Raw genomic sequence first — 56722 nt, 5'->3', positions numbered from 1 at the left:
ATTGCGCATGATGGGCCTGCCCGAACTGCAGATCAGCACCGCCGTGCGCACCGGCGATACACCGCAAAAAGACCGATCAGCAATGCGCAAAACGGCGCCGCACATTCTGGTGACCACGCCGGAATCCCTGTATGTGCTGCTCGGCTCCGATTCCGGCAGGCAGATGCTCGGCACCGTACAAACGGTGATCGTCGACGAGATCCACGCCATGGCCGCCAGCAAACGCGGCAGCCACCTGGCACTGAGCCTTGAACGCCTGCAAGCCCTCTGCCCGGAGCCGCTGCTGCGCATCGGTCTGTCGGCCACGCAAAAGCCCATCGAAGCCGTCTCGCGCTTCCTGGTCGGTCGCGACCGTCCGTGCGAGATCGTCGACATCGGCCACGCCCGCCCCCGCGACCTGGACATCGAAGTGCCGCCCGTGCCGCTATCGGCCGTGATGGCCAACGATGTCTGGGAACGGGTGTACGACCGCCTCGCTGCCTTGGCCCGGGAACACCGGACCACACTGATTTTCGTCAACACCCGGCGCCTGGCCGAACGCCTGAGCCGGCACCTGAGCGAGCGTCTGGGCAAGGATGCCGTGGCGGCCCACCATGGCAGCCTGGCCAAGGAATTTCGCCTGGATGCCGAGCAGCGACTCAAGCGCGGCGACCTGCAAGTGCTGATCGCCACGGCGTCGCTGGAGCTGGGGATCGACATCGGCGACGTCGACCTGGTGTGCCAGATCGCCTCGCCTCGCTCGATTGCCGGGTTTCTGCAACGGGTCGGCCGTTCCGGGCACCAGGTCGGCGGCACGCCCAAGGGGCGTTTGTTCGCCACCACCCGCGACGACCTGATTGAATGCGCCGCGCTGCTCGACTGCGTGCGCCGGGGCGAACTCGATACCTTGCTGATCCCGCAAGCGCCGCTGGACGTGCTGGCGCAGCAGATCATCGCCGAGGTCAGTTGTCAGGAATGGCCGGAGCAAGCGCTGCTGGAGATGCTGCGCCGCGCCTCGCCCTACGCCGCACTCGACGACAAACACTACCTGGCGCTGCTGCACATGCTCGCCGAGGGTTACAACGGCCGTCAGGGCATCCGCAGCGCCTACCTGCACCGCGACGCCGTGAGCCGCACCCTGCGCGGTCGCCGGGGCGCGAAACTGACGGCGGTGACCAGTGGCGGGACCATTCCGGACAACGCCGACTACAGCGTGCTGCTGGAGCCTCAAGGACTGAACATCGGCACCATCAACGAAGACTTCGCGGTGGAAAGCATTGCCGGGGATATCTTCCAGCTGGGCAACACGTCCTATCGGATCCTGAGGGTGGAAACCGGCAAGGTCCGGGTCGAGGACGCCCAGGGCCAGCCGCCGACCATTCCGTTCTGGCTCGGTGAAGCACCGGGGCGCAGCGCCGAGTTGTCCGCGGCAGTGGCGCGCTTGCAGGCACAACTCGACGACCTGCTGGGTGCCGCACCGGGCAACTTGCAGCCAGCGCTCGACTGGCTGACCGAAACCCTGGGCCTGAACCTCGCCAGCGCCGAACAACTGGTGGATTACCTGGCCCGCGCGCGGCAAACGCTGGGCGCCCTGCCATCGCAAGACACGCTGCTGATGGAGCGTTTTTTTGACGAGTCCGGCGGCACCCAACTGGTCATTCACACGCCGTTCGGCAGCCGCATCAACCGCGCCTGGGGCCTGGCCCTGCGCAAGCGTTTCTGCCGCACCTTCAACTTCGAATTGCAGGCTGCCGCCAGCGAAGACGCCATCGTGCTGTCGCTGTCCACCAGCCACAGTTTTGAACTGGACGACGTCTGGCGTTACCTGCACAGCAACAGTGCCGAACACATACTGATCCAGGCCGTGCTCGACGCGCCGCTGTTCGGTGTACGCTGGCGCTGGAATGCCGGTGTGGCCCTGGCCCTGCCGCGCTACAGCGGCGGGCGCAAAGTCCCGCCGCAGATCCAGCGGATGAAAAGCGAAGACCTGATCGCCAGCGTGTTTCCCGATCAGATCGCCTGCGTGGAAAACCTCGCCGGCGAACGGGAGATTCCCGACCATCCACTGGTAGAGCAAACCCTCGACGATTGCCTGCACGACGCCATGGACACTGAAGGCTGGCTGGCCTTGTTGCGGCGCATGGAACACGGTGACATTCGCCTGATCAGCCGCGACTTGCCGGCGCCTTCGCCGCTGGCGGCGGAGATTCTCAGCGCCCGCCCCTACACCTTTCTCGACGATGCGCCACTGGAGGAACGCCGCACTCAAGCCGTACTCAACCGCCGCTGGAGCGACCCGCAATCCACCGACGATCTCGGTGCCCTGGATACCGAGGCGATTGCCGCCGTGCGCGACGAAGCCTGGCCAGCGCCCTCCGGTGGCGATGAAATGCACGAGGCCTTGATGAGCCTGGCGTGCATCTCCGATGCCGAAGCCGGCGCCAATCCGCAGTGGCTCGACTGGCTCACGACCCTGGCCGACAGCGGACGCGCGGGCCGTTTGCAGATCAACGCCGGGCAATCGTTGTGGCTGGCACTGGAGCGCTTGACCTGCCTGCGGGCGATTTATCCACAGGCCGAATTGATACCATCGCTGCAAGCGCTGCCGGACTTCGACGAGGTCTGGGATCCCGAAGAGGCCATCCTCGAACTGATCCGCGCGCGGCTCAGCGCCTTCGGGCCGCTGGCGCTCGATCGTATTGCCGAACCGCTCGGCTTGCCCGCTGCACAGATCAACCAGGCCCTGGCGCAACTGGAACGCGAAGGCTACGTGCTACGCGGCCGCTTCACCCCGGGCACCAGCCGGGAAGAATGGTGCGAGCGGCATTTGCTGGCGCGGATTCACCGCTATACGGTCAAGCGCCTGCGCCGGGAAATCGAACCGGTGGCGTTGCAGGATTTCATGCGATTCCTGTTCGACTGGCAGCATGTCTCGAGCGCAAGCCAGGGTCAGGGCGCGGCGGTTTTGCCGGCCGTCATTGCGCAATTCGAAGGCTACCCCGCTGCCGCTTCAGCCTGGGACAGCAACATCCTGCCGGCGCGGATAAAGGACTACTCGGCGACCTGGCTGGATGAGTTGTGCCGCAGCGGCAGACTGGTGTGGACGCGCCTGACTGCGCACAGCAAAAGCGCCAGCACCGCCCTGCGCAGCACGCCGATCGTTTTGCTGCCGCGCAACCGGGTCGGCCTCTGGAGCGGCTTGACCGAACAGACGCCAGTCAGCGAACTCTCGCCGAAAACACAAAAGGTCCACGCGGCCCTCGTCCAGCATGGCGCGCTGTTTTTCGATGAGCTGATCCATGAGGCCCATTTGCTGCGTTCGGAGCTGGAAATCGCCCTGCAGGAACTGGTGGGCGCGGGGTTGGTGAACGCCGACAGCTTCGCCGGGTTGCGCGCACTGATCACCCCGGCCAGCAAGCGCCAGCCGCGCAACAGCCGGCGTGGGCGCGGGGCATTCATCGGTGGCATGGACGACGCCGGGCGCTGGGCTTTGTTGCGACGCGTGCCTGCCGAGCCGGTGGTGCAAAACCAACGGACGCCTGCCGAAACCCTTGAACACATCGCCATGACCTTGCTGCGCCGCTACGGCGTGGTGTTCTGGCGCTTGCTGGAACGTGAAGCGGACTGGCTGCCGAGCTGGCGTGAACTGCTGCGTACGTTCCATCGCCTGGAGGCACGCGGCGAGATACGCGGTGGGCGCTTTGTCAGCGGCCTGGCGGGCGAGCAATTCGCCCTGCCCGAGGCGATTCCATTACTGCGCGAGGTGCGGCGTCGGCCCCATGACGGCAGCCTGGTCGCGGTGTGCGGGGTCGATCCGCTGAACCTCGCCGGCACGCTGTTGCCCGGAGCGAAAGTCCCGGCACTGGCGAGCAATCGGCTGGTGTATCGCGATGGATTGCCGGTGGCTGCCGAGATTGCTGGCAAGCAGCAGTTCTGGGGGGAGCTGGATCAGCAGATGAGTGCTGAAGTGCGCAGCAAACTGATCCGGTATTGAGGGTGTTTTATCGGGCTTCATCGCGAGCAGGGCTCACTCCTACAATTGATCTGTGTCGTTCACAAATCCCCCTGTAGGAGCGAGCCTGCTCGCGATGAGGCCAGAGCAGCCAAAAAAACTATTGAGACCGTGGCCGATCCGGCATCAGCACCGCCGAGTGATCCGGCTCATGCCCCGCCTCGGGTAGCGGCTCGACCGGATGCCTCGGAACCAGCGCCTGCTGTGGATAAGTCTGCGCGAAGTTCACCCACGGGCAGTTATCCACAAGCTTTTTCAAACGCTGGTTGAAGGCCCGGCTCACCGCGTATTGACCACCGGACACCGTGCGAAATTGCGCGGTCAGCACCACACCGTTGAGGTCCATCCTGTCGACGCCAAACACATCCAGCGGCCCTTGCAGGTTGTAGCGCAGGAAGGGATCGTTGCTGATGGAATGCCCGGCCTCGCGGATCAGTTCGATGGCCTTGTCGACATCGGTATCGTAGGTAAATTGCACCGAGAAAAACGCATAGGCGAATTGCCGCGATTGGTTGGTCACGGCCTTGATCTGCCCGAACGGCACCGAGTGCACGAATCCCTTGCCGTCGCGCAGGCGCAAGGTGCGGATGGTCAGGCCTTCGACGGTGCCTGCGTGACCGGAATCGAGCACCACCCAGTCACCGATGGACAGGGTGTCTTCGATGATGATGAACAGCCCGGTAATCACGTCCTGCACCAGTTGCTGGGAACCGAAACCGATCGCCAGGCCGATGACCCCGGCACCGGCCAGGAACGGCGCGACGTTGATCCCCAGGTTGGCCATGGTGGTGATCGCGCAAATCACCACCAGGATGATTTTGATCGCGTTGCGCAACAGCGGCAGGATGGTTTTCACCCGCGTACTCGGCTGGCGCGCCGAGCGCTTGTTGGTCGGTGGCTTCAGTGCTTCCTGAATCGCCGTGTCGAGCACCACCCAGACCATCCAGGTCACCAGCAGGATCAGACCGATATGGCTCAGAGAATCACTGATCGCCCGGCCCACGGCATTGCTCACCGCGAATTCGAACAGCGACACGCCCCAGATCCGCCCGAGGATATCGATGAACACGATGGCCATGCCGATGCGCAACAAAGCATGGGACAGGTTGAGAAAACGCTCTTTGTAAGCGCCGCTGCGGCGCAGGTCCGCTTCGCTGCGGGCCTTGAACAAATGATGCAGCGTGGTGCTGAGAAACACCGTGGCAATCAGCAACACCGTGGTGAACAAGGCGCTGCGCAGCACTCTCTGATTGTCCACCCCTGCGCCGATCAGGTTGATGATCGAAACCAGTACCATCAACAGAATCGGCCAATACCAGAGCCCGGAAAATATCCGCAGGGTTTCACGCAACGCCGGCTGCCTGAGGCGCTGGGCCAGCGGCAAAATACGGATCACATGGGCGACCGGGCGGCGCATGCGGATCACCAGCAAACCGAAGGACATCGACGCTGCCAACCCGGTGAACACAGCGATGCTGCCGGTGAGATTGTTGCCCAGTTGATGGGCGATCTGCGGACTGGTCAGGGCATCGCTCAATGCCACCAGAAAGCCGATAGCGAACAAGGGGCGGGGACTCTTGTCGCGAATGATCTGCACCGCCCGCCGCTTGTGCCCGGCATTGAACACCACTACCAGCGACAGCACCAATGACCCGGCAAATATCCCCGCGCTGGCGGCATAAGCCAGACACAGCGCCAGCGCCCGTCCCGCCGATATCGGCAAAAACTGGCTGGCATAAATCGTCAACGGCAGACTGATCACCGCCGCAAGGGTGTAGGGCAGCACATAACCGAGCAACGCCTGGCCCCGTTCACGACTGAGCAGCAGACGATGCTCGCACAGGCGCCTGGCGGCCATCCGCCCGAGCAGCCAAAGACAGGCAAACACCACCGTCCACACGCAGGTCAGCAACAGGAAATCGCCGGCGACGCTCCAGGGCGAACGGGCCGAAGGCTGATTGACCAACTGATCCACTTCATCGACCGCGAGGCCGGCACGCAGACGCCAGACGTCGACGAGGTTTTCGTTGAGATCGAGTTTGGTCTGGACCTCGTCAATGCTTGTACTGATGGCCCCCAGTAACCCGCCTTGCACCAGCGGTTCGGGGTGTGCCGGAGGCGTCGCGGCGGTCGCGGTGGCGGGCAGCCCCGGTATCGCGGCGGCTTCCAGTTGCTCGCTGCCCACAAACAGCAACGCTCCCAGCAGTATCGCGGTCTTGAGCCTGATCAAAGCACCCGCTCCTTTGGCTGTGTCTGTATGGAACTGATCGAGAAATGCCGGGCAAGTTCGGATATGGCCCCCTCGGCACAGACTAGCACTCGTACTCGTGATATTTGCCTTGGGCGCAAATATCAAATGCCCCATCCAGTATTTTTCTGAATGACCGAGGGTCGGGGGACCGTCCGTAGCGCCATCGAAACTTTCGCCGCAGCCTCGTAGTCATCTCAAGACAGGGGCTGTAAGACCGGAGGCGACATGGCGGCGATTCATATCGGTATTTCAGGCTGGCGCTATACGCCCTGGCGGGGAGACTTCTACCCCAGGGGCCTGACCCAAAGGCGCGAATTGCAGTTCGCCTCGCGGGCGGTCAACAGCATCGAAATCAATGGATCGTTCTACGCGCTGCAACGGCCCGAACGTTATGCCCAGTGGTATGGCGAAACCCCGCTCGACTTCGTCTTCAGCGTCAAGGCCCCGCGCTTCATTACCCATATCAAGCGGCTGCGGGACATCCACAAGCCGCTGGCGAATTTTTTTGCGTCCGGAGTGTTGGAGTTGAAAGAAAAACTCGGGCCGATCCTCTGGCAGTTTCCGCCCAGCTTCAAATTCGACGTCGAGTTGTTCGAAAACTTCCTCGACCAACTGCCCCGCAATACCGAACAGGCCGCCGCCCTCGCCCGCCAGCACGACTCCCACGTCACCGGCCATGCGAGTCTGAAGGCTTACAAAAAGAAGCCCTTGCGCCATGCCGTGGAAATCCGTCATGACAGTTTTGTCGATCCGCTGTTTGTCCGCATGCTCAAGCGCTACAACACGGCCCTGGTCATCGCCGACACGGCAGGTAAATGGCCGTACCGCGAAGACATCACCAGCGATTTCGTCTACCTGCGCCTGCATGGTGCCGAAGCGCTTTATGCCAGCGGTTACACCCCACAGGCACTAAAACACTGGGGCGAACGAATCGAGGCCTGGCATCACGGCCAACAACCGGATGATCCACAATTGATTGCGCCCCGGCAGAGGCCAAAGGCGTGCAAATCCCGGGAGGTGTTCTGCTATTTCGATAACGACATCAAAGTCCGTGCCCCCTTTGATGCACGCCATTTGTTGCAACGCCTGCACCTCGACAAAAACCTCGCCACCATCCCCGGTGAGCCTGCCGCCGAGGGCGTGTTGCCATGAGTATTCCCGAGCCGGTCGGCGTCACGGACGAGCAGACACCCATCAGCACGACAGTACGCAGCTTCACCGTGCTGACGGTCAACACCCATAAAGGTTTCACCGCGCTCAACCGCCGTTTCATCCTGCCGGAACTGCGTGAAGCGGTGCGCAGCGTATCTGCCGATGTGGTGTTTTTGCAGGAAGTCCACGGCACCCACGAGCAGCATCCCAGGCGCTACACCAACTGGCCGGCGATGCCGCAATACGAGTTCCTCGCCGACAGCCTGTGGCCGCAGTTCGCCTATGGCCGCAATGCGGTGTATCCGGCGGGCGATCACGGTAATGCGCTGTTGTCGAAGTTCCAGATCATCCGCCACGACAACCTCGACGTGTCCTTCAGCGGCCACGAGAATCGCGGTCTCTTGCATTGCGTGCTGCGCTTGCCCGGCGACGGCCAGGAAGTGCATGCCATTTGCGTACACCTGGGGTTGCTCGAAACCCATCGCACCGTGCAACTGAAGCTGCTCGCCCAGCGCCTGGACGCCCTGCCCGGCGATGCCCCGGTGATTGTCGCCGGGGACTTCAACGATTGGCGCCTGCGCGCCGATGCAATGCTCACGCCCAGCGGTTTGCGCGAAGTCTTCGCCGCGCACCATGGCAAACCGGCGCGCAGTTTCCCCGCGCGCTGGCCGGCATTGCGCCTGGACCGCATCTATGTACGCAACCTCAAGGCCAGCCATCCGCAAGTGCTGACCTCCCGGCCCTGGTCGCACCTTTCCGACCACGTCCCGCTGTCGGTGGAGATCGAGCTATGAGCAGCCACTCGATGGAAAAAAACACGCTGGAGCACATCCCCGCCCCGTCTTCCCTCGAGCCGACTGCGGTCGATGTCGAATACGGCTGGCAAGGCAGCAATCGGGTCGAGTTGCTGGAAAACGGTGAGGCGTATTTTCCCCGGGTGTTTGAAGCCCTGCGTCGGGCGCAAAGTGAAATCCTGCTGGAAACCTTCATTCTGTTCGAGGACAAGGTCGGCAATGAGCTGCAACAGATCCTGATCGAAGCCGCTCAACGCGGCGTGCGCACCACCGTCAGCCTCGACGGCTTTGGCTGCGGTGAACTGAGTACCGGGTTCCTCACCGCCCTGACCGTCGCCGGCGTGCACCTGCAAATGTTCGACCCGGCACCGAAACGCCTGGGCATCCGCACCAACTGGTTTCGGCGCCTGCATCGCAAGATTGTGGTGGTCGATGGCACCGTCGCGTTCGTCGGCGGGATCAACTTTTCCGCCGATCATCTGGCCGACTTCGGCCCCGAGGCCAAACAGGATTATTCCGTGGAAGTACAAGGTCCGGCCGTTGCCGATATCCATCACTTTGCCCTGCTGCAATGCGGGCGCCCGGCGCACGCCAGATACTGGTGGCACCGCCGTCGGCAGCGGCGTTCGGAACTGGCCTTCAGCGACCACGATGGCCAGGTGCGGCTGGTGTACCGCGACAACGGGGAACACCAGACCGACATCGAGGAAGTTTACCGCCAGGTATTGCGCCAGGCGCAGCGTCGGGTGGTAATCGCCAACGCCTACTTCTTTCCCGGCTTCCGCTTGCTGCGCGAGATCCGCAACGCGGCCCGCCGAGGCGTGGATGTGCGGCTGATCCTGCAGGGCCAGCCAGACATGCGGGTGGCCAGGCTTGCGGCGCGCATGACCTACGATTACTTGCTCAAGTCCGGTGTGAAGATCTACGAATATTGCGACCGCCCGCTGCACGGCAAGGTCGCATTGGTGGATGAGGACTGGAGCACCGTAGGCTCGAGCAACCTCGACCCGTTGAGCCTGTCGCTGAATCTGGAAGCCAACGTGCTGATCCGCGACCGTGGCTTCAATCGAGTTCTGTTCGATCGCCTGGAAGACCTCAGCGACAACCATTGCAAGGCCATGTCTCACGACATCGCGCCACGCGGGCGGGTCTGGCACATGACCATCGGTTTTCTGGTATTTCACTTCCTGCGGCATTTCCCGGCATGGGCCGGTTGGTTGCCGGCGCATAAACCACGCCTGAAACCCTTCCCCCCTCCGACCGGGAGCGCTGACCATGAACCGCGCTGAACCCAACACGACAACTCACGCCAAAAGCCCTGGCAAGTCGCATTGGAGCCGCTGGAAACGACCGCTGACGATGCTGTTTTTCCTGATGCTGATCGTGCTGTTCACAATGCTCGCCCAGCGCCTCGAATGGAGCGAAGTGTTCGAAAACCTGGCCGATTTCAAGGTGCGCACACTGATCATTGCGTCGGGGCTGACACTGGTGAGTTTTCTGGTGTACGCCTGCTTCGACCTGATCGGCCGCACCTACATCCGCCAGAACCTGACCTGGAAGCAGATCCTGCCGGTGGGGATCATCAGCTACGCCTTCAACCTGAACCTCAGCGCATGGGTCGGCGGCATCGCCATGCGTTACCGGTTGTATTCGCGGCTCGGGGTCAGCAAGAGCAACATCGCGAAAATCCTCGGCCTGAGCCTGGCGACCAATTGGTTCGGCTACATGGTGATTGCCGGTGCCGTGTTCAGCAGCGGGCTGGTGCGCATGCCGCCGGGCTGGAAGCTCAGCAGTAGTACGCTGCAAGGCGTGGGGGTTTTGTTATTGCTGCTGAGCGCCGGGTACCTGGCGGCGTGTCGGTTTGCCAAGCGTCGGGAGTGGGCAATTCGCGGAATGGAAATTGACTTGCCGTCGCTGCGCATGGCGGTGCTGCAACTGGCCCTCGGGGCTCTGAACTGGTCGCTGATGGCGGCGGTGATTTTCACCTTGCTGCCGAGCAAACTGGACTATCCGCTGGTATTGGGCGTGCTGTTGATCAGTGCCATCGCCGGGGTCATCACTCACATACCGGCCGGGCTCGGCGTGCTGGAAGCAGTGTTTGTGGCGCTGCTGCAACACGAGACTTCGCGGGGCAGCCTGGTGGCGGGACTGCTGGCCTATCGAGCGATTTATTTCATCCTGCCGCTGTTGATTACCGTGGTGATGTACCTGCTGGTGGAAGCCAAGGCCAAGGCGTTGCGGATAGAGAAAAAACCCAAGTGATTTTGTGCCGGTTGTGAAGACGCCTTCGCGAGCAAGCCCGCTCCCACAAGGTCTGTTGGTGGATGCAGATTCTATGTACACCCTCGATCCATGTGGGCTTGCCCGCGAAGGCGTCCACAAGCACACCGCAAATCACTCGGATTGAATAATGCTCAACCGCTCCCCCACCACCATCTCGGTAATCCAGCCAACGAGGATCGAGGTGTAGGCCTGCTGCGAAACCGGGTCGCTCAGCGCATGGTCGGCACCGTCGATAATGCGGTGAGTCAGCGAGTGCGTCTGCTGGCAGGCCGCGCGGTAACTCATGATCGTCGCGTGGGGCACGTATTCGTCGGTCTCGGACTGCACCAGAAGCACGTCCCCGGTGAATTGCGAGCAAGCATGCAGGGCACGATTGCTGTCGGCACGCACCAGGGTGCCTCGGTAATCACGCAGATCCAGTTTGTCCAGATCGCGTTTCGGCGTGTGCCATTGCTCGTCGCGATACAGCGCCGGTACCCGCAGCGCCAGCCAGCGAACGGGCCTGAGCGAGGTCAGAATCGAGGCCAGATACCCCCCGTAGCTGGTGCCGACCACGGCAATGGCCGAGGTATCGAGGGCCGGGTGTGCGAGCAAGCGGTCATAGGCTGCCAGCAAGTCGCGCAAATTGTCTTCCCGGGTCACCCGGGACAATGGTATGCCGGTGCCACCGGTATGCCCGCGCAGGTCGAAGGTCAGGCACACGCACCCCAACCCGGCGATACCTTTGGCGCGCTCCAGATCCCGCTCCTGGCTGCCGCCCCAACCGTGCACAAAGAGCACGCCGGGAACTTTCGATTTGGGACTCAGGAAGGTCCCGCTCATCTGTTCGTCGTCGATGTCGATCTGAATGGATTCGCTTCTAGCCGTCATAGGGTTTAACCGTCACGTACTTGAGGAGAAAGTCACCGGACTGCGCCGGCCCGCGGTACACCTCGATGGCGTCCGCCGGCAGCGGCTGATTGGTATAGGTTTCCACCGAAGACACACGAATAGCGCACACCCCCGGATCGTCGGTGAAACGCTGCAATGCCGCCACTTCGGCGCTGCTGGCACCGCCTATGCGCCAGGATTGTTCGAGCACGCCACTACGCGGCCGGCCGTCGCTGGCGATGCCTTGGGCGATATCGTAGTTGCGCCGCGAGGCATAAAAACCGGGGTAGGCTTCATCCGCCGCCCTGTCGAACACCTGTGCCTGATGGATCGCCAGGCGCACGTCTTCCGGCAGATCCAGTTTCAACAATTCGTCATAGCCGCCCGGCACCACCAGCAAGTTGGATCCGCCATACACCTGTTCACCCTGAGCGTCCTCGGTCAAGTATTGATCACCGCAGTAACTGAGTACCTTGTCGCCGATAAAACTCTGGCCGACGCTGTGGGTGACCACTTGGTCCAGGTCCTGTTCGAGTACCACGCCTTCGCCGAACGTAGCCTCAGCCTCTGACCTGGCAAGCAATTCATCGAACTCGTCGAGGCTTTTGATCACTTCCTGACCACGTCCGGCACAGGCATGAATCGGCTTCAGGCGGATCGGCCCGGTGTACAACAGATGCTCCGCCGCCGGGCGCGCATCCTTCAGGGAGAACACGCTGAGACCGTCGAGCACCACACTGCGCACCCGCTCGGAAAACAACGGCGCCCAGCCTGGCGGCGCATGGGCGTGGCGGTTGAGCAATCCGTGACTGATGGCTTTGGTGCAGATGAAGTCGTGGTCGACATAACCGCCCCACAAATCCTCCGGCCCCTTGACCCCCAGTTGCCGGGCTGCCGCAGTGCCCACCAGGGTCTGGGTCGGCAACAGGTAGAGGTCCTGCCCGTCATGCAACTGCGGGTCGTAGCTGCCGCCGTATTTAAGCCCCAGTATCTGCGCCAGCCAGCGGGCCAGTGCACGATTGGTTTCAACTTCGTGTACTGGCGCGTCGGCGAGCACCGAATGGGCGACCACCAGCTTCCTGCGGTTTGTTGGGGTCATGCATCCCCCTTCAATCGACGCTTGATGAATGTAGCTCAGAGGTGCAGAGATCAGGCCAAGCTAACCTGAGGGGAAAGGGTTTTCAAATCAGCCTGTTGCGCAGTAAGTGATGGCATGATGCCTGTTTTATTCTGCACGACGCCCTTTGATTTTCCGGCATTTTGCACGATTCCAGCCCACACAACCGACCCTGTGGGAATCGAGGTGATGCGACTAGCGTGCAACCGATCCAGGGCTCACCCCAAACCGCGTCCGATAATCACTCGGCGCCAACCCGGTGATTTTCTTGAACGTCGCACGAAACGCCCCAGGGTCCTGATAACCCACGGTCCAGGCGATGTGGTCGATGGTGCCGTTGGTGAATTCAAGCATTTCCCGGGCCTTGCCGACTCGCAGATGCTGGCAGTATTCCGTGGGTTTGAGCCCGCTGGCCGCGCGGAAGCGGCGCAGGAAGGTGCGTTCTTCCAGGCCTGCCTTTTCGGCCATCGCCGCTAGCGACACATCGGTCGCCCCGGTGCTTTGCAGCCAGTGTTGCACCTTGAGGATCGCCGCATCGCCGTGGCTGAGGATCGGCGCAAAATTGCTGCCGCACTCACTGGCGCTGTCGCTGTGTTCCACCACCAGAAAACGTGCGGTGTTGGTGGCGATGCTCGGCCCCAGCAGCCGGTTGACCAGGCGCAGACCCAGTTCTGACCAGGCCATCAGCCCGGCGGTGGTAATCAGGTCGCCGTCATCGACAATCGGCGTATCGGCCTTGAGCCTGATCGCCGGGTAACGTTCAGCGAAGGCTTTGGCCGAGGTCCAGTGGGTGGTGGCGCTGCGACCGTCGAGCAGACCGCTTTCGGCCAGCAGGATAGACCCCACGCAAACCCCGCCCAGCGTCGCGCCACTGGCATGTTGTTCGCGCAACCAACGGATCAATCCCTGTGGTGCCTGGCCTTCGGAAAAACCGGCAATCGACGGCGGAATCAACACGGCCACCAAGGCGCGCACCGGACCGGAATGACTATCGAAGATCCGAACCGGCGCCTGATCGCCTTCAACCTGCCAATGGCTGACCCGCAACAGCGGCAACTGTGCAGACTGATGTTCGGCGGCGATCCGATTGGCCACCCCGAACAAATCCGTCAAGCCATGCACCGCCGCCATCTGCGCGCCGGGATAGATCAGCACGCCGATTTCGGCGATTGCCCTTTCTGCGTCCATTGTCAGTTTTCCCCCTTCTATTGTCGGTGCGGCCAATCCCCGGATCGCCTGCCACAGCCAATACTTCATTCCACGCCAACACACACTTCGAGGAAACAGTCATGGCCAAGCAAGCGCTCATCGTAGTCGATATCCAGAACGACTACTTCCCCCAAGGCAAGTGGCCGCTGGTCGGTGCCGACGCCGCCGCAGACAACGCCGTCCGCCTGATCAAGGCCTTTCGCGATGCCGGTGATTCAGTGGTGCATATCCGCCACGAATTCACCTCCGAAGAGGCGCCGTTTTTCACCCCGAACTCTGAAGGCGCCAAGCTGCACCCGAAAGTGCTCAACCGTGCCGACGAACCGGTGGTACTCAAACACTTCGTCAACTCGTTCCGTGAAACCGAATTGAAATCGATCCTCGACGAACAAGGCATCAAGGAGCTGGTGGTCGTGGGCAGCATGAGCCACATGTGCGTCGACGGTATCACCCGGGCGGCGGCGGATTTTGGTTATACGGTCACCGTGATCCATGACGCCTGCGCCACCCGAGACCTGGAGTTCAATGGCGTGACGGTTCCGGCGGCGCAGGTTCATGCGGCGTTCATGGCGGCCCTGGCGTTTGCGTACGCCAGCGTGGTGTCGACCGACGAGTTCCTGACAGGCAGCCAGAAGGTGTAAACCCTATTCAGGACGAGACAGCAAATATGAAAAAGCCCATGGCCTCACACGTCATGGGCTTTTTATTGCCAGTGAGTCTGGACGATCTGCATCGAACGCAATACCGACAGAACCCTGGAAAGGCATGCCAAAGCCAACAATGTCTCTACTCCCAACGCATACGCGGGGGATGTTGCCTTCACCCATGCCACTTTCTGGATAACTCACTGGAAGCCTGAACAATGAACAGCATGAATATCAGCACTGACCGCCTGTCGAAAAAAACATCCCTCGGATTCACCACCATGGCGATCGGGACCTACGGCATTTACTTCGCCCTCGCCGTTATCTACTTCTGGTTCGGCGGAATGAAATTTACCCACTATGAAGCGGAGGGGCTAGTGCCACTGGTGAGCAACAGCCCCTTCCTGGGATGGGTCTATGACCTTTTCAGCGTCGATCTGTTTTCCAGTTTGCTCGGTGTCCTGGAGATTTCCATTGGTGTCCTGATTGCGGGCCGCCTGCTGTCGCCAAAGCTTTCATTGATCGGAGGCGCCTTGTCTGCCGGGCTGTTTTTCACCACCTTGAGCTTTATGTTCTCGACACCCGGCGTGATTGAGCCCGGCCTTGGTTTCCCGGCCATTACGGTCGCGCCTGGCCAGTTCCTGCTCAAGGACATCGGCTTGCTTGCCGCCTCCCTGTTCGTGGCCGGCCATTCGCTGACCAGACTGGAAACCCCTTGAGCTGCCAGCTTCATCCGCCGATGGCCTGAATCAGCTCGATGCATTCAGGTCATCGTCAGCAAGTACGCGGCCCTCAACGGCCAGGGATTTCATCCAGCCCCGTGGACTGCAGCCGGTCTTGCGGCGAAACGCACGGGCAAGCGCCGACGGACTTTCATAACCCACCTCATCGGCGATCAGCGTAATCGGCCGCCCTTCCCGCAGGCGCTTCTGCGCCAGACTGATGCGCCAGCTCAGAAGATAATCCAACGGTGTTTGCCCCAGGACCGCGCGAAAATGCACCGCATAAGCGGCGCGGGACATGTTCGACTCATTCGCCAGCTCGGCCACGGACCAGGCCCGTTGAGGCTGGTTGTGCATCTGCATCAGCGAGCGCGACAGCCGCACATCGGCCAACCCGGCCATCATGCCGGTGCTCAACTGCTGGTGGTCGAGCAAATGCCGGAACAGCAGAATGATCAACAGCTCGAACAAACGATCAAGCACCGCCTCCCTGCCACAATGCCCGGAGCCAGCTTCATCGAACATCCATCTCAGGGTGTCGGCCAGCAACGGCAACTCATCCAGAGGCAATACCAGAAGATCGGGGAGCGAAGCAGATATCGGATTATTCGCGCCACCGTCGAACAGCATCGACGCACATAACAGCCGGGCACCTTCAGTGTCACTGGCGATGAGCTGATGTCGGCTGGGGCGCGGCAGAAAAATCAGGCTGGGGCGAGTGAGCAACAACTCACTCCTCCCTGGGCCTTTCAACGTGACAGAGCCGGCCTGCAACAGGTGAATATGACCGCGCTGGTCGGCGCCATCGTAGGACGCCACGCCGCAAAGCATGCCGCTGTAAAACAGGTTTGCTCGCACGCCGAACTGTGACAACAACGTAGACAGGCGATCCATAGGGCAACTCTGCTCAAGGTCTGGACCTGTAGCAGAGTATCACTGCGCACTGGCGGCTGGACGGTCCTCGATCCCGGCGAGGAATGCCCTGGTAAAAATGCAAAAAGCCCGGCATCCATAGGGAGGCCGGGCTTTTTCAGGTTCTATTCTTTGGTGAAAGAATCAGAACGGGATATCGTCATCAAAGCTGTCGAAATCCGGAGCCGGCTGAGGAGCTGCCTGCTGTGGAGCCGGGCGCGACTGCTGCGGTGCCGACGGCTGTGGACGCGGAGCCTGCTGGCGTGGCGCGGACTGCTGGTAGTTGTTACCGCCGCCCTGGCCCTGCTGTTCGCCCTGTGGACGGCCGCCCAGCAGTTGCATGGTGCCTTGCATGTCGACCACGATTTCGGTGGTGTAACGCTTGATACCGTCTTTTTCCCACTCGCGGGTCTGCAGCTTGCCTTCGATATAGACCTGCGAACCTTTACGCAGGTATTCACCGGCGATTTCCGCAACCTTGCCGAACATCGACACACGGTGCCATTCGGTCTTTTCGACTTTCTGACCGGTTTGCTTGTCGGTCCACTGTTCGCTGGTCGCCAGACTCAGGTTGGTCACGGCGTTACCGTTAGGCAAGTAGCGAACTTCGGGATCCTGGCCGCAAGTGCCGACCAATATGACTTTGTTAACCCCACGGGCCATAACGTTCTCCTAGGCTACGCACGCTGCCCCGGCCGGGTTGTTCACCAGGCACTCAAGGGTGGTGCGATCCAATAGTTCGGTGTCCAGTTTGATGTAAATCGCCGCCTCTTCCGCGACGATGACTGCATCTGTTACCCCTACGACCGCCATCAGGCGCTCGACCAGACCCGCTTCGCGGATCGCCTCTGGCGACAACGGCAAGCGCAGGCTCGTGACGTAGGGAGGTTCGCGCATGGTAACAGCAAAGGCCAGCCAGAGGGCAGCCAGACCGGCGCATCCGAGGAACACAACCGACAGACCGCCATGCTGGAACAGCCAGCCGCCAAGAATGCCGCCCAATGCCGACCCGAGGAACTGGCTGGTGGAATAAACCCCCATCGCCGTGCCCTTGCCGCCGGCCGGTGAAACCTTGCTGATCAGCGATGGCAACGAAGCTTCCAGCAGATTGAATGCGGTGAAGAACACCACCGTACCGATCACCAGAGCCCGCAAGCTGTCGCCGAACTGCCAGAAGAATAGCTCAGTGAGCATCAGCGTCACGACGGCGCCGAGTAAAACTCGTTTCATTTTGCGTTTCTTCTCGCCGTAGATAATGAACGGGATCATGGCGAAGAAAGAAATCAGCAGCGCGGTCAGATACACCCACCAGTGCTGCTCTTTGGGCAGCCCGGCTTTCTCGACCAGCGCCAGTGGCAAGGCGACGAAGCTGGACATCAACATCGCGTGCAACACAAAAATGCCCAGGTCCAGGCGCAGCAGATCCGGATGTTTGAGGGTCGGGATCAACGCCTGGCGCGCGACCCTGGACTCACGGTGCTGCAACGGGCCGGTGGAGCGCGGCACCATGAACATCACGATCACGATGCCGAACAGCGCCATGCCGCCGGTGGCAAGGAACAGCCCGGACAACCCGAATGCACGGGTCAGCAGCGGGCCGACCACCATGGCCACCGCAAACGACAGGCCGATGGTCATGCCGATCATGGCCATGGCCTTGGTCCGGTGCTGCTCACGGGTCAGGTCGGACAGCAAGGCCATGACGGCCGCGGAAATCGCCCCGGCGCCCTGCAGGATCCGCCCGGCGATCACGCCCCAGATCGAGTCGGCATTGGCTGCCAGCAGACTACCGAGGGCAAAGACGATCAGGCCCAGGTAAATCACCGGGCGGCGACCGATGCGGTCGGAAATGAAACCGAAAGGAATCTGGAACACTGCCTGGGTCAGGCCATAGGCGCCAATCGCCAGACCGATCAGGGCCGGCGTGGCTCCGGCCAGATCCATCCCATAGGTCGCCAGTACCGGCAACACCATGAACATGCCAAGCATACGGAAGGCGAACACCAGGGCCAGCCCGCTTGCCGCGCGGGTCTCGCTGCCACTCATGCGCTCGCTGTGGGGATCGTGCATGGAAAAACCTCATGTGAACCGGCGGCGATTCTACCAGTCCCATCGATTGGCAGGGTATATCGCGACGCTTTGACGCGCATTGCTGACACACTCTTCATGTAAGACAGTAGCCCACTCGCTTGATAGTGTGCATCCATCCAGTATTTGGCCGTATACTCCTACGTTTTCGACGCCCGCCGAGCGAGGCCACCTTGGACAAGATCCTGATTCGTGGGGCTCGAACCCACAACCTGAAGAACATCGACCTGACCCTGCCACGGGACAAGCTGATCGTCATCACCGGCCTGTCCGGCTCCGGCAAGTCGTCCCTGGCGTTCGACACCCTGTACGCCGAAGGTCAGCGCCGCTACGTCGAATCGCTGTCGGCCTACGCCCGACAGTTCCTGTCGATGATGGAAAAGCCTGACGTCGACACCATCGAAGGCTTGTCGCCGGCAATCTCCATCGAACAGAAGTCGACCTCGCACAACCCGCGCTCGACGGTGGGCACCATCACCGAAATCTACGACTACCTGCGTCTGCTTTATGCTCGCGTGGGTATTCCCCGCTGCCCGGATCACGACATCCCGCTGGAAGCGCAGACCGTCAGCCAGATGGTCGACCTGGTCCTCGCCGAGCCGGAAGGCAGCAAGCTGATGCTGCTGGCGCCGGTCATTCGCGAGCGCAAAGGCGAGCACCTGTCGGTTTTCGAAGAGCTGCGCGCACAGGGCTTCGTCCGCGCCCGAATCAACGGCAAGCTTTACGAGCTGGACGAAGCGCCCAAGCTCGACAAGCAGAAAAAACATACCATCGATGTCGTGGTCGACCGCTTCAAGGTTCGCGCCGACCTGCAACAACGCCTGGCCGAATCCTTCGAGACCGCGCTGAAACTGGCGGACGGCATCGCCCTGGTGGCACCGATGGACGACGAGCCGGGTGAAGAGATGATCTTCTCCGCACGCTTCGCCTGCCCGATCTGTGGTCACGCCATCAGCGAGCTTGAGCCAAAACTGTTCTCCTTCAACAACCCGGCCGGCGCTTGCCCGTCCTGCGATGGTTTGGGGGTGAAGCAGTTCTTCGATATCAAGCGTCTGGTCAATGGCGAACTGACCCTGGCCGAAGGGGCTATTCGTGGCTGGGACCGGCGCAATGTCTATTACTTCCAGATGCTCGGTTCGCTGGCCTCGCACTACAAGTTCAGCCTGGAAGTTCCGTTCAACGAACTGCCGGCCGATCAGCAGAAATTCATCCTGCACGGCAGCGGTTCGCAAAACGTCGACTTCAAATACCTGAACGACCGTGGCGATATCGTCAAACGCTCGCACCCGTTCGAAGGCATCGTGCCGAACCTGGAACGCCGATACCGCGAAACCGAATCGGCATCGGTGCGTGAAGAGCTGGCCAAGTTCCTCAGCACCCAGTCGTGCCCGGACTGCCGTGGCACCCGTCTGCGGCGTGAGGCGCGGCACGTGTGGGTCGGCGAGAAAACCCTGCCGGCGGTGACCAACCTGCCGATCGGCGATGCGTCCGAATATTTTGGCGGGCTCAAGCTCACCGGCCGGCGTGGCGAAATTGCCGACAAGATCCTCAAGGAAATCCGCGAGCGCCTGCAGTTCCTGGTCAACGTCGGCCTCGACTATCTGTCGCTGGATCGCAGCGCGGACACCCTGTCCGGTGGCGAGGCCCAGCGTATTCGTCTGGCCAGCCAGATTGGCGCCGGGCTGGTGGGCGTTCTGTACATCCTCGACGAACCGTCCATCGGCCTGCACCAGCGCGATAACGACCGGTTGCTGGGCACCCTCAAACACCTGCGCGACATCGGTAACACGGTGATCGTGGTCGAGCACGACGAAGACGCGATCCGTCTTGCCGACTACGTGGTGGACATCGGCCCGGGCGCTGGCGTGCACGGCGGGCATATCGTCGCCGAAGGCACACCGGCCGAGGTCATGGCGCACCCGGACTCGCTGACGGGCAAATACCTGTCGGGCCGGGTAAAGATCGAAGTCCCGGCCAAGCGCACACCACGCAACAAGAAGCTGACGCTGTCGCTCAAGGGCGCACGTGGCAACAACCTGCGCAATGTCGACCTGGAAATTCCAATCGGCCTGCTGACCTGTGTGACCGGCGTGTCCGGCTCTGGCAAATCGACGCTGATCAACAACACCCTGTTCCCGCTGAGCGCCACGGCGCTGAACGGCGCGACCACGCTCGAAGCTGCCGCCCACGACAGCATCAAGGGCCTGGAGCACCTGGACAAGGTCGTCGACATCGACCAGAGCCCGATTGGCCGTACACCGCGTTCCAACCCGGCGACCTACACCGGATTGTTCACACCGATCCGCGAGTTGTTCGCCGGCGTACCGGAGTCCCGCTCCCGGGGCTACGGGCCGGGGCGCTTCTCCTTCAACGTCAAGGGCGGCCGCTGCGAGGCTTGTCAGGGCGACGGCCTGATCAAGGTCGAGATGCACTTCCTGCCGGACATCTACGTGCCGTGCGACGTGTGCAAGAGCAAGCGCTACAACCGCGAGACCCTGGAGATCAAGTACAAGGGCAAGAGCATCCACGAAACCCTCGAGATGACCATCGAGGAAGCGCGGGTGTTCTTCGATGCCGTACCGGCCCTGGCGCGCAAGCTGCAAACGTTGATGGACGTCGGCCTGTCGTACATCAAGCTGGGGCAATCGGCGACCACGCTGTCCGGTGGTGAAGCCCAGCGGGTGAAACTGTCCCGCGAACTGTCCAAGCGTGATACCGGCAAGACCCTGTACATCCTCGACGAACCCACCACAGGGCTGCACTTCGCGGATATCCAGCAACTGCTGGACGTGCTGCATCGCCTACGCGACCACGGCAACACAGTGGTAGTGATCGAACACAACCTGGACGTGATCAAGACCGCTGACTGGCTGGTGGACCTGGGTCCGGAGGGTGGTTCCAAGGGCGGGCAGATCATTGCCGTCGGCACGCCGGAGGAAGTGTCAGAGATGAAGCAATCTCATACCGGTTACTACCTCAAGCCGCTGCTGGAACGTGATAGGGCTTAACCGGGCCCCATGAAAAAGCCCCTGTCACTTCATCAGTGACAGGGGCTTTTTTGTATCTGTAGGAGCGAGCTTGCTCCGGGCTGCGTTCCGACGAAGGCCGTAAACGATAACGCAGCGCCTTCAGATTTTTCGCGAGCAAGCTCGCTCCTACAAAAGACGTTGGGGCTTCCCCCCTATGCAATCAGGTATGGGATTGCAGGTAGTTTTCAAGCCCGATCAACTTGATCAGCCCCAACTGCTTCTCAAGCCAGTAGGTGTGATCTTCTTCGGTGTCATGCAATTGAACCCGCAGCATCTCGCGGCTGACATAGTCCTTGTGCTGCTCGCAGAGCTTGATGCCCTTGCACAGCGCAGCCCGCACCTTGTATTCCAGGCGCAAATCCGCTTCGAGCATCTCGGTGACTGTGGTGCCGACATCGAGATCGTCCGGACGCATCCGCGGCGTGCCCTCGAGCATCAGAATCCGGCGCATCAGGGCATCAGCGTGCCCTGCTTCCTCTTCCATCTCGTGGTTGATTCGTTCGTAGAGCTTGGTGAAACCCCAGTCCTCATACATCCGCGAGTGGACGAAATATTGATCACGCGCGGCCAGTTCGCCGGTCAGCAACGTGTTGAGGTAATCGATCACATCTGGGTGGCCTTGCATCGCCCTACATCTCCCTGCTTGAAAGTTGTAGTTTGAACCAACATGCCCTTATCGTCACTCGCAAGACGCAATAAAAGCGAAGATATTCTGAGAAAACCGGCTGAAATAACGCAAAAAACCGCCCAAACAAGGGCGGTTCTGCTTCTCATTTAGACTTCGTTAAGCTGTACGTTGAGCAGCTTTGCGATTGCTTCTCCATACGCCGGGTCAGCCCTGTAGAAATGTTGCAGCTGGCGATCAACCACATCACTCGACACACCGGCCATCGCACCGGCGATGTTGCTGACCAGCAGTGATTTCTGCTCTTCAGTCATCAAGCGGAACAACGCGCCGGCGTGACTGTAGTAATCAGTGTCCTCACGGTGGTCGTAACGATCGGCGGCACCATTGAGGGCCAACGCCGGCTCTGCGTAACGAGGCGCCTGCTTCGGCGACTCGACATAGCTGTTCGGCTCGTAGTTCGGTGTCGCACCGCCATTGCTGCCAAAAGCCATCGAACCATCACGCTGGTAACTGTTGACCGGACTGCGCGCAGCATTGACTGGCAACTGCTGGTGATTGGTGCCGACACGGTAGCGATGAGCGTCCGCGTAGGCGAAGACCCGACCTTGCAGCATACGATCCGGTGACAGACCAACGCCCGGGACCATATTGCTGGGACCGAACGCCGCTTGCTCGACTTCCGCGAAGTAGTTCTGCGGATTGCGATTGAGTTCCAACTCTCCGACTTCAATCAGTGGAAACTCTTTCTGCGACCAGGTTTTGGTGACATCAAACGGGTTCTCGTAGTGCTCCGCCGCCTGGGCCTCGCTCATGATCTGAATGCACACGCGCCATTTCGGGAAATCACCCTGCTCAATGGCATTGAACAGGTCGCGCTGGGCGTAATCCGGATCAGTACCTGCCAGGCGCGCTGCCTCGGCAGGAGCAAGGTTCTTGATCCCCTGTTTGGTCTTGTAGTGCCACTTCACCCAGTGACGCTCACCTTGAGCGTTGATGAGGCTGTAAGTGTGGCTGCCGAAGCCATGCATGTGGCGGTATCCATCAGGAATACCCCGGTCTGAGAACAGGATGGTGACCTGGTGCAGCGCCTCGGGCGAATGCGACCAGAAGTCCCACATCGCCTGGGCACTCTTCAGGTTGCTTTGCGGCAAACGCTTCTGGGTGTGGATAAAGTCCGGAAACTTCAGCGGATCACGAATGAAGAACACGGGTGTGTTGTTGCCGACGATGTCCCAGTTGCCTTCCTCGGTGTAGAACTTCAAAGCGAACCCGCGCGGATCACGCTCGGTATCGGCCGAACCACGCTCGCCACCCACGGTGGAAAACCGCAGGAAAGTCGGGGTTTGCTTGCCAACTGCCTCAAACAGCTTCGCGCTGGTGTATTGAGTGATATCGCGTGTCACGGTGAACGTACCGTAGGCACCCGAGCCTTTGGCGTGTACACGACGCTCAGGGATGTTTTCACGGTTGAAGTGGGCAAGCTTCTCGATCAGGTGAAAGTCGTCGAGCAGCAGCGGGCCACGAGGGCCGGCGGAACGGGAATTCTGGTTATCGGCAACAGGAGCGCCACTGGCGGTGGTAAGCGTTTTGTTTTGACTCATGCGATCTTCCTTCCTCTGTCGGTCTTGAACTGCCGGCTATCGGCTGAGAGGGAGTATTGACCATCAATATGACATCTACAAATTCATTAACTTGCAGACATCGATAGAGAAAAACTAACAATCATCCCCATCACATAATGCCGATGTGGACGAAGGAGACGCTTGTACAAACGGTGCGTTTCTTACAGGCACAAAAAACCGGGCACTAGGCCCGGTTCTTTGTTTCAGACTGACGTCTTACTCGGCAGATACAGCTTCGCCGGCAGTAGCACGATCAACCAACTCGACGTACGCCATAGGCGCGTTGTCGCCAGCGCGGAAACCGCACTTGAGGATGCGCAGGTAGCCACCCTCACGGGTAGCGTAACGCTTGCCCAGATCGTTGAAGAGCTTACCAACGATAGCTTTCGAACGAGTACGGTCGAAAGCCAGACGGCGGTTAGCAACGCTATCTATCTTGGCCAAAGTGATCAGCGGCTCGGCAACGCGGCGCAGTTCTTTAGCTTTTGGCAGAGTAGTTTTGATCAGCTCGTGCTCGAACAGCGACACCGCCATGTTTTGGAACATGGCCTTGCGGTGCGAGCTGGTGCGGCTCAGGTGACGACCACTTTTACGATGACGCATGGTTCATTCCTTACCAAACACTACGTTCGGTGATTACGACGATCAGGCAGTCGCCTTGTCGTCCTTCTTAAGACTTGCAGGCGGCCAGTTGTCGAGGCGCATGCCGAGGGACAGACCGCGGGAGGCCAGAACGTCCTTGATTTCAGTCAAGGATTTCTTGCCCAGGTTCGGAGTCTTCAACAGCTCTACTTCGGTACGCTGAATCAGGTCACCGATGTAGTAGATGTTTTCCGCCTTAAGGCAGTTAGCCGAACGTACAGTCAGTTCCAGATCGTCAACCGGGCGAAGCAGGATCGGATCGATCTCGTCTTCCTGCTCGACAACCACTGGCTCACTGTCACCCTTGAGGTCGACGAACGCAGCCAACTGCTGTTGCAGGATGGTTGCAGCGCGGCGAATTGCCTCTTCAGGATCCAGAGTACCGTTGGTTTCCAGATCAATAACCAGCTTGTCCAGGTTAGTACGCTGCTCGACACGGGCGTTTTCCACCACGTATGCGATACGGCGAACCGGGCTGAACGAAGAGTCAAGCTGCAAGCGACCGATGCTGCGGCTTTCGTCTTCATCGCTCTGACGCGAGTCTGCCGGTTCATAACCACGACCACGAGCTACTACGAGCTTCATGTTCAGGGCGCCGTTAGACGCCAGGTTAGCGATTACGTGATCGGGATTAACGATCTCGACATCATGATCCAGCTGAATATCGGCAGCGGTAACCACCCCCGAACCCTTCTTCGACAAGGTCAGCGTAACTTCGTCACGACCGTGCAGCTTGATAGCCAGACCTTTAAGGTTCAACAGGATTTCAATTACGTCTTCCTGTACACCTTCGATGGCGCTGTACTCGTGGAGCACACCGTCAATCTCGGCCTCGACTACTGCACAGCCGGGCATTGAGGACAACAGGATGCGGCGCAGCGCGTTGCCCAGGGTATGGCCAAAACCACGCTCGAGAGGCTCGAGAGTGATCTTGGCGCGGGTTGGACTGACAACCTGCACATCAATGTGGCGGGGTGTCAGGAACTCATTTACCGAAATCTGCATGGATGCACCTATTTTCTAGCCCTTACTTGGAGTAGAGCTCGACAATCAGGCTTTCGTTGATGTCGGCGGACAGATCACTGCGAGCTGGAACGTTCTTGAAAACGCCCGACTTCTTCTCAGTGTCTACTTCTACCCATTCTACGCGGCCACGTTGGGCACACAGATCGAGAGCTTGGACAATGCGAAGTTGATTTTTTGCTTTCTCGCGAACAGCGACCACGTCACCAGCACGAACCTGGTAGGACGGAACGTTAACGGTCTGACCGTTTACGCTGATCGACTTGTGCGATACCAGCTGACGGGATTCGGCACGAGTCGAACCAAAGCCCATACGGTATACAACGTTGTCCAGACGGCATTCGAGCAGTTGCAGCAGGTTTTCACCGGTTGCACCTTTCTTGCCAGCAGCTTCTTTGTAGTAGCCGCTGAATTGACGCTCGAGAACGCCGTAGATACGACGGACCTTCTGCTTTTCACGCAGTTGGGTGCCGTAGTCGGACTGGCGACCGCGGCGTTGGCCGTGGATACCAGGTGCTGCTTCAATGTTGCACTTCGATTCGATCGCGCGCACGCCGCTCTTCAGGAAGAGATCGGTGCCTTCGCGACGAGCGAGTTTGCATTTTGGACCAATGTAACGAGCCATTCTTTACAATCTCCTGGATTACACGCGGCGCTTCTTCGGCGGACGGCACCCGTTGTGCGGGATTGGCGTCACGTCGGTGATGCTGGCGATCTTGTAGCCACAGCCGTTCAAAGCGCGGACTGCGGATTCACGACCTGGACCTGGACCTTTGACGTTGACGTCGAGGTTTTTCAGGCCGTATTCCAGCGCAGCTTGACCAGCACGTTCAGCAGCTACCTGAGCAGCAAACGGGGTGGACTTGCGGGAACCGCGGAAACCCGAACCACCGGAGGTAGCCCAGGAAAGAGCGTTACCTTGACGGTCGGTGATGGTCACGATGGTGTTGTTAAAAGATGCATGGATGTGGGCGATGCCATCAACCACTGTCTTTTTAACTTTTTTACGAGGACGAGCAGCAGGTTTTGCCATGATTAAATTCCTGTCGATTCGCTGGGGCGATTACTTGCGGATCGGCTTACGCGGACCTTTACGGGTACGCGCGTTGGTCTTGGTACGCTGACCGCGTACTGGAAGACCGCGACGATGACGCAGACCGCGATAGCAACCGAGGTCCATCAAGCGCTTGATTTTCATGTTGATTTCGCGACGCAGGTCACCTTCAGTGGTGAACTTCGCCACTTCGCCACGCAGCTGTTCAATTTGCTCGTCGCTCAGATCTTTGATCTTTGCTGCTGGGTTTACCCCAGTCTCTGCACAAATTTTCTGTGCAGTAGTGCGACCAACACCATAGATGTAGGTCAGCGAGATAACAGTATGCTTGTTATCTGGAATGTTAACGCCTGCAATACGGGCCATTCAGTGGGACTCCAATTGACAGCTACCTACGCCCCGGAAGCCAAGAAATAGGGCGCGAGATAATATCGCTGTAATAACAAATAATCAACCCGGTAGCGCACTAGCTACCGGGCTTGAAGCACAATCACACTCAGCCTTGGCGCTGTTTGTGACGCGGTTCCGCGCTGCAAATTACTCGAACAACACCTTCGCGGCGAATAATCTTGCAGTTACGGCACAGCTTTTTCACCGATGCACGAACTTTCATCACCAACTCCTCGAACCTTATGGGTCAGCGCAGCATGCCGCTGCCGTAACCCTTCAGGTTGGCTTTCTTCATCAGGGATTCGTACTGGTGCGAAACGAGGTGCGATTGTACTTGGGACATGAAGTCCATCACAACCACGACGACGATCAGCAACGAGGTCCCGCCAAGGTAGAACGGTACGTTGGCTGCAACCACCAGGAACTGGGGCAACAGGCAGACGGCCGTCATGTAAAGAGCACCGAACATGGTCAAGCGAGTCAGAACGCCATCAATGTAGCGCGCAGACTGCTCACCTGGACGGATGCCCGGAATAAAGGCACCGGACTTCTTCAGGTTTTCCGCTACGTCTTTCGGATTGAACATCAACGCCGTATAGAAGAAGCAGAAGAAAATAATCCCTGCACTAAACAGCAGAATATTCAACGGCTGACCAGGAGCGATCGACTGCGAGATGTCCTGCAACCAGCCCATACCTTCAGACTGACCGAACCAGGCACCCAACGAAGCCGGGAACAGCAAAATGCTGCTCGCGAAAATAGCCGGAATAACACCGGCCATGTTCACCTTCAGCGGCAAGTGGCTGGTCTGCGCAGCGAAGACCTTGCGGCCCTGCTGACGCTTGGCGTAGTGAACAGCAATACGACGCTGACCACGCTCAATGAACACCACGAAACCGATAATCGCTACTGCCAGCAAACCGATGGCAACCAGGGCGAAGATGTTGATATCACCCTGACGCGCAGACTCGAAAGACTGCCCGATCGCTCTCGGAAGACCGGCGACGATACCCGAAAAAATCAACATCGAGATACCGTTGCCAACACCACGCTCAGTAATCTGCTCACCCAGCCACATCATGAACATCGCACCAGCCACAAACGTGGATACCGCGACGAAATGGAAGCCAAAGTCACCAGTGAACGCAACGCCCTGCCCCGCCAGACCAATGGACATGCCAATGGCCTGGACGAGAGCGAGGACGACAGTGCCGTAGCGGGTGTACTGGCTGATCTTGCGACGGCCAGCTTCACCTTCCTTCTTCAACTGCTCCAGCTGCGGGCTGACGGCTGTCATCAGTTGCATGATGATCGATGCCGAGATGTACGGCATGATCCCCAGTGCAAAGATGCTCATCCGTTCCAGCGCGCCGCCGGAAAACATGTTGAACAAGCTAAGAATGGTCCCCTCATTCTGTCGAAACAGGTCCGCGAGTCGGTCCGGGTTGATACCTGGAACCGGGATGTGTGCGCCTATTCGGTAGACGATAATCGCCAGGAACAGAAAACGCAGACGAGCCCAGAGTTCAGACATACCGCCTTTGCCGAGCGCAGAGAGAGCACCTTGCTTAGCCATTTATTCCTCGAACTTGCCGCCAGCTGCTTCGATAGCCGCACGCGCACCTTTGGTGGCGCCGATTCCCTTGCCGATAGTGACAGCGCGAGTCACTTCACCGGACAGCATGATTTTCACACGCTGTACGTTGACGTTGATCACGTTGGCATCTTTCAGGGACTGCACGGTGACGATGTCGCCTTCCACTTTAGCCAGCTCGGACAGACGCACTTCTGCGCGATCCATGGCCTTCAGGGAAACGAAACCGAACTTCGGCAGGCGACGATGCAGCGGCTGTTGACCGCCTTCAAAGCCTGGAGCAATGGTGCCACCGGAGCGGGAGGTCTGACCCTTGTGACCACGGCCACCAGTCTTACCCAAACCGCTACCGATACCACGGCCCGGACGATGCTTTTCGCGACGGGAACCCGGCGCTGGACTCAGATCATTGAGTTTCATCGATTAACCCTCGACACGCAGCATGTAGTAAGCCTTGTTGATCATCCCGCGATTCTCGGGAGTATCCTGGACTTCTACAGTGTGACCGATGCGACGCAGACCCAGACCCTTAACGCACAGTTTGTGGTTAGGGATGCGGCCGGTCATGCTTTTGATCAGCGTTACTTTTACGGTAGCCATGATCAGAAGATCTCCTTGACGCTTTTGCCACGCTTGGCGGCAATGGATTCAGGAGACTGCATTGCTTTCAAACCCTTGAAAGTGGCGTGAACCACGTTTACAGGGTTAGTCGAGCCGTAGCACTTGGCCAGAACGTTCTGAACGCCGGCAACTTCGAGGACAGCACGCATAGCGCCGCCAGCGATGATACCGGTACCTTCAGAAGCAGGCTGCATGTACACCTTCGAAGCGCCGTGAGCGGACTTCATTGCGTACTGCAGAGTAGTGCCGTTCAGATCAACCTGGATCATGTTGCGGCGAGCAGCTTCCATTGCCTTCTGGATCGCAGCAGGCACTTCACGCGACTTGCCACGGCCGAAGCCAACACGGCCCTTACCATCACCAACCACGGTCAACGCGGTGAAAGTGAAGATACGGCCGCCTTTAACGGTTTTGGCTACGCGGTTAACTTGAACCAGCTTCTCGATGTAGCCTTCGTCGCGCTTTTGGTCGTTATTTGACATAACTTAGAACTCCAGCCCAGCTTCACGAGCAGCATCAGCCAGCGCTTTAACGCGGCCGTGGTACTTGAAGCCAGAGCGGTCGAAAGCCACTTGCGAGACGCCAGCGGCCTTAGCACGCGTAGCGACCAGCTGGCCAACCTTAGTGGCCGCGTCGATGTTGCCGGTGGCACCATCACGCAGTTCTTTATCCAAAGTCGAGGCGCTTGCCAGGACTTTGTTGCCGTCGGCCGAAATGACCTGGGCGTAGATGTGCTGCGAAGAGCGGAACACGCAGAGACGCACGACTTCGAGTTCGTGCATTTTCAGGCGTGCTTTGCGAGCGCGACGCAGTCGAGTAACTTTTTTGTCGGTCATTTGCTATGCCCTACTTCTTCTTGGCTTCTTTACGACGGACGACTTCGTCCGCGTAGCGCACACCTTTGCCTTTGTACGGCTCTGGTGGACGGAAGTCGCGGATCTCGGCGGCCACTTGACCTACCAGCTGCTTGTCGATGCCCTTGATCAGGATATCGGTCTGGCTAGGAGTCTCAGCGGTGATGCCTTCCGGCAGTTCGTAATCCACTGGGTGCGAGAAGCCAAGAGCCAGGTTCAGCACTGTGCCTTTTGCTTGCGCTTTGTAACCAACACCGACCAGCTGGAGCTTGCGCTCGAAGCCTTGGCTTACGCCTTGGACCATGTTGTTTACCAACGCACGAGTGGTACCAGCCATTGCGCGAGTCTGTTGATCGCCATTGCGAGCAGCGAAACGCAGCTCACCAGCTTCTTCAACGATCTCAACGGACGAATGGATGTTCAGTTCGAGAGTGCCCTTGGCACCCTTCACCGAAAGCTGTTGGCCTGCGAATTTTACTTCGACACCGGCTGGCAGCTTAACGGGGTTCTTAGCGACGCGAGACATGCTTATCCCCCCTTAGAACACAGTGCAAAGAACTTCGCCGCCGACACCGGCAGCGCGCGCAGCACGATCAGTCATCACACCCTTGTTGGTGGAGACGATAGACACACCGAGACCGCCACGAACTTTTGGCAGATCATCGACGGACTTGTACTGACGCAGGCCTGGACGGCTAACGCGCTTCACTTCTTCGATAACCGGACGGCCTTCGAAGTACTTCAGCTCGATGGACAGCAGTGGTTTGATTTCGCTGCTGATCTGATAACCCGCAATGTAACCTTCGTCCTTCAGGACTTTGGCAACAGCTACCTTCAACGTGGAAGATGGCATGCTTACGACGGACTTTTCAGCCATCTGGGCATTACGGATACGAGTTAGCATGTCCGCTAACGGGTCCTGCATACTCATGGGCTAGACGCTCCTAATACAAAAAAATTAGCCTTGCGGCTATTACGTGTCGCCGAGAATCTCCGAGCATGAAAAACACGGGCTCAGGCGAGCCGGGTATTCTAGACACACCCCAGAAATGAATCAAGCCCCAAAAGGGGCTTGATTCAGATTCAAGGCCACCGGTGGTCAGGATCTTGCGATCCTGGACACCGAGACTTTGACAGTACTTACCAGCTGGCTTTAACCAGACCCGGTACGTCACCACGCATGGCAGCTTCACGCAGCTTGTTACGGCCGAGGCCGAACTTGCGGTAAACGCCGTGTGGACGACCGGTCAGGCGGCAGCGGTTACGCATGCGCGAAGCGCTTGCGTCACGTGGCTGCTTCTGCAGGGCTACTGTAGCTTCCCAACGCGCTTCTGGACTTGCGTTCAGATCAACGATGATAGCTTTCAGTGCTGCACGCTTCTTGGCGTACTTGGCAACCGTGAGCTGACGCTTCAGCTCGCGGTTTTTCATGCTCATCTTGGCCATGGTCCTACTCCAATCAGTTGCGGAACGGGAATTTGAACGCACGCAGCAGAGCGCGGCCTTCATCATCGTTCTTGGCAGTGGTGGTCAGGGTGATGTCCAGACCGCGGAGAGCATCGATCTTGTCGTAGTCGATTTCCGGGAAGATGATCTGCTCTTTCACGCCCATGCTGTAGTTGCCACGACCATCGAAGGACTTGGCATTCAGGCCGCGGAAGTCGCGAACCCGAGGCAGGGAGATCGACAGCAGACGATCCAGGAACTCGTACATACGCTCACGGCGCAGAGTCACTTTGACGCCGATCGGCCAACCTTCACGGACTTTAAAGCCAGCGATGGATTTGCGAGCGTAGGTCACAACGACTTTCTGGCCGGTGATCTTTTCCAGGTCAGCAACAGCGTGCTCGATGACTTTTTTGTCGCCGATCGCTTCGCCCAGACCCATGTTCAGGGTGATTTTGGTAACGCGCGGAACTTCCATCACGTTCGAAAGCTTAAGTTCTTCCTTAAGTTTCGGAGCAATTTCCTTCCGGTAAATCTCTTTTAGTCGTGCCATGGTCTCATCTACCTAGCAGTGTTCAAGCATCAACCGCTTTTTGGGTCGACTTGAAGACACGAATTTTCTTGCCGTCTTCTACTTTGAAACCAACGCGGTCAGCCTTGTTGGTTTCGCCGTTGAAAATGGCGACGTTAGAAGCATCCAGTGGAGCTTCTTTTTCGACGATACCGCCCTGCACGCCCGACATCGGGTTAGGCTTGGTATGACGCTTGACCAGGTTCAGACCACCAATAACCAAACGGTTGTTAGCGAGAACCTTAAGCACCTTACCGCGCTTACCTTTGTCTTTGCCGGCGATCACGATGATCTCGTCGTCACGACGAATCTTTTGCATGTCGGATCTCCTTACAGCACTTCTGGGGCGAGCGAGACGATCTTCATGAACTTCTCAGTACGAAGTTCACGGGTCACTGGCCCAAAGATACGGGTGCCGATCGGCTCTTGCTTGTTGTTCAGAAGAACAGCAGCGTTGCCATCAAAGCGGATAATGGAGCCATCAGCACGACGTACGCCGTGACGAGTGCGGACTACAACAGCAGTCATCACTTGGCCTTTTTTCACTTTACCGCGAGGAATTGCTTCCTTCACGGTAACTTTGATGATGTCACCGATACCAGCGTAACGACGATGGGAGCCACCCAGCACCTTGATGCACATAACACGGCGAGCGCCGCTGTTATCGGCCACATCGAGCATGGATTGAGTCTGAATCATATAATTTCTCCGACCCCTAGTCCTTAGACTTCCACAGCGCGTTCGAGAACATCAACCAGCGCCCAAGACTTGGTCTTGGCCAAAGGACGAGTTTCACGAATAGTGACTTTGTCGCCGATGTGGCACTGATTGGTTTCGTCGTGCGCGTGCAGCTTAGTCGAACGCTTAACGTATTTACCGTAGATCGGGTGCTTAACGCGACGCTCGATCAGAACGGTGATGGTTTTGTCCATCTTGTCGCTGACAACACGGCCAGTCAGCGTACGGACAGTTTTTTCGGCTTCAGCCATGATTACTTACCTGCCTGCTGGTTGAGCACAGTCTTCACGCGAGCGATGTCACGCTTAACTTGCGAGAGCAGATGAGACTGCCCCAACTGGCCAGTTGCTTTCTGCATACGCAGATTGAACTGGTCGCGCAGCAAGCCGAGCAGTTGCTCGTTCAGCTGCTGTGCGGATTTTTCACGAAGTTCATTCGCTTTCATCACATCACCGTCCGTTTAACAAAGGAGGTGGCGAGCGGCAGCTTTGCAGCAGCCAGGGCGAAAGCCTCACGCGCCAGCTCTTCAGAAACACCCTCGATTTCATACAGGACTTTGCCTGGCTGAATCTGGGCAACCCAGTATTCGACGTTACCCTTACCTTTACCCATCCGAACTTCGAGTGGCTTCTTGGAAATAGGCTTGTCCGGGAATACACGGATCCAGATCTTGCCGCCACGTTTTACGTGACGGGTCAGAGCACGACGCGCTGACTCGATCTGACGAGCGGTGAGACGACCACGAGCAACAGACTTCAGCGCGAACTCGCCGAAGCTGACTTTGCTACCGCGCAATGCCAGGCCACGGTTGTGACCAGTCATTTGCTTGCGGAACTTCGTACGCTTTGGTTGCAACATTTGGCGTACCCCTTACTTAGCAGCTTTTTTACGAGGCGCTGGTGCTTGTGGTTTCAGTTCTTCTTGGCGACCACCAATTACTTCGCCTTTGAAGATCCAAACCTTTACACCGATCACACCGTAAGTGGTGTGAGCTTCGTAGTTGGCATAGTCGATGTCGGCACGCAGGGTGTGCAATGGCACACGACCTTCGCGATACCATTCAGTACGTGCAATTTCAGCACCGCCGAGACGACCGCTCACTTGGATTTTGATGCCTTTGGCACCAATGCGCATGGCGTTCTGTACGGCGCGCTTCATAGCGCGACGGAACATTACGCGACGCTCCAGCTGCTGAGCTACGCTCTGCGCAACCAGCATACCGTCGAGTTCCGGCTTGCGGATCTCTTCGATATTGATGTGCACAGGCACACCCATTTGCTTGGTCAGGTCCTGACGCAGTTTCTCAACATCTTCACCTTTCTTCCCGATAACGATACCTGGACGAGCGGTGTGGATGGTGATACGTGCAGTTTGGGCCGGACGATGGATATCGATACGGCTTACGGACGCGCTTTTTAGTTTGTCTTGGAGATACTCACGCACCTTCAGATCTGCGAGCAAATAGTCCGCATAAGTCCGACCGTCTGCGTACCAGACGGAGGTGTGCTCCTTGACGATTCCCAGGCGAATGCCAATGGGATGTACTTTCTGACCCATCTCTTCGACTCCGTTACTTGTCAGCAACCTTGACAGTGATATGGCAAGACCGCTTGACGATGCGATCAGCACGGCCTTTGGCACGTGGCATGATGCGCTTCAGCGAACGCCCTTCGTTGACGAAAACAGTGCTGACCTTCAGGTCATCAACGTCTGCGCCTTCGTTATGCTCGGCGTTGGCTACGGCCGACTCCAGCACTTTCTTCATGATCTCGGCGGCTTTCTTACTGCTGAAAGCCAACAGGTTGAGCGCTTCGCCCACCTTCTTCCCGCGGATCTGGTCGGCGACCAAGCGGGCTTTCTGGGCGGAGATTCGAGCGCCCGACAACTTAGCGGCTACTTCCATTTCCTAACCCCTTAACGCTTGGCTTTCTTGTCTGCCACGTGCCCGCGATAAGTGCGGGTACCGGCGAACTCGCCCAGTTTGTGGCCGACCATGTCTTCGTTCACGAGAACTGGGACGTGCTGACGACCGTTGTGTACTGCGATGGTCAGACCGACCATTTGTGGCAGGATCATCGAACGACGCGACCAGGTTTTCACCGGTTTGCGATCGTTCTTTTCCGCCGCCACTTCGATCTTCTTCAGTAGGTGAAGATCGATAAAAGGACCTTTTTTCAGAGAACGTGGCACTGTCGTATCCCTCTATTTACTTGCGACGACGGACGATCATTTTGTCGGTACGCTTATTACCACGAGTCTTCGCGCCCTTAGTCGGGAAGCCCCATGGCGATACCGGATGACGACCACCAGAGGTACGACCTTCACCACCACCATGTGGGTGGTCAACCGGGTTCATGGCAACACCACGAACGGTTGGGCGAACGCCACGCCAGCGTTTGGCACCAGCTTTACCCAGCGAACGCAGGCTGTGCTCGGAGTTCGAGACTTCGCCCAGGGTCGCACGGCATTCAGCCAGGACTTTACGCATTTCACCGGAACGCAGACGCAGGGTAACGTACACGCCTTCACGAGCGATCAGCTGAGCCGAAGCACCAGCGGAACGAGCGATCTGAGCGCCTTTACCTGGCTTCAATTCGATGCCGTGTACGGTAGAACCGACTGGAATGTTGCGCAGTTGCAGGGCGTTGCCTGGCTTGATTGGAGCCAGAGCGCCTGCGATCAGCTGGTCGCCAGCACTCACGCCTTTAGGGGCGATGATGTAGCGGCGCTCGCCGTCTGCGTAGCAGAGCAGTGCGATGTGAGCAGTACGGTTTGGATCGTATTCGATACGCTCGACAGTGGCGACGATGCCATCTTTGTCGTTGCGACGGAAATCGACCATACGGTAATGCTGCTTATGACCACCACCGATGTGACGAGTGGTAATACGGCCATTGTTGTTACGACCACCAGTCTTCGATTTCTTCTCGAGCAGCGGTGCGTGAGGAGCGCCTTTATGCAGCTCCTGGTTGACCACCTTGACCACAAAACGGCGGCCAGGGGAAGTCGGTTTGCATTTAACGATTGCCATGATGCACCCCTTCCTTACTCAGCACTGCTGCTGAAATCGAGATCTTGGCCTGGCTGAAGGGAGATAACTGCCTTCTTCCAGTCATTACGCTTGCCCAGACCGCGAGCAGTGCGCTTGCTCTTACCCAGAACATTCAGGGTAGTAACACGCTCTACTTTCACGCTGAACAGGCTTTCGACGGCCTTCTTGATTTCCAGCTTGGTTGCGTCGGTAGCAACCTTGAAAACGAACTGGCCTTTCTTGTCTGCCAGAACCGTAGCCTTCTCGGAAACGTGCGGGCCAAGCAGAACTTTAAATACGCGTTCCTGGTTCATCCCAGCAGCTCCTCGAATTTCTTCACGGCCGACACGGTGATCAACACCTTGTCGTATGCGATCAGACTAACTGGATCGGAACCTTGCACGTCACGTACATCTACGTGTGGCAGGTTACGAGCAGCCAGGTACAGGTTCTGATCAACAGCGTCGGACACGATCAGAACGTCGGTCAGGCTCATGTTGTTCAGTTTGCCCAGCAGGTCTTTGGTTTTCGGCGTTTCAACGGCGAAATCCTGAACCACGACCAGACGATCAGTACGCACCAGCTCAGCAAGGATGGAACGCATTGCTGCGCGATACATCTTCTTGTTCAGCTTCTGGGAGTGATCCTGAGGACGAGCTGCGAAAGTGGTACCGCCGCCACGCCAGATTGGGCTACGGATAGTACCGGCACGAGCACGGCCAGTACCTTTCTGACGCCATGGGCGCTTACCGCCACCACGAACGTCGGAACGGGTCTTTTGCTGCTTGGAACCCTGACGACCGCCAGCCATGTAGGCTACGACTGCTTGGTGAACCAGCGTCTCGTTGAATTCGCCGCCAAATGTCAGTTCGGAAACTTCGATCGCTTGAGCGTCATTTACATTTAATTGCATGTCAGCTTCCCCTTAACCGCGAGCCTTGGCTGCTGGACGTACAACCAAGTTGCCGCCAGTAGCGCCAGGAACAGCGCCCTTGACCAACAACAGATTGCGTTCAGCGTCCACGCGCACTACTTCGAGGGACTGCACGGTCACGCGCTCAGCGCCCATATGACCGGACATTTTTTTGCCCTTGAATACACGACCAGGAGTCTGGCACTGGCCGATAGAGCCTGGAACGCGGTGGGATACGGAGTTACCGTGGGTGTTATCTTGCCCGCGGAAATTCCAACGCTTGATCGTACCCTGGAAGCCTTTACCCTTGGACTGACCGGTTACATCAACCAGTTGACCAGCGGCGAAGATTTCAGCGTTGATCAGATCGCCGGCCTGGTACTCGCCTTCTTCAAGGCGGAATTCCATTACGGTACGACCAGCGGCAACGTTCGCTTTAGCGAAGTGGCCAGCCTGAGCTGCTGTTACACGCGAAGCACGACGCTCGCCGACAGTGACTTGCACTGCACGATAGCCATCGGTCTCTTCAGTTTTGAACTGGGTGACGCGATTCGGTTCGATCTCAATGACCGTGACCGGAATGGAGACACCTTCTTCGGTGAAAATACGGGTCATACCGCATTTACGACCGACTACACCAATAGTCATGTTGTAAACCTCATGAGTGTACGGGGCTTTCACCCGCTATGGCCGCCCATTTCAGAGCGTTACACGACTAAGACCGAGTCTTAGCCGAGGCTGATCTGCACTTCCACACCGGCCGCAAGATCAAGCTTCATAAGAGCATCAACGGTTTTATCCGTTGGCTGGACGATGTCCAGAACGCGCTTATGAGTACGGATCTCGTACTGGTCACGCGCGTCTTTGTTGACGTGCGGGGAGACCAGAACGGTGAACCGCTCTTTACGGGTAGGCAGTGGAATTGGACCACGCACTTGAGCACCAGTACGTTTCGCGGTTTCCACGATTTCCTGGGTTGATTGGTCGATCAGGCGATGGTCGAAAGCCTTCAACCTGATACGGATTTGCTGATTTTGCATTGGATTTCAGACTCCGGCTGCTATTCCCACCGGGCGCAATACGCCCGTTAAAAGGAGGCGCAATTCTATAGACGCCCCAGATGGGTGTCAACCCAATAAAAAAGCCCCCGCTGAGCGGGGGCTTTTCAAAGCATCGAAGCTATCTCAAAAGAGATGCTTACTCGATGATTTTGGCTACGACGCCAGCGCCGACGGTACGACCGCCTTCACGGATAGCGAAACGCAGGCCGTCTTCCATTGCGATGGTCTTGATCAGGGTAACTTCCATCTGGATGTTATCACCTGGCATTACCATTTCAACGCCTTCTGGCAGCTGGCAGTTACCAGTCACGTCAGTAGTACGGAAGTAGAACTGTGGACGGTAGCCTTTGAAGAACGGAGTGTGACGACCGCCTTCTTCCTTGCTCAGAACGTAAACTTCTGCGGTGAACTTGGTGTGCGGCTTAACCGAACCCGGCTTAACCAGAACCTGGCCACGCTCAACGTCGTCACGCTTGGTACCACGCAGCAGAACGCCGCAGTTCTCGCCAGCACGACCTTCGTCGAGCAGCTTGCGGAACATTTCAACACCAGTGCAGGTGGTGGTGGTGGTGTCACGCAGACCAACGATTTCCAGTGCATCTTGAACGCGAACGATACCGCGCTCGATACGACCAGTCACAACAGTACCACGACCCGAGATCGAGAATACGTCTTCGATTGGCATCAGGAATGGCTTGTCGATAGCACGCTCTGGTTCTGGGATGTAGCTGTCCAGAGTTTCAACCAGTTTACGAACGGCAGTGGTGCCCATTTCGTTGTCGTCTTTGCCTTCCAGCGCCATACGAGCCGAACCGATGATGATTGGAGTGTCATCGCCCGGGAAGTCGTAGGTGGACAGCAGGTCGCGAACTTCCATCTCGACCAGTTCCAGCAGCTCAGCGTCGTCTACCAGGTCAGCCTTGTTCAGGAAAACCACGATGTACGGAACGCCTACCTGACGGGACAGCAGGATGTGCTCACGGGTTTGTGGCATCGGACCATCAGCGGCCGAGCAAACCAGGATCGCGCCGTCCATCTGGGCAGCACCGGTGATCATGTTCTTCACGTAGTCAGCGTGACCTGGGCAGTCAACGTGAGCGTAGTGACGGATCTTCGAGTTGTACTCGACGTGCGCGGTGTTGATGGTGATACCACGAGCTTTTTCTTCTGGAGCGCTGTCGATTTTATCGAAATCAACGATTGCGGAACCGAAAACTTCGGAGCAAACGCGAGTCAGAGCTGCGGTCAGAGTGGTTTTACCGTGGTCAACGTGACCGATGGTGCCAACGTTGACGTGCGGTAGGGAACGATCAAATTTTTCTTTAGCCACGACAATTAACTCCTTGCCTAAAGGACTGAATCAGCCTTGTTTTTTGGTTACAGTTTCGACGATGTGCGACGGAGCTGTATTGTATTTTTTGAATTCCATAGAGTAGCTTGCGCGACCCTGGGACATCGAACGAACGTCGGTCGCATAACCGAACATCTCGCCCAACGGAACTTCAGCACGGATCACCTTACCGGAGACCGTGTCTTCCATACCCAGAATCATGCCGCGACGACGGTTAAGGTCGCCCATCACGTCACCCATATAGTCTTCAGGCGTAACAACCTCTACCGCCATGATCGGCTCGAGCAACTCACCACCGCCCTTCTGGGCCAGTTGCTTGGTCGCCATGGAAGCAGCCACCTTAAACGCCATCTCGTTCGAGTCGACGTCGTGGTAAGAACCATCAAACACGGTAGCCTTCAGGCCGATCAGCGGATAGCCGGCAACTACGCCGTTCTTCATCTGCTCTTCGATACCCTTCTGGATAGCCGGGATGTATTCCTTAGGAACCACACCACCCACTACTTCGTTCACGAATTGCAGACCTTCCTGACCTTCGTCAGCAGGAGCAAAACGGATCCAGCAATGGCCGAACTGGCCACGACCGCCGGACTGACGAACGAACTTGCCTTCGATTTCGCAATTCTTCGTGATGCGCTCACGATACGAAACCTGAGGCTTACCGATGTTGGCTTCGACGTTGAACTCACGGCGCATCCGGTCAACCAGGATGTCCAGGTGCAACTCGCCCATGCCAGAGATGATCGTTTGACCAGTCTCTTCATCAGTCTTAACGCGGAAAGACGGGTCTTCCTGAGCAAGTTTGCCCAGAGCGATACCCATTTTTTCCTGGTCATCCTTGGTCTTAGGTTCTACGGCAACCGAAATAACCGGCTCCGGGAAGTCCATGCGAACGAGGATGATTGGCTTGTCAGCGTTGCACAAGGTTTCACCAGTGGTGACGTCCTTCATGCCGATCAGGGCCGCGATGTCACCAGCGCGCACTTCCTTGATCTCTTCACGGGCGTTTGCGTGCATTTGCACCATACGACCCACGCGCTCTTTCTTGCCTTTGACCGAGTTGATCACGCCGTCGCCGGAGGCCAACACGCCCGAGTAAACACGGACGAAAGTCAAGGTACCCACGAATGGGTCGGTAGCGATCTTGAACGCCAGAGCCGAGAACGGCTCGTTGTCGTCTGCATGACGCTCCATTTGCTTTTCCTCGTCATCCGGGTCAGTACCCTTGATGGCAGGAATGTCGGTTGGAGCCGGCAGGTAGTCGATAACGGCGTCGAGAACCAGGGGAACACCCTTGTTCTTGAAGGAAGAACCGCAAACGGCCAGAACGATCTCACCAGCGATAGTACGCTGACGCAGAGCACCCTTGATTTCCTCGATGGTGAGCTCTTCACCTTCAAGGTACTTGTTCATCAGCTCTTCGCTGGCTTCGGCCGCAGCCTCAACCATGTTGTTGCGCCACTCTTCAGCCAGCTCCTGCAGCTCAGCAGGGATGGCCTCACGACGAGGAGTCATACCCTTGTCGGCGTCGTTCCAGTAAACGGCTTCCATGGTCATCAGATCGATCTGACCCTGGAAGTTGTCTTCGGAACCGATAGCCAGCTGGATAGGCACCGGAGTGTGACCCAGACGCTGCTTGATCTGAGCGATCACGCGCAGGAAGTTCGCACCGGCACGGTCCATCTTGTTCACGTAAACGATACGTGGAACACCGTACTTGTTGGCTTGACGCCATACGGTTTCGGACTGAGGCTCAACGCCGGAAGTACCGCAGAACACAACGACCGCGCCGTCGAGTACACGCAGGGAACGCTCAACTTCAATAGTGAAGTCTACGTGGCCCGGGGTATCGATGACGTTGAAACGGTACTGGTCTTTGTGCTGCTTGGCGGAACCCTGCCAGAAGGCGGTAATGGCAGCGGAAGTAATGGTAATACCACGCTCCTGCTCCTGCACCATCCAGTCTGTGGTCGCGGCGCCGTCATGCACCTCGCCCATTTTGTGACTTTTGCCAGTGTAAAAAAGGACGCGCTCAGTGGTGGTGGTTTTACCAGCATCCACGTGTGCAACGATACCAATGTTACGGTAGCGATTAATCGGTGTTGTACGAGCCATAAAGCCCTCGCAAAATTAGTGACGCTAAAATTAGAAGCGGTAGTGCGAGAAAGCCTTGTTGGCTTCAGCCATACGGTGAACGTCTTCACGCTTCTTAACTGCAGCACCTTTACCTTCGGCAGCGTCCAACAGTTCGCCAGCCAAACGCAGAGCCATAGACTTCTCGCCGCGCTTGCGGGCGTAGTCTACCAACCAGCGCATTGCCAGAGCGTTACGACGGGAAGGACGAACCTCGACCGGAACCTGGTAAGTAGCACCACCAACGCGGCGCGACTTCACTTCGACCAGCGGAGCGATGGCGTCGAGTGCTTTTTCGAAGAGTTCCAGGGGATCGGTGCCGGCCTTACGAGCCTTCACGGTATCCAGGGCACCATAAACGATACGCTCGGCAACGGCTTTCTTGCCGCTTTCCATTACGTGGTTCATGAATTTGGCGAGGATTTGGCTTCCGTATTTCGGATCGTCCAGAATCTCACGCTTGGCTGCTACGCGACGTCTTGGCATTGATAAGCCCTCAAACGGTCTTCAGGTTAGCCCGGGACAGCTCCTATGGATGCGTGCCCGACCTTACTCTTATCGACTCAATAAAATGAAAAACTGCAAAACGGCCGATTACTTCGGACGCTTGGTACCGTACTTCGAACGACCCTGGTTACGACCTTTAACACCGGAAGTATCCAACGAACCGCGAACGGTGTGGTAACGAACACCTGGCAAGTCTTTTACACGACCGCCGCGGATCAGTACCACGCTGTGCTCTTGCAGGTTGTGGCCTTCACCGCCGATGTACGAGGAAACCTCGAAACCGTTGGTCAGGCGCACACGGCATACTTTACGCAGTGCCGAGTTAGGTTTTTTCGGCGTGGTGGTGTACACACGGGTGCACACGCCACGGCGTTGCGGGCAGTTCTGCAGCGCAGGCACGTCGGATTTCTCGACGATACGCTTACGCGGCTGACGTACCAGCTGGTTGATAGTTGCCATCTACTAGCTCCACTGTTGTCTTGCGACGCTATTGTCTTGCAAGAAAAGCAAAATGGCAGGAACGAGTTCCCGCCAAATTTAGGGGTACAAGAGTCTAAAGAGGATCTTGCCCCCAGTCAAGGCAAGGCCCCGCTCTCCCCACTCATCCAATCTCGACAAATTGTCTCGATTCGATGAACGGAGTGACCAGGGCCTCACACTCATTTACCGCAGAACTCAGTTACCGCTCGAGTTCAGCGCTTCGGTCAGTGCAGCTTCCACTTCACTGGCGCTTACGCGCAACGGCTTGTCTGCATCACGGCGGCGCTTACGCTCGCTGTGATAAGCCAGACCGGTACCAGCCGGGATCAGACGACCCACGACCACGTTCTCTTTCAGGCCGCGCAGGTAATCGCGCTTGCCGGTTACCGCCGCTTCGGTCAATACGCGAGTGGTTTCCTGGAAGGAAGCCGCCGAGATGAACGATTCGGTGGACAACGACGCCTTGGTGATACCCAGCAGAACGCGAGTGAACTTGGAGACAAACTTGTCTTCACCGCTCAAGCGCTCGTTCTCTACCAGTACGTGAGTCAATTCCATCTGGTCGCCCTTGATGAAACTGGAATCGCCGGATTCAGCGATTTCAACTTTACGCAGCATCTGACGCAGGATGGTCTCGATGTGCTTGTCGTTGATCTTCACGCCTTGCAGACGGTAAACGTCCTGGATCTCGTTGACGATGTACTTGGCCAGCGCACTCACACCCAGCAGACGCAGGATGTCGTGTGGATCGCTCGGACCGTCGGAGATAACTTCGCCGCGGTTTACCTGTTCGCCTTCAAACACGTTCAGGTGACGCCACTTCGGAATCAGCTCTTCGTACGGATCGGTACCGTCGTTCGGGGTGATAACCAGACGGCGCTTGCCCTTGGTCTCTTTACCGAACGCGATGGTGCCGCTGACTTCAGCCAGAATCGACGCTTCTTTCGGACGACGGGCTTCGAACAAGTCGGCAACACGCGGCAGACCACCGGTGATGTCTCGAGTTTTCGAAGTCTCTTGCGGGATACGAGCGATAACATCACCGATCGCGATCTTCGCACCATCCGCCACACCGACCAGGGCGTTGGCTGGCAGGAAATACTGAGCGATAACGTCAGTGCCTGGCAGCAACAGATCCTTGCCGTTGTCGTCGACCATCTTCACGGCAGGACGGATATCCTTACCGGCAGCTGGACGATCTTTGGCGTCGAGTACTTCAATATTGGTCATACCGGTCAATTCGTCAGTCTGACGCTTGATCGTGATGCCTTCTTCCATGCCCACGTAGGTCACGGTACCTTTCATTTCGGTAACGATCGGGTGAGTGTGCGGATCCCACTTGGCCACAATGGCGCCAGCTTCGACCTTGTCACCCTCTTTAACCGAAATCACGGCACCGTAAGGCAGCTTGTAACGCTCACGCTCACGACCGAAGTCATCAGCGATGGCCAGCTCACCGGAACGGGACACGGCAACCAGGTGACCATCCACTCGCTCAACGTGCTTCAGGTTATGCAGACGGACGGTACCGCCATTCTTCACCTGAACGCTATCGGCTGCGGAGGTCCGGCTTGCCGCACCACCGATGTGGAACGTACGCATCGTCAGCTGGGTACCCGGCTCACCGATGGACTGGGCAGCGATAACGCCGACCGCTTCACCGATGTTCACCTGGTGACCACGAGCCAGATCGCGGCCGTAGCACTTGGCGCAGATACCGAAACGGGTTTCGCAGCTGATCGGCGAACGCACGATCACTTCGTCGATGCTGTTCAGCTCGATGAACTCGACCCACTTCTCGTCGACCAGGGTGCCGGCAGGAACGATGACGTCCTCGGTACCTGGCTTGAATACGTCACGGGCGATAACTCGACCCAATACGCGCTCACCCAACGGCTCTACAACGTCACCGCCTTCAATGTGCGGAGTCATCAGCAGACCGTGCTCGGTGCCGCAATCGATCTCGGTTACAACCAGATCTTGTGCAACGTCTACCAGACGACGAGTCAGGTAACCGGAGTTAGCCGTTTTCAACGCGGTATCCGCAAGACCCTTACGAGCACCGTGAGTGGAGATGAAGTACTGGAGTACGCTCAAACCTTCACGGAAGTTCGCAGTAATCGGCGTTTCAATGATGGAACCGTCCGGCTTGGCCATCAGGCCACGCATACCGGCCAGCTGACGAATCTGTGCTGCGGAACCCCGCGCACCCGAGTCGGCCATCATGTACATCGAGTTGAAGGATTCCTGGTCGACTTCGACGCCATGGCGGTCGATGACTTTCTCTTTCGAGAGGTTGGCCATCATCGCCTTGGAAACTTCGTCGTTCGCCTTGGACCAAAGGTCGATCACTTTGTTGTACTTCTCGCCCTGGGTTACCAGGCCGGAGGCGTACTGGCTTTCGATCTCTTTCACTTCATCAGTAGCAGCATTGATGATGCGGGCTTTTTCATCCGGGATAACGAAGTCGTTAACACCGATGGAAACGCCGGAAATGGTCGAATAAGCAAAACCGGTGTACATCAACTGGTCAGCGAAGATCACAGTCTCTTTCAAACCAACCACGCGATAGCACTGGTTGATCAGCTTGGAGATCGCCTTTTTCTTCATCGGCAGGTTGACGACGTCGTACGACAGACCTTTTGGCACAACCTGGAACAACAGAGCGCGGCCGACAGTAGTGTCGACGATACGGGTGTTGCTCACGCTGCCGCCATCACGGTCGTTGACGGTTTCGTTGATCCGGACTTTAACCTTGGCGTGCAGTGCGGCTTCGCCGGCACGGAACACACGGTCAACTTCCTGCAGATCCGCGAACACACGACCTTCGCCCTTGGCGTTGATCGCTTCACGCGTCATGTAGTACAGACCCAATACAACGTCCTGCGACGGAACGATGATTGGCTCACCGTTGGCTGGCGACAGAATGTTGTTGGTCGACATCATCAACGCACGCGCTTCGAGCTGGGCTTCCAGCGTCAGCGGTACGTGCACGGCCATTTGGTCGCCGTCGAAGTCGGCGTTGTACGCGGCGCAGACCAGAGGGTGCAGCTGGATAGCCTTACCTTCGATCAGTACCGGTTCAAACGCCTGGATACCCAGACGGTGAAGGGTCGGTGCACGGTTGAGAAGAACCGGGTGTTCGCGAATCACTTCAGCGAGAACGTCCCAGACCTCTGGCAGCTCGCGCTCGACCATCTTCTTGGCAGCCTTGATGGTGGTCGCGAGACCACGCATTTCCAGCTTGCCGAAAATGAACGGCTTGAACAGCTCGAGAGCCATTTTCTTCGGCAGACCGCACTGATGCAGACGCAGGGTCGGACCTACGGTAATTACCGAACGACCGGAGTAGTCAACACGCTTACCGAGCAAGTTCTGACGGAAACGACCCTGCTTACCCTTGATCATGTCAGCCAGGGATTTCAGAGGACGCTTGTTGGAACCGGTGATAGCGCGGCCACGACGGCCGTTGTCGAGCAGTGCGTCGACAGCTTCCTGCAACATACGCTTTTCGTTGCGCACGATGATGTCCGGAGCGGACAGATCGAGCAGACGCTTCAAGCGGTTGTTACGGTTGATCACTCGACGATACAGATCGTTGAGGTCGGAAGTCGCGAAGCGACCGCCATCGAGCGGGACCAGTGGACGCAGATCTGGCGGCAGAACCGGCAGAACGGTCAGCACCATCCACTCTGGCAGGTTGCCGGAACCCTGGAAGGCTTCCATCAACTTCAGACGCTTGGACAGCTTCTTGATCTTGGTTTCGGAGTTGGTTTGCGGAATCTCTTCGCGCAGACGGCCAATCTCGTGCTCCAGGTCGATAGCGTGCAGCAGTTCGCGGACAGCTTCGGCACCCATGCGGGCATCGAAATCGTCGCCGAACTCTTCCAGCGCTTCGAAGTACTGCTCATCGTTCAGCAGCTGACCTTTTTCAAGGGTGGTCATGCCTGGATCGATAACGACATAGCTCTCGAAGTAGAGAACGCGTTCGATATCACGCAGGGTCATGTCCATCAGCAAGCCGATACGGGACGGCAGCGATTTCAGGAACCAGATGTGGGCAACTGGCGAGGCCAGTTCGATGTGCGCCATGCGCTCACGACGAACTTTTGCCAGCGCGACTTCAACGCCGCACTTCTCGCAGATCACACCACGGTGCTTCAAGCGCTTGTACTTACCGCACAGGCACTCGTAATCCTTTACCGGGCCAAAGATCTTGGCGCAGAACAGGCCGTCACGCTCAGGTTTGAACGTACGGTAGTTGATGGTTTCCGGCTTTTTAACTTCACCGAACGACCACGAACGGATCATCTCAGGCGATGCCAATCCGATACGGATGGCGTCGAACTCTTCGACTTGACCCTGGTTTTTCAGCAAATTCAGTAGGTCTTTCAAGGCCTTTCCTCCTGGCGGAGCAGAGAGCGGGCAATCCTGCCCCGCTCTCGATTCGCGTCACGTGTTATTCGGTTTCCAGATCGATATCGATGCCGAGGGAACGAATTTCCTTGATCAACACGTTGAAGGACTCGGGCATGCCCGGCTCCATACGGTGATCGCCATCCACGATGTTCTTGTACATCTTGGTACGGCCGTTCACATCGTCCGACTTCACTGTGAGCATTTCTTGCAGAGTGTAAGCGGCACCGTATGCTTCCAGTGCCCAGACCTCCATCTCCCCGAAACGCTGACCACCGAACTGCGCCTTACCACCCAGCGGCTGCTGGGTAACCAGGCTGTACGAACCGGTAGAACGAGCGTGCATCTTGTCGTCTACCAAGTGGTTCAGCTTCAGCATGTACATGTAGCCAACGGTAACCGGGCGCTCGAACTTGTTGCCGGTACGGCCGTCGGTCAGCTGCATCTGGCCACTTTCTGGCAGGTCCGCCAGTTTCAGCATGGCCTTGATTTCGCTTTCCTTGGCGCCGTCGAACACTGGAGTGGCCATTGGAACGCCGCCACGCAGGTTTTGAGCCAGGTCCAGGATTTCCTGGTCCGAGAAGTCATCGAGGCTTTCCTGACGACCGCCGATCTCGTTATAGATCTCGTGCAGGAATTTACGCAGCTCGGCGACTTTGCGTTGCTCTTCAATCATGCGGTTGATCTTCTCGCCCAGACCTTTGGCCGCGAGGCCCAGGTGGGTTTCAAGGATCTGACCGACGTTCATACGCGAAGGTACGCCCAACGGGTTGAGGACGACGTCGACCGGGGTGCCATTGGCATCGTGCGGCATGTCTTCAACCGGCATGATCACGGAGACCACACCCTTGTTACCGTGACGACCGGCCATCTTGTCGCCCGGCTGGATGCGACGACGGATTGCCAGGTAAACCTTGACGATTTTCAGCACGCCTGGAGCCAGGTCATCGCCCTGCTGCAGTTTGCGCTTCTTGTCTTCGAACTTGTCGTCCAGCAGACGGCGACGATCAACGATGTAGGCCTGAGCCTTCTCGAGCTGCTCGTTCAGAGCATCTTCAGCCATGCGCAGTTTGAACCACTGGCCATGCTCAAGACCGTCGAGAATTTCGTCGGTGATGTCCTGACCTTTCTTCAGACCGGCGCCGCCTTCGGCTTTGTGGCCGACCAGAGCGGAACGCAGACGTTCGAAAGTAGCACCTTCAACGATGCGGAACTCTTCGTTCAGATCCTTGCGGATCTCGTCCAGCTGGGACTTCTCGATCGACAGTGCACGAGCATCACGCTCAACGCCGTCGCGGGTGAAGACCTGTACGTCGATGACAGTACCTTTGGTACCGGTAGGTACACGCAGGGAAGTGTCTTTAACGTCGCTGGCTTTTTCACCAAAGATCGCACGCAGCAGTTTTTCTTCCGGAGTCAGCTGGGTCTCGCCTTTCGGAGTGACCTTACCGACCAGGATGTCGCCCGCGCCAACTTCAGCACCTACGTAAACGATACCGGCTTCGTCCAGCTTGTTCAGAGCCGCTTCACCCACGTTCGGGATGTCGGCAGTGATTTCCTCTGGGCCAAGCTTGGTGTCACGGGCCACACAGGTCAGTTCCTGGATGTGGATCGTGGTGAAGCGATCTTCCTGAACAACACGCTCGGACAGGCAGATGGAGTCTTCGAAGTTGAAGCCGTTCCATGCCATGAACGCGATGCGCATGTTCTGACCCAGTGCCAGTTCACCCATGTCGGTGGACGGGCCGTCGGCCATGATGTCGCTACGCTGAACCCGATCACCCTTACGCACCAGCGGACGCTGGTTGATGCAGGTGTTCTGGTTGGAGCGGGTGTACTTGGTCAGGTTGTAGATGTCGACACCGGCTTCACCGGTTTCAACTTCGTCATCGGCAACACGAACCACGATACGGCTGGCGTCGACGGAGTCGATCACGCCGCCACGACGAGCCACGACGCAAACGCCGGAGTCACGGGCTACGTTACGCTCCATGCCGGTACCGACCAGCGGCTTGTCAGCGCGCAGGGTTGGTACAGCTTGACGCTGCATGTTCGAACCCATCAACGCACGGTTGGCGTCGTCGTGCTCGAGGAACGGAATCAGCGACGCAGCAACCGAAACTACCTGCTTCGGCGATACGTCCATCAAGGTGACGTCTTCCGGCGCCTTGACGGTGAATTCGTTCAAGTGACGAACAGCTACCAGCTCGTCGATCAGGACTTTCTTGTCGTTCATCGTGGCCGAGGCCTGAGCGATCACGTGATCGGCTTCTTCGATGGCGGACAGGAATACGATCTCGTCGGTGACCAGAGCGTCTTTCACCACACGGTACGGGCTCTCGAGGAAACCGTACTGGTTGGTGCGTGCATAAGCGGCCAGGGAGTTGATCAGACCGATGTTCGGACCTTCCGGCGTTTCAATCGGGCATACACGACCGTAGTGAGTCGGGTGTACGTCACGAACTTCAAAGCCGGCACGTTCACGAGTCAAACCGCCAGGGCCGAGTGCGGAAACACGACGCTTGTGGGTGATCTCGGACAGCGGGTTGTTCTGGTCCATGAACTGGGACAGCTGGCTGGAACCGAAGAACTCTTTCACCGCCGCAGCCACTGGCTTGGCGTTGATCAGGTCTTGCGGCATCAGGCCTTCGCTTTCAGCCATCGACAGACGCTCTTTGACCGCACGCTCAACACGTACCAGGCCAACGCGGAACTGGTTCTCGGCCATTTCGCCTACGCAGCGAACACGACGGTTACCCAGGTGGTCGATGTCATCGACGATGCCTTTACCGTTACGGATGTCGACCAGGGTCTTCAGTACCGCGACGATGTCTTCCTTGCACAGCACGCCCGAACCTTCGATCTCGGTACGACCGATACGACGGTTGAACTTCATCCGGCCGACCGCAGACAGGTCATAGCGCTCAGGGCTGAAGAACAGGTTGTTGAACAGGGTCTCGGCAGCGTCTTTGGTTGGCGGCTCGCCAGGACGCATCATGCGATAGATCTCGACCAGCGCTTCCAATTGGTTGCTGGTGGAGTCGATCTTCAGGGTGTCGGAGACGAACGGACCGCAGTCGATATCGTTGGTGTACAGAGTTTCGATGCGAACAACCTGAGCCTTGGCGATTTTGGCCAGGATCTCGGTGTTCAGCTCGGTGTTGCACTCTGCCAGGATTTCGCCGGTTGCCGGGTGCACGATGACCTTGGCGGTTGTACGACCCAGGACGTAGTCCAGAGGCACATCCAGCTCTTTGATCCCGGCTTTTTCCAGCTGGTTGATGTGGCGAGCGGTGATACGACGACCCTGCTCGACAATAACCTTGCCTTTGTCATCCTGAATATCGAGGACCGCGATTTCACCGCGCAGGCGCTGAGGCACCAGCTCCAGGCTCAGGGTCTCACCCTTCACGTGGAATACGTTGGTGGTATAGAACGCGTCCAGCACTTCTTCAGTGGTATAGCCCAGCGCGCGCAGCAGTACCGAGGCAGGCAGCTTGCGACGACGGTCGATACGCACGAATACGCAGTCTTTCGGGTCGAACTCGAAGTCCAGCCACGAACCGCGGTAAGGAATGATGCGCGCGGAGTACAGCAGTTTACCGGAGCTGTGCGTCTTGCCACGGTCGTGGTCGAAGAACACGCCCGGGGAACGGTGCAGCTGGGAAACGATTACACGCTCGGTACCGTTGATTACGAAGGTACCGTTTTCAGTCATCAGGGGGATTTCACCCATGTAGACTTCTTGCTCTTTGATGTCCTTGATCGCTTTGTTCGACGACTCTTTGTCGAAAATGATCAGGCGCACTTTTACCCGCAAAGGTACGGCGTAAGTAACACCGCGCAATACGCATTCTTTGACATCAAATGCCGGTTCGCCCAGACGATATCCGACGTACTCCAGCGCAGCATTGCCGGAGTAGCTGATGATCGGGAAAACGGATTTGAAGGCCGCATGCAGGCCCACGTCGCGGAACTGATCTTTAGTCGCTCCCGCTTGCAAGAATTCACGATACGAATCCAGCTGGATGGCCAGGAGGTACGGCACATCCATGACGTCCGGCAACTTGCTAAAGTCCTTGCGGATACGTTTTTTCTCAGTATATGAGTAAGCCATCAGCGTTCCCCAGCTTGGTCACCTGCTTGTTTGGCCCCTCCCGACGGGAGCAGCCAGAAAATCGTGCAAACCCCATGGTTTGCGCCACCGCATCGGGTGGTTACAGCACGTTATCGGCACCGACCCAGTCGGCTGCCAATAACGGAAAAAGGCCGGTGGCAAGAGCCACCAGCCATCAGCCTGTCGCTTAACGCTCGGGCTGGAGGAGCAAAGTCGATGCTTACTTCAGCTCGACTTTAGCGCCTGCTTCTTCCAGAACTGCTTTGGCTTTGTCAGCTGCTTCTTTGGCAACAGCTTCCAGAACCATGGCAGGAGCGCCGTCAACTACAGCCTTGGCTTCTTTCAGGCCCAGACCGGTCAGTTCACGTACTGCCTTGATCACGTTAACTTTCTTCTCGCCAGCTTCGGTCAGCATGACGTTGAATTCAGTTTGCTCTTCAACAACGGCGGCAGCAGCGGCAGGACCTGCCGATGCAGCAGCAGCGGTAACGCCGAATTTTTCTTCGAAAGCTTTGATCAGCTCAACAACTTCCATTACGGACATGTTGCCAACTGCTTCAAGGATATCGTTCTGAGAGATAGACATGAATCTAATTCCTGATATTGGGGACGGCCTACGCGACCATCGAAAAAAACAAAAAACGCGAGAAGTTGACGAGCCTTAGGCTGCAGCAGCTTCTTTCTGGTCGCGAATTGCCGCCAGAGTACGAGCCAATTTGCTGGTAGCGCCTTGAATCACGCTCATCAGCTGAGAAATTGCTTCGTCACGGGTCGGCAGAGTTGCCAGTACGTCGATTTGGTTAGCTGCGAGGAACTTGCCCTCGAACGCAGCTGCCTTGATCTCGAACTTGTCCTGACCCTTTGCGAATTCCTTGAAGATCCGGGCGGCAGCGCCTGGATGTTCTTTGGAGAACGCAATCAGGGTAGGGCCAGTGAACACGTCGTTGAGGACACTGAATTCAGTGTCAGCAACAGCGCGCTTGAGCAGGGTGTTACGTACAACACGTACGTAAACGCCAGCTTCACGAGCCTCTTTACGGAGTCCGGTCATCGCGCCTACTGTTACGCCACGGGCATCAGCCACGACAGCGGACAGAGCGACTTTGGCAGCCTCGTTGACTTCAGCGACGATGGCCTTCTTGTCTTCGAGTTTAATTGCCACGGGTTTAACTCCTGCTTGTTACCGTTTCATCTGGTCGAAACCGGATGTCGTTTTGGTGTCTGATTCGGTAAGGAACCGGGAGCACCATCTGCGTAGGCTTGTGGTTTAAGACTTGCGTCGCCTACGGTCTTGGATAGCCCCCGCCAGGCAGGGACCCCAATTTTTCAATTGGCGCAATCGCTTGCGCCAATCTGTGTCTTACGCGTCGAGCGAGCTTTGGTCGATGACCAGACCTGGGCCCATGGTGGTGCTCAGGGTAACGCGCTTGACGTAAATGCCTTTCGAGGAAGCTGGCTTGATACGCTTCAGATCAGCGATCAGGGCTTCAACGTTTTCCTTCAGCTTGACGGCGTCGAAGCCGATCTTGCCAACGGAAGTGTGGATGATGCCGTTTTTGTCGGTGCGATAACGAACCTGACCAGCCTTGGCGTTTTTAACCGCGGTAGCTACGTCTGGGGTTACGGTGCCGACTTTAGGGTTAGGCATCAGGCCACGTGGACCGAGGATCTGACCCAACTGACCTACAACGCGCATTGCATCCGGGGATGCGATCACTACGTCATAGTTCAGGTCGCCGCCTTTCATTTCGGCAGCCAGGTCGTCCATGCCTACACGGTCAGCGCCGGCAGCCAGAGCGGCTTCAGCAGCTGGACCCTGGGTGAACACAGCAACGCGAACGGTCTTGCCAGTGCCGTGTGGCAGCACAGTAGCGCTACGAACGACCTGGTCGGATTTACGCGGGTCAACACCCAGGTTTACAGCTACGTCGAACGACTCGCTGAACTTGACAGTCGACAGCTCGGCCAGCAGGGCAGCGGCGTCTACAAAGTTGTAGGCCTTGCCTGCTTCGATTTTGCCGGCGATAGCCTTTTGACGCTTGGTCAGCTTAGCCATTACACACCCTCCACGTTAAGGCCCATGCTACGAGCAGAACCGGCGATAGTACGCACGGCCGCTTCCATATCAGCTGCAGTCAGATCCGCGTTTTTGGTTTTCGCGATTTCTTCCAGCTGAGCACGAGTCACGGTGCCAACCTTAACGGTGTTCGGACGAGCGGAACCGCTGGTCAGACCGGCCGCCTTCTTCAGCAGAACCGAAGCAGGGGTGGATTTGGTTTCGAAAGTGAAGCTACGGTCGCTGTAGACAGTGATGATCACTGGAGTCGGCAGACCTGGCTCAAGACCCTGAGTACGGGCGTTGAAAGCCTTGCAGAATTCCATGATGTTCACGCCGTGCTGACCCAGAGCAGGACCAACAGGTGGGCTTGGGTTAGCCTGAGCGGCTTTCACTTGCAGCTTGATGTAAGCGGTAATCTTCTTGGCCATGAGGCACTCCAATTACGGGTTCAAACGCCTCGAAAGGCTCCCCGGTTACTTGCGCGTTTATCCCAGTGACGACAAAACCCCACAGCCTACGGCTGCGGGGTTGGGATTTTTGTTCAACTAGACCTTTTCGACCTGGCTGAACTCGAGCTCCACCGGAGTAGAGCGGCCGAAAATGAGCACCGCGACCTGGATCCGGCTCTTTTCGTAGTTAACTTCTTCAACAACACCGGTAAAGTCTGCGAACGGGCCGTCATTGACACGCACCGACTCACCCGGCTCGAACAACGTCTTCGGCTTCGGCTTGTCGCTACCATCGGCAACGCGGCGCAGAATCGCTTCTGCTTCTTTATCGGTGATTGGCGCAGGTTTGTCGGCAGTACCGCCGATGAAACCCATCACCCGAGGAGTATCCTTGACCAAGTGCCAAGTACCCTCGTTCATATCCATCTGCACCAGCACATAGCCAGGGAAGAATTTGCGTTCGCTTTTGCGCTTCTGGCCATTGCGCATTTCAACCACTTCTTCAGTGGGAACCAGAATCTCGCCGAAGCCATCTTCCATACCGGCCAGCTTTACGCGCTCGATCAGCGAGCGCATTACATGCTTCTCGTAACCGGAGTAAGCATGCACAACATACCAACGCTTAGCCACGGGACACCCTTAGCCGACGATCAAGGAAACAAGCCAGCCGAGCAGGGAATCAAGCCCCCACAACAGCAACGCCATAACCAGGACAACAGCCACAACGATCAACGTGGTCTGCGTGGTTTCTTGGCGAGTTGGCCAAACGACTTTACGAATTTCGGTGCGCGCTTCCTTAACCAGTACAAAGAAAGACTTGCCCTTGACCGTCTGCAGGCCTACAAAGGCAGCTACAGCAGCAATAGCGAGCAATGCGAGTACGCGGTACAGGATCGGCGAAGCAGAAAAGTACTGATTGCCAACAACGCCAACAACCACCAGAGCGACTACTACAAGCCACTTGAGGAGGTCGAAACGAGAGCCTTGAGCTTCAGCTTTAGGAGTCATCTATGAAGATCCTGTGAAAAGAAAGCCAGACACACCGAGTGAATCTGGCAGGTCAGGAGGGAATCGAACCCCCAACCTACGGTTTTGGAGACCGTCGCTCTGCCAATTGAGCTACTGACCTAAAACAAAATCAGGCCGACCATTATGCCGACCCGAAAAAGACTTTACAACACTTACCAGGCAACCTTGGCTGCAACACCGGCATTCACGACACCGGCAACCTTCAGAAACACATTCAGGCGCAACCACTACCACCTAAAACAAAGGCAGATATTTTCATATCTGCCTTGTTATATGGAGCTCTTGAGCGGATTTGAACCGCTGACCTCACCCTTACCAAGGGTGTGCTCTACCAACTGAGCTACAAGAGCGTAACACTGTGCAAAACCTGTAAACTTGGAGCGGGTAGCGGGAATCGAACCCGCATCATCAGCTTGGAAGGCTGAGGTTCTACCACTAAACTATACCCGCGAGGCTTACAGCTCTCGCTAAAAATGGTGGAGGGGGAAGGATTCGAACCTTCGAAGTCGTAGACGTCAGATTTACAGTCTGATCCCTTTGGCCGCTCGGGAACCCCTCCTAAGCGAGCCGGCATTCTACATCATGCCAGCCTTCTGTCAAGCATTTTTCTCATTAAAAACCTGAGCTTAGCTGCGTTGACCTTGCTTCACACCGCTTACCGTTTCCGGTGTTCGCTGTGGAGCGGGCGCCATTCTATGCAAACTATTCGGCGGGTGCAACCCCCTCGCACGGCATTATTTTATGTTTTAACTCATTGAATTCTTTAGAAAGGTTTAGCAGCTGCAAATCGTCCAGCCAACGCCGGCTTTCCGGTGCGATACGCACCCAATACCCTGCCCCTTCGGCCGCTGCTTTCGGCAGGGACTGATACTTGACCTCCATACCGCTCAAACGACGCTCAACCGCCTGCGCGGCCTCCTGGCGCGTATAGCCGCCCAGATAAAGGCAGCCATTGTCTGTCGAGACAGCCTTACCTTTGTCCTTGGAGACGTCGCTTGCCTCGCTCAACAAACGGATATCCTGTTGAGACCCGCGATACAGACTCAAAGGCGTGACATCCTTCGCGCGCAGAGGAGCCTCCTGTTGATGCCAGATGTAGTAGAAGCCATTGAGGACAAGCAGCAGCAGAAACAACCAACGCATAAAAACCTCAGGACAAGGGACAGGCCATGGCCAATCCGACAAACACCAAGTCCGGAACAACCCTGGCCTGAGGCACGACCTCAGCAACCAGGCTCGCATCCCCCCCAGTGAGGAACACGACAAAGTCCTCACCCCAGTAACTGCGTGCCAATTCGAGCTGGGTCAGCACGAAGCCGCGCAACATCAACAGGCAACCACGCTCTACAGCCTCGACAGTCGCGCGACCTGGAACAAGACGCTCCAGAGCCTGCTCGGCCGCCAGATCCCCATAACGAATTTTGCGCGTGTGGGTGCGCAACTGGTTGCGCATCAACGGCATCCCCGGACAGATGAAACCACCCAGGTGCTCTCCATCCGCCGCAATAAAGTCAGCAGTCACCGCCGTACCAAAGTCCAGCACCAGGCACGCACCTGAAGCCTGATGAAAGCCTCCAAGCATCGCAAGCCACCGATCCAGGCCCAGTCGCTCAAACTCTTCATACCCATTGCGCACGCCTGACACTTCGCGCGCCGGCGTTGCGCACACAACCGGTACATCAAAGGTGTCCTTGAGCAGAGACGTCAGCGCAGCGGTTTCCTCCGCAGTCCTGACACTCACCAACCGGCAAAACGTGAGGGCAAGCCCTTTGACCCCTGCCAAGCCCTCCAGCAATGCGAGATTGGAATCAACGACCCCTTCACCCAGCACCCGCCCTGCATCAGCGGCAAGCACACGCCACTTGATGAAACTATTCCCACAATCGAGCTCAAGAATCATCACGCAACCTCAGGCTCAACTCACCACCACTGAAGACTTTCTCCACACCATCCACCTTCAGGCGCAAAGCGCCCTGGCCATCAATACCAAGCACTTCACCATCAATTTGATTGACGCCGGCAATCAACGACACGCTTCGCCCCTGCCACAGATGATTTTGCTCCCACTCCGACTGGATGGCCAAAAAACCACCCTCCTGGTGACGAGCCAGGTATCGCTGCAGCATCTCCCCCAGCACCGCGACCAATTGGTTACGATCAAACAATTTACCCGACTCGAGCCGCAGGGATGTCCACTGCTGGTCCACCTCATCAGCGGACTGCATGTTTACATTGATTCCCACTCCCAGGACCACGTGACACACATCAGCAGGGTCACCAACCAACTCCAGCAGTATTCCCGCGATTTTTTTCTGACCTACAAGGACATCGTTAGGCCATTTCAATCCAGCGGCTGCAATACCGAGCTCACGCAACGTCTGCAAGACAGCGAGCCCAACGACGAGACTCAAGCCCTCCAGCTGACGCATCCCACCATCAATGCGTAGCACCAGGCTGTAATAGACGTTTTCTGCGAATGGACTGACCCACTTGCGACCACGCCGCCCGCGCCCGGCCGTCTGCCGCTCCGAAAGCACCACAAACGGCGCATCTTGCCCGCGCTCTATAGCGCGCAGCGCCTCGGCATTAGTTGAGTCGATTGAATCGTAAACCTGGACGGGCCAGGCGCAAGAGTGCGCCTGAGCGCTTATCTCGACAGGATCGAGCAGCGCTAATGGCGTGGACAATTGATAGCCGCGCCCACGAACTTTATGAATAGACAGACCCAGCTCAGCTTCCAAATGCTGAAGCTGCTTCCACACAGCACTACGACTGATGCCCAGGGCAGCACCCAATGCTTGGCCCGAATGGAATCGGCCATCTTTAAGAAGCTTTAACAACGTCAGCATGCAGGTCTCGCCTCACAATGAGGCCCGCATGATAGCCACGCACCGAGCGATTGCATAGAAATCCAGTAGCTGTGACTTTTCT

General features: G+C 57.7%; 60 protein-coding genes and 4 tRNA genes (1 of these 64 cut by a window edge). 8 read left to right on the top strand and 56 right to left on the bottom strand.

The genetic code is table 11. From position 1 onward, the window contains the following. A protein-coding gene (locus tag ACM6J5_RS11745; RefSeq protein WP_414928554.1) for a DEAD/DEAH box helicase crosses the window boundary here: on the top strand, window positions 1-3973 show its 3' portion. 335 nt of this gene lie to the left of the window's left edge; the window shows 3973 of its 4308 coding nt (coding positions 336-4308); its start codon lies off the left edge, out of view; its stop codon occupies window positions 3971-3973. Window positions 3974-4091: 118 nt separating this feature from the next. Here the strand turns inward: ACM6J5_RS11745 and ACM6J5_RS11740 are convergent, their stop codons facing one another. Further along, window positions 4092-6221, bottom strand: a complete 2130-nt coding sequence (locus ACM6J5_RS11740; RefSeq protein WP_095941929.1) for a mechanosensitive ion channel family protein — start codon at window positions 6219-6221, stop codon at window positions 4092-4094. Between the two features lie 246 nt (window positions 6222-6467). Here ACM6J5_RS11740 and ACM6J5_RS11735 point away from each other — a divergent pair, with 246 nt between their 5' ends. Genes ACM6J5_RS11735 through ACM6J5_RS11720 form a run of 4 tightly spaced genes read left to right on the top strand, consistent with a single transcriptional unit; the run spans window position 6468 to window position 10450 of the window. Further along, window positions 6468-7394, top strand: a complete 927-nt coding sequence (locus tag ACM6J5_RS11735; protein WP_095941928.1) for a DUF72 domain-containing protein — start codon at window positions 6468-6470, stop codon at window positions 7392-7394. Continuing rightward, window positions 7391-8188, top strand: a complete 798-nt coding sequence (locus ACM6J5_RS11730) for an endonuclease/exonuclease/phosphatase family protein (RefSeq protein WP_414928553.1) — start codon at window positions 7391-7393, stop codon at window positions 8186-8188. Before ACM6J5_RS11735 ends, ACM6J5_RS11730 begins: the two co-directional genes overlap by 4 nt. Further along, entirely contained in the window at window positions 8185-9477 is a 1293-nt protein-coding gene (gene clsB / locus ACM6J5_RS11725) for a cardiolipin synthase ClsB (RefSeq protein WP_095941926.1), read from the top strand. Before ACM6J5_RS11730 ends, clsB begins: the two co-directional genes overlap by 4 nt. Beyond that, entirely contained in the window at window positions 9464-10450 is a 987-nt protein-coding gene (locus tag ACM6J5_RS11720; protein WP_095941925.1) for a lysylphosphatidylglycerol synthase domain-containing protein, read from the top strand. Before clsB ends, ACM6J5_RS11720 begins: the two co-directional genes overlap by 14 nt. A gap of 132 nt (window positions 10451-10582) precedes the next feature. Here the strand turns inward: ACM6J5_RS11720 and ACM6J5_RS11715 are convergent, their stop codons facing one another. The 3 genes from ACM6J5_RS11715 to ACM6J5_RS11705 all read right to left on the bottom strand — a co-directional run bounded on the left by ACM6J5_RS11715 (window position 10583) and on the right by ACM6J5_RS11705 (window position 13646). Next, window positions 10583-11341, bottom strand: a complete 759-nt coding sequence (locus ACM6J5_RS11715; protein ID WP_095946324.1) for an alpha/beta hydrolase family protein — start codon at window positions 11339-11341, stop codon at window positions 10583-10585. Then, a complete protein-coding gene (locus tag ACM6J5_RS11710) occupies window positions 11331-12440 on the bottom strand; it encodes a DUF3182 family protein (protein ID WP_095946323.1) in 1110 nt (369 codons plus the stop codon). The genes ACM6J5_RS11715 and ACM6J5_RS11710 overlap by 11 nt, the downstream gene beginning before the upstream one ends. A 213-nt stretch (window positions 12441-12653) precedes the next feature. Further along, complete coding sequence (locus ACM6J5_RS11705) at window positions 12654-13646, bottom strand: GlxA family transcriptional regulator (protein WP_414928552.1); 993 nt, start codon at window positions 13644-13646, stop codon at window positions 12654-12656. A gap of 101 nt (window positions 13647-13747) precedes the next feature. On the opposite strand from ACM6J5_RS11705, the gene ACM6J5_RS11700 reads away from it, so the two are divergent. Continuing rightward, the gene (locus ACM6J5_RS11700; RefSeq protein WP_095946321.1) at window positions 13748-14308 is read left to right on the top strand and encodes a cysteine hydrolase family protein; all 561 of its coding nucleotides are present in this window, start codon (window positions 13748-13750) and stop codon (window positions 14306-14308) included. Window positions 14309-14529: 221 nt separating this feature from the next. Then, complete coding sequence (locus ACM6J5_RS11695) at window positions 14530-15030, top strand: YkgB family protein (protein ID WP_095946320.1); 501 nt, start codon at window positions 14530-14532, stop codon at window positions 15028-15030. A gap of 30 nt (window positions 15031-15060) precedes the next feature. On the opposite strand, the gene ACM6J5_RS11690 is transcribed toward ACM6J5_RS11695, so the two are convergent. The 3 genes from ACM6J5_RS11690 to ACM6J5_RS11680 form a co-directional block, all read right to left on the bottom strand. Beyond that, entirely contained in the window at window positions 15061-15927 is an 867-nt protein-coding gene (locus ACM6J5_RS11690; protein ID WP_095946319.1) for an AraC family transcriptional regulator, read from the bottom strand. Window positions 15928-16089: 162 nt separating this feature from the next. Beyond that, window positions 16090-16608, bottom strand: a complete 519-nt coding sequence (locus tag ACM6J5_RS11685) for a single-stranded DNA-binding protein (protein WP_095946318.1) — start codon at window positions 16606-16608, stop codon at window positions 16090-16092. A 9-nt stretch (window positions 16609-16617) separates the two neighbouring features. Continuing rightward, window positions 16618-18015, bottom strand: a complete 1398-nt coding sequence (locus ACM6J5_RS11680; protein ID WP_095946317.1) for an MFS transporter — start codon at window positions 18013-18015, stop codon at window positions 16618-16620. Window positions 18016-18206: 191 nt separating this feature from the next. Between ACM6J5_RS11680 and uvrA the strand changes: the two genes are divergently transcribed. Then, a complete protein-coding gene (uvrA, locus tag ACM6J5_RS11675) occupies window positions 18207-21041 on the top strand; it encodes an excinuclease ABC subunit UvrA (RefSeq protein ID WP_414928551.1) in 2835 nt (944 codons plus the stop codon). Between the two features lie 181 nt (window positions 21042-21222). Here the strand turns inward: uvrA and bfr are convergent, their stop codons facing one another. The 49 genes from bfr to birA all read right to left on the bottom strand — a co-directional run bounded on the left by bfr (window position 21223) and on the right by birA (window position 56640). Then, window positions 21223-21687, bottom strand: a complete 465-nt coding sequence (bfr, locus tag ACM6J5_RS11670) for a bacterioferritin (protein WP_008053867.1) — start codon at window positions 21685-21687, stop codon at window positions 21223-21225. A gap of 149 nt (window positions 21688-21836) precedes the next feature. Next, window positions 21837-23291 (bottom strand): catalase, encoded by a 1455-nt coding sequence (locus ACM6J5_RS11665; RefSeq protein ID WP_095945916.1) that lies wholly within the window; start codon window positions 23289-23291, stop codon window positions 21837-21839. A gap of 237 nt (window positions 23292-23528) precedes the next feature. Continuing rightward, window positions 23529-23915 carry a 50S ribosomal protein L17 gene (gene rplQ, locus ACM6J5_RS11660; protein ID WP_046041617.1) on the bottom strand — a complete coding sequence of 129 codons (387 nt, stop codon included), beginning with the start codon at window positions 23913-23915 and terminating at the stop codon, window positions 23529-23531. A 42-nt stretch (window positions 23916-23957) separates the two neighbouring features. Then, window positions 23958-24959, bottom strand: a complete 1002-nt coding sequence (locus ACM6J5_RS11655) for a DNA-directed RNA polymerase subunit alpha (RefSeq protein ID WP_007970428.1) — start codon at window positions 24957-24959, stop codon at window positions 23958-23960. Between the two features lie 22 nt (window positions 24960-24981). Continuing rightward, the gene (gene rpsD / locus ACM6J5_RS11650; RefSeq protein ID WP_003176404.1) at window positions 24982-25602 is read right to left on the bottom strand and encodes a 30S ribosomal protein S4; all 621 of its coding nucleotides are present in this window, start codon (window positions 25600-25602) and stop codon (window positions 24982-24984) included. Between the two features lie 18 nt (window positions 25603-25620). After that, complete coding sequence (gene rpsK, locus ACM6J5_RS11645; protein WP_002555466.1) at window positions 25621-26010, bottom strand: 30S ribosomal protein S11; 390 nt, start codon at window positions 26008-26010, stop codon at window positions 25621-25623. Between the two features lie 30 nt (window positions 26011-26040). Then, window positions 26041-26397 carry a 30S ribosomal protein S13 gene (gene rpsM, locus ACM6J5_RS11640; protein WP_009045849.1) on the bottom strand — a complete coding sequence of 119 codons (357 nt, stop codon included), beginning with the start codon at window positions 26395-26397 and terminating at the stop codon, window positions 26041-26043. A gap of 130 nt (window positions 26398-26527) precedes the next feature. Then, window positions 26528-26644 carry a 50S ribosomal protein L36 gene (gene rpmJ, locus ACM6J5_RS11635; RefSeq protein ID WP_002555468.1) on the bottom strand — a complete coding sequence of 39 codons (117 nt, stop codon included), beginning with the start codon at window positions 26642-26644 and terminating at the stop codon, window positions 26528-26530. Window positions 26645-26668: 24 nt separating this feature from the next. Further along, a complete protein-coding gene (secY, locus tag ACM6J5_RS11630) occupies window positions 26669-27997 on the bottom strand; it encodes a preprotein translocase subunit SecY (protein ID WP_003228718.1) in 1329 nt (442 codons plus the stop codon). Beyond that, the gene (gene rplO, locus ACM6J5_RS11625) at window positions 27998-28435 is read right to left on the bottom strand and encodes a 50S ribosomal protein L15 (protein WP_003228720.1); all 438 of its coding nucleotides are present in this window, start codon (window positions 28433-28435) and stop codon (window positions 27998-28000) included. It lies immediately after the preceding gene. A 3-nt stretch (window positions 28436-28438) separates the two neighbouring features. After that, window positions 28439-28615 (bottom strand): 50S ribosomal protein L30, encoded by a 177-nt coding sequence (rpmD, locus tag ACM6J5_RS11620; RefSeq protein WP_003176408.1) that lies wholly within the window; start codon window positions 28613-28615, stop codon window positions 28439-28441. A 2-nt stretch (window positions 28616-28617) separates the two neighbouring features. Continuing rightward, window positions 28618-29118 carry a 30S ribosomal protein S5 gene (gene rpsE / locus ACM6J5_RS11615; RefSeq protein ID WP_003186035.1) on the bottom strand — a complete coding sequence of 167 codons (501 nt, stop codon included), beginning with the start codon at window positions 29116-29118 and terminating at the stop codon, window positions 28618-28620. Window positions 29119-29121: 3 nt separating this feature from the next. Then, complete coding sequence (gene rplR / locus ACM6J5_RS11610; protein ID WP_003186037.1) at window positions 29122-29472, bottom strand: 50S ribosomal protein L18; 351 nt, start codon at window positions 29470-29472, stop codon at window positions 29122-29124. A gap of 10 nt (window positions 29473-29482) precedes the next feature. Continuing rightward, window positions 29483-30016 (bottom strand): 50S ribosomal protein L6, encoded by a 534-nt coding sequence (gene rplF / locus ACM6J5_RS11605; protein WP_003176412.1) that lies wholly within the window; start codon window positions 30014-30016, stop codon window positions 29483-29485. A 12-nt stretch (window positions 30017-30028) separates the two neighbouring features. Next, window positions 30029-30421, bottom strand: coding sequence for a 30S ribosomal protein S8 (rpsH, locus tag ACM6J5_RS11600; RefSeq protein ID WP_003186040.1), 393 nt, complete (start codon window positions 30419-30421; stop codon window positions 30029-30031). Window positions 30422-30630: 209 nt separating this feature from the next. Next, window positions 30631-30936 (bottom strand): 30S ribosomal protein S14, encoded by a 306-nt coding sequence (gene rpsN, locus ACM6J5_RS11595; protein ID WP_003176414.1) that lies wholly within the window; start codon window positions 30934-30936, stop codon window positions 30631-30633. A 13-nt stretch (window positions 30937-30949) separates the two neighbouring features. After that, a complete protein-coding gene (gene rplE / locus ACM6J5_RS11590) occupies window positions 30950-31489 on the bottom strand; it encodes a 50S ribosomal protein L5 (RefSeq protein WP_003210069.1) in 540 nt (179 codons plus the stop codon). A gap of 22 nt (window positions 31490-31511) precedes the next feature. Continuing rightward, complete coding sequence (gene rplX / locus ACM6J5_RS11585; RefSeq protein ID WP_003176416.1) at window positions 31512-31826, bottom strand: 50S ribosomal protein L24; 315 nt, start codon at window positions 31824-31826, stop codon at window positions 31512-31514. Between the two features lie 11 nt (window positions 31827-31837). Next, complete coding sequence (gene rplN / locus ACM6J5_RS11580; protein ID WP_002555479.1) at window positions 31838-32206, bottom strand: 50S ribosomal protein L14; 369 nt, start codon at window positions 32204-32206, stop codon at window positions 31838-31840. Window positions 32207-32229: 23 nt separating this feature from the next. Next, window positions 32230-32496 (bottom strand): 30S ribosomal protein S17, encoded by a 267-nt coding sequence (gene rpsQ, locus ACM6J5_RS11575; RefSeq protein WP_003176419.1) that lies wholly within the window; start codon window positions 32494-32496, stop codon window positions 32230-32232. A gap of 2 nt (window positions 32497-32498) precedes the next feature. After that, on the bottom strand, window positions 32499-32690 hold the full coding sequence (rpmC, locus tag ACM6J5_RS11570; RefSeq protein WP_002555481.1) for a 50S ribosomal protein L29: 192 nt from the start codon (window positions 32688-32690) through the stop codon (window positions 32499-32501). Beyond that, entirely contained in the window at window positions 32690-33103 is a 414-nt protein-coding gene (gene rplP / locus ACM6J5_RS11565; protein WP_003228729.1) for a 50S ribosomal protein L16, read from the bottom strand. Before rplP ends, rpmC begins: the two co-directional genes overlap by 1 nt. A gap of 12 nt (window positions 33104-33115) precedes the next feature. Beyond that, window positions 33116-33802, bottom strand: a complete 687-nt coding sequence (rpsC, locus tag ACM6J5_RS11560) for a 30S ribosomal protein S3 (protein ID WP_008065719.1) — start codon at window positions 33800-33802, stop codon at window positions 33116-33118. Between the two features lie 13 nt (window positions 33803-33815). Next, window positions 33816-34148 carry a 50S ribosomal protein L22 gene (gene rplV / locus ACM6J5_RS11555; RefSeq protein WP_003103908.1) on the bottom strand — a complete coding sequence of 111 codons (333 nt, stop codon included), beginning with the start codon at window positions 34146-34148 and terminating at the stop codon, window positions 33816-33818. An 11-nt stretch (window positions 34149-34159) separates the two neighbouring features. After that, entirely contained in the window at window positions 34160-34435 is a 276-nt protein-coding gene (gene rpsS / locus ACM6J5_RS11550; RefSeq protein ID WP_002555486.1) for a 30S ribosomal protein S19, read from the bottom strand. Window positions 34436-34451: 16 nt separating this feature from the next. Next, on the bottom strand, window positions 34452-35276 hold the full coding sequence (gene rplB, locus ACM6J5_RS11545; protein WP_003228734.1) for a 50S ribosomal protein L2: 825 nt from the start codon (window positions 35274-35276) through the stop codon (window positions 34452-34454). Between the two features lie 14 nt (window positions 35277-35290). Further along, entirely contained in the window at window positions 35291-35590 is a 300-nt protein-coding gene (gene rplW / locus ACM6J5_RS11540; protein ID WP_002555488.1) for a 50S ribosomal protein L23, read from the bottom strand. Beyond that, window positions 35587-36189 (bottom strand): 50S ribosomal protein L4, encoded by a 603-nt coding sequence (rplD, locus tag ACM6J5_RS11535; protein ID WP_003228735.1) that lies wholly within the window; start codon window positions 36187-36189, stop codon window positions 35587-35589. The genes rplW and rplD overlap by 4 nt, the downstream gene beginning before the upstream one ends. A gap of 12 nt (window positions 36190-36201) precedes the next feature. Next, window positions 36202-36837: a 50S ribosomal protein L3 gene (rplC, locus tag ACM6J5_RS11530; protein ID WP_003186059.1), complete on the bottom strand. Its 636-nt coding sequence runs from the start codon at window positions 36835-36837 to the stop codon at window positions 36202-36204. Between the two features lie 80 nt (window positions 36838-36917). Next, window positions 36918-37229 carry a 30S ribosomal protein S10 gene (gene rpsJ / locus ACM6J5_RS11525; RefSeq protein ID WP_003186070.1) on the bottom strand — a complete coding sequence of 104 codons (312 nt, stop codon included), beginning with the start codon at window positions 37227-37229 and terminating at the stop codon, window positions 36918-36920. A 157-nt stretch (window positions 37230-37386) separates the two neighbouring features. Continuing rightward, window positions 37387-38580 carry an elongation factor Tu gene (gene tuf, locus ACM6J5_RS11520; protein ID WP_008053875.1) on the bottom strand — a complete coding sequence of 398 codons (1194 nt, stop codon included), beginning with the start codon at window positions 38578-38580 and terminating at the stop codon, window positions 37387-37389. Window positions 38581-38610: 30 nt separating this feature from the next. Next, entirely contained in the window at window positions 38611-40716 is a 2106-nt protein-coding gene (gene fusA / locus ACM6J5_RS11515; RefSeq protein ID WP_007994652.1) for an elongation factor G, read from the bottom strand. A 30-nt stretch (window positions 40717-40746) separates the two neighbouring features. Continuing rightward, window positions 40747-41220, bottom strand: coding sequence for a 30S ribosomal protein S7 (gene rpsG / locus ACM6J5_RS11510; RefSeq protein ID WP_007994653.1), 474 nt, complete (start codon window positions 41218-41220; stop codon window positions 40747-40749). A 108-nt stretch (window positions 41221-41328) separates the two neighbouring features. Continuing rightward, window positions 41329-41700: a 30S ribosomal protein S12 gene (rpsL, locus tag ACM6J5_RS11505; protein ID WP_003186084.1), complete on the bottom strand. Its 372-nt coding sequence runs from the start codon at window positions 41698-41700 to the stop codon at window positions 41329-41331. A 216-nt stretch (window positions 41701-41916) separates the two neighbouring features. Then, window positions 41917-46116: a DNA-directed RNA polymerase subunit beta' gene (gene rpoC, locus ACM6J5_RS11500; protein WP_056728978.1), complete on the bottom strand. Its 4200-nt coding sequence runs from the start codon at window positions 46114-46116 to the stop codon at window positions 41917-41919. A gap of 64 nt (window positions 46117-46180) precedes the next feature. Further along, window positions 46181-50254 (bottom strand): DNA-directed RNA polymerase subunit beta, encoded by a 4074-nt coding sequence (gene rpoB / locus ACM6J5_RS11495; protein ID WP_095945915.1) that lies wholly within the window; start codon window positions 50252-50254, stop codon window positions 46181-46183. A gap of 220 nt (window positions 50255-50474) precedes the next feature. Further along, window positions 50475-50840 carry a 50S ribosomal protein L7/L12 gene (gene rplL, locus ACM6J5_RS11490; protein ID WP_095945914.1) on the bottom strand — a complete coding sequence of 122 codons (366 nt, stop codon included), beginning with the start codon at window positions 50838-50840 and terminating at the stop codon, window positions 50475-50477. Window positions 50841-50915: 75 nt separating this feature from the next. Then, window positions 50916-51416, bottom strand: a complete 501-nt coding sequence (gene rplJ, locus ACM6J5_RS11485) for a 50S ribosomal protein L10 (protein WP_007970413.1) — start codon at window positions 51414-51416, stop codon at window positions 50916-50918. Between the two features lie 198 nt (window positions 51417-51614). Beyond that, complete coding sequence (gene rplA / locus ACM6J5_RS11480) at window positions 51615-52310, bottom strand: 50S ribosomal protein L1 (RefSeq protein WP_003186095.1); 696 nt, start codon at window positions 52308-52310, stop codon at window positions 51615-51617. Continuing rightward, window positions 52310-52741, bottom strand: coding sequence for a 50S ribosomal protein L11 (rplK, locus tag ACM6J5_RS11475; protein WP_007933726.1), 432 nt, complete (start codon window positions 52739-52741; stop codon window positions 52310-52312). The genes rplA and rplK overlap by 1 nt, the downstream gene beginning before the upstream one ends. Before the next feature lie 117 nt (window positions 52742-52858). After that, entirely contained in the window at window positions 52859-53392 is a 534-nt protein-coding gene (gene nusG, locus ACM6J5_RS11470) for a transcription termination/antitermination protein NusG (protein ID WP_007984405.1), read from the bottom strand. Window positions 53393-53401: 9 nt separating this feature from the next. Further along, window positions 53402-53770, bottom strand: a complete 369-nt coding sequence (gene secE, locus ACM6J5_RS11465) for a preprotein translocase subunit SecE (RefSeq protein ID WP_007984402.1) — start codon at window positions 53768-53770, stop codon at window positions 53402-53404. A gap of 45 nt (window positions 53771-53815) precedes the next feature. After that, window positions 53816-53891: transfer RNA gene (locus ACM6J5_RS11460), tRNA-Trp, on the bottom strand. A gap of 174 nt (window positions 53892-54065) precedes the next feature. After that, window positions 54066-54141: transfer RNA gene (locus ACM6J5_RS11455), tRNA-Thr, on the bottom strand. 26 nt (window positions 54142-54167) lie between these two features. Then, window positions 54168-54241 (bottom strand) — tRNA-Gly (locus ACM6J5_RS11450). A 24-nt stretch (window positions 54242-54265) separates the two neighbouring features. After that, window positions 54266-54350, bottom strand: a tRNA-Tyr gene (locus tag ACM6J5_RS11445). 143 nt (window positions 54351-54493) lie between these two features. Further along, window positions 54494-54934: a hypothetical protein gene (locus tag ACM6J5_RS11440; RefSeq protein ID WP_095945912.1), complete on the bottom strand. Its 441-nt coding sequence runs from the start codon at window positions 54932-54934 to the stop codon at window positions 54494-54496. Between the two features lie 7 nt (window positions 54935-54941). Next, the gene (locus ACM6J5_RS11435; RefSeq protein WP_095945911.1) at window positions 54942-55691 is read right to left on the bottom strand and encodes a pantothenate kinase; all 750 of its coding nucleotides are present in this window, start codon (window positions 55689-55691) and stop codon (window positions 54942-54944) included. Further along, window positions 55681-56640, bottom strand: a complete 960-nt coding sequence (birA, locus tag ACM6J5_RS11430) for a bifunctional biotin--[acetyl-CoA-carboxylase] ligase/biotin operon repressor BirA (RefSeq protein ID WP_414928550.1) — start codon at window positions 56638-56640, stop codon at window positions 55681-55683. Before birA ends, ACM6J5_RS11435 begins: the two co-directional genes overlap by 11 nt. Window positions 56641-56722 lie beyond the last annotated feature (82 nt).

It is taken from the genome of Pseudomonas sp. IT-P74 (assembly GCF_949768175.1).
Classification (GTDB): domain Bacteria; phylum Pseudomonadota; class Gammaproteobacteria; order Pseudomonadales; family Pseudomonadaceae; genus Aquipseudomonas.
This window is presented reverse-complemented; position numbering and strand designations above follow the sequence as displayed.

Coding starts and splice junctions, on each gene's coding strand:
- rplQ (WP_046041617.1), bottom strand. CDS start 23,915: ATGCGTCATCGTAAAAGTGGTCGTCACCTGAGCCGCACCAGCTCGCAC.
- rpsD (WP_003176404.1), bottom strand. CDS start 25,602: ATGGCTCGTTACATTGGTCCAAAATGCAAACTCGCTCGTCGCGAAGGC.
- rpsG (WP_007994653.1), bottom strand. CDS start 41,220: ATGCCAAGACGTCGCGTAGCAGCCAAGCGTGAGATTCTGGACGATCCG.
- rpsQ (WP_003176419.1), bottom strand. CDS start 32,496: ATGGCTGAAGCCGAAAAAACTGTCCGTACGCTGACTGGCCGTGTTGTC.
- ACM6J5_RS11695 (WP_095946320.1), top strand. CDS start 14,530: ATGAACAGCATGAATATCAGCACTGACCGCCTGTCGAAAAAAACATCC.
- ACM6J5_RS11685 (WP_095946318.1), bottom strand. CDS start 16,608: ATGGCCCGTGGGGTTAACAAAGTCATATTGGTCGGCACTTGCGGCCAG.
- rpmC (WP_002555481.1), bottom strand. CDS start 32,690: ATGAAAGCGAATGAACTTCGTGAAAAATCCGCACAGCAGCTGAACGAG.
- ACM6J5_RS11730 (WP_414928553.1), top strand. CDS start 7,391: ATGAGTATTCCCGAGCCGGTCGGCGTCACGGACGAGCAGACACCCATC.
- ACM6J5_RS11705 (WP_414928552.1), bottom strand. CDS start 13,646: ATGGACGCAGAAAGGGCAATCGCCGAAATCGGCGTGCTGATCTATCCC.
- rpmJ (WP_002555468.1), bottom strand. CDS start 26,644: ATGAAAGTTCGTGCATCGGTGAAAAAGCTGTGCCGTAACTGCAAGATT.
- secY (WP_003228718.1), bottom strand. CDS start 27,997: ATGGCTAAGCAAGGTGCTCTCTCTGCGCTCGGCAAAGGCGGTATGTCT.
- rpoB (WP_095945915.1), bottom strand. CDS start 50,254: ATGGCTTACTCATATACTGAGAAAAAACGTATCCGCAAGGACTTTAGC.
- ACM6J5_RS11665 (WP_095945916.1), bottom strand. CDS start 23,291: ATGAGTCAAAACAAAACGCTTACCACCGCCAGTGGCGCTCCTGTTGCC.
- ACM6J5_RS11680 (WP_095946317.1), bottom strand. CDS start 18,015: ATGCACGATCCCCACAGCGAGCGCATGAGTGGCAGCGAGACCCGCGCG.
- rplR (WP_003186037.1), bottom strand. CDS start 29,472: ATGACCGACAAAAAAGTTACTCGACTGCGTCGCGCTCGCAAAGCACGC.
- rplD (WP_003228735.1), bottom strand. CDS start 36,189: ATGCAATTAAATGTAAATGACGCTCAAGCGATCGAAGTTTCCGAACTG.
- fusA (WP_007994652.1), bottom strand. CDS start 40,716: ATGGCTCGTACAACACCGATTAATCGCTACCGTAACATTGGTATCGTT.
- ACM6J5_RS11710 (WP_095946323.1), bottom strand. CDS start 12,440: ATGACCCCAACAAACCGCAGGAAGCTGGTGGTCGCCCATTCGGTGCTC.
- rplA (WP_003186095.1), bottom strand. CDS start 52,310: ATGGCTAAGCTGACCAAGCGTCAAAAGGCTATCGCCGGCAAAATCGAA.
- rpsK (WP_002555466.1), bottom strand. CDS start 26,010: ATGGCAAAACCTGCTGCTCGTCCTCGTAAAAAAGTTAAAAAGACAGTG.
- rplB (WP_003228734.1), bottom strand. CDS start 35,276: ATGGCAATCGTTAAATGCAAACCGACTTCCCCTGGCCGCCGTTTTGTG.
- ACM6J5_RS11655 (WP_007970428.1), bottom strand. CDS start 24,959: ATGCAGATTTCGGTAAATGAGTTCCTGACACCCCGCCACATTGATGTG.
- rplO (WP_003228720.1), bottom strand. CDS start 28,435: ATGAAACTCAATGATCTGAGTCCAGCGCCGGGTTCCCGTCGCGAAAAG.
- rplE (WP_003210069.1), bottom strand. CDS start 31,489: ATGGCACGACTAAAAGAGATTTACCGGAAGGAAATTGCTCCGAAACTT.
- ACM6J5_RS11690 (WP_095946319.1), bottom strand. CDS start 15,927: ATGGATCGCCTGTCTACGTTGTTGTCACAGTTCGGCGTGCGAGCAAAC.
- ACM6J5_RS11715 (WP_095946324.1), bottom strand. CDS start 11,341: ATGACGGCTAGAAGCGAATCCATTCAGATCGACATCGACGACGAACAG.
- rpsJ (WP_003186070.1), bottom strand. CDS start 37,229: ATGCAAAATCAGCAAATCCGTATCAGGTTGAAGGCTTTCGACCATCGC.
- rplP (WP_003228729.1), bottom strand. CDS start 33,103: ATGTTGCAACCAAAGCGTACGAAGTTCCGCAAGCAAATGACTGGTCAC.
- rplF (WP_003176412.1), bottom strand. CDS start 30,016: ATGTCTCGCGTCGCTAAGAACCCCGTTAAGCTGCCAGCCGGTGTCGAA.
- rpsN (WP_003176414.1), bottom strand. CDS start 30,936: ATGGCCAAGATGAGCATGAAAAACCGCGAGCTGAAGCGTCAGCTCACG.
- ACM6J5_RS11440 (WP_095945912.1), bottom strand. CDS start 54,934: ATGCGTTGGTTGTTTCTGCTGCTGCTTGTCCTCAATGGCTTCTACTAC.
- bfr (WP_008053867.1), bottom strand. CDS start 21,687: ATGCAAGGCCACCCAGATGTGATCGATTACCTCAACACGTTGCTGACC.
- rplX (WP_003176416.1), bottom strand. CDS start 31,826: ATGCAAAAGATTCGTCGTGACGACGAGATCATCGTGATCGCCGGCAAA.
- secE (WP_007984402.1), bottom strand. CDS start 53,770: ATGACTCCTAAAGCTGAAGCTCAAGGCTCTCGTTTCGACCTCCTCAAG.
- rpsL (WP_003186084.1), bottom strand. CDS start 41,700: ATGGCAACTATCAACCAGCTGGTACGTCAGCCGCGTAAGCGTATCGTC.
- rpsM (WP_009045849.1), bottom strand. CDS start 26,397: ATGGCCCGTATTGCAGGCGTTAACATTCCAGATAACAAGCATACTGTT.
- birA (WP_414928550.1), bottom strand. CDS start 56,640: ATGCTGACGTTGTTAAAGCTTCTTAAAGATGGCCGATTCCATTCGGGC.
- rplV (WP_003103908.1), bottom strand. CDS start 34,148: ATGGAAGTAGCCGCTAAGTTGTCGGGCGCTCGAATCTCCGCCCAGAAA.
- ACM6J5_RS11720 (WP_095941925.1), top strand. CDS start 9,464: ATGAACCGCGCTGAACCCAACACGACAACTCACGCCAAAAGCCCTGGC.
- clsB (WP_095941926.1), top strand. CDS start 8,185: ATGAGCAGCCACTCGATGGAAAAAAACACGCTGGAGCACATCCCCGCC.
- ACM6J5_RS11435 (WP_095945911.1), bottom strand. CDS start 55,691: ATGATTCTTGAGCTCGATTGTGGGAATAGTTTCATCAAGTGGCGTGTG.
- ACM6J5_RS11700 (WP_095946321.1), top strand. CDS start 13,748: ATGGCCAAGCAAGCGCTCATCGTAGTCGATATCCAGAACGACTACTTC.
- rplL (WP_095945914.1), bottom strand. CDS start 50,840: ATGTCTATCTCTCAGAACGATATCCTTGAAGCAGTTGGCAACATGTCC.
- rpsC (WP_008065719.1), bottom strand. CDS start 33,802: ATGGGTCAGAAAGTACATCCCATTGGCATTCGCCTGGGAATCGTCAAG.
- rplC (WP_003186059.1), bottom strand. CDS start 36,837: ATGACTATTGGTGTAGTCGGTCGTAAATGCGGTATGACCCGTATTTTC.
- ACM6J5_RS11735 (WP_095941928.1), top strand. CDS start 6,468: ATGGCGGCGATTCATATCGGTATTTCAGGCTGGCGCTATACGCCCTGG.
- rplW (WP_002555488.1), bottom strand. CDS start 35,590: ATGAACCAGGAACGCGTATTTAAAGTTCTGCTTGGCCCGCACGTTTCC.
- rpmD (WP_003176408.1), bottom strand. CDS start 28,615: ATGGCTACCGTAAAAGTAACGCTGATCAAAAGCATGACCGGCCGCATC.
- rplK (WP_007933726.1), bottom strand. CDS start 52,741: ATGGCCAAGAAGATTACCGCTTACATCAAGCTGCAAGTGAAAGCCGCT.
- rpsH (WP_003186040.1), bottom strand. CDS start 30,421: ATGAGTATGCAGGACCCGTTAGCGGACATGCTAACTCGTATCCGTAAT.
- rpsE (WP_003186035.1), bottom strand. CDS start 29,118: ATGTCAAATAACGACCAAAAGCGCGACGAAGGCTACATCGAGAAGCTG.
- rplN (WP_002555479.1), bottom strand. CDS start 32,206: ATGATTCAGACTCAATCCATGCTCGATGTGGCCGATAACAGCGGCGCT.